This window comes from Novosphingobium sp. (genome assembly GCF_031417815.1).
In the GTDB taxonomy this organism is placed as follows: Bacteria; Pseudomonadota; Alphaproteobacteria; order Sphingomonadales; family Sphingomonadaceae; genus Novosphingobium.
In genome coordinates this window covers 1-55,068 of record NZ_JANOWI010000010.1, presented here as the reverse complement: position 1 = coordinate 55,068, position 55,068 = coordinate 1, and the positions used below count along the sequence as shown (strand labels likewise).

60 protein-coding genes (1 of these 60 only partly in view) are annotated in these 55,068 nt (G+C 63.9%); 35 read left to right on the top strand and 25 right to left on the bottom strand.

The window, feature by feature from the left end; all coding sequences use genetic code 11:
• The 10 genes from RMN99_RS02285 to RMN99_RS02240 all read left to right on the top strand — a co-directional run.
• Positions 1–1,302, top strand: partial view of a bifunctional [glutamine synthetase] adenylyltransferase/[glutamine synthetase]-adenylyl-L-tyrosine phosphorylase gene (locus tag RMN99_RS02285; protein ID WP_309621673.1) — the 3' end only. Its footprint begins 1,407 nt before the window's first position; the window shows 1,302 of its 2,709 coding nt (coding positions 1,408–2,709); the start codon falls outside the window, past its left edge; the stop codon is at positions 1,300–1,302.
• Positions 1,303–1,306: 4 nt separating this feature from the next.
• Positions 1,307–1,780 carry a peroxiredoxin gene (locus tag RMN99_RS02280; RefSeq protein WP_309621672.1) on the top strand — a complete coding sequence of 158 codons (474 nt, stop codon included), beginning with the start codon at positions 1,307–1,309 and terminating at the stop codon, positions 1,778–1,780.
• A 13-nt stretch (positions 1,781–1,793) separates the two neighbouring features.
• Positions 1,794–2,096 carry a DUF455 family protein gene (locus tag RMN99_RS02275; RefSeq protein ID WP_309621671.1) on the top strand — a complete coding sequence of 101 codons (303 nt, stop codon included), beginning with the start codon at positions 1,794–1,796 and terminating at the stop codon, positions 2,094–2,096.
• A 177-nt stretch (positions 2,097–2,273) separates the two neighbouring features.
• Positions 2,274–2,984 (top strand): M23 family metallopeptidase, encoded by a 711-nt coding sequence (locus tag RMN99_RS02270; protein WP_309621670.1) that lies wholly within the window; start codon positions 2,274–2,276, stop codon positions 2,982–2,984.
• 167 nt (positions 2,985–3,151) lie between these two features.
• Positions 3,152–4,696 (top strand): acyl-CoA synthetase, encoded by a 1,545-nt coding sequence (locus RMN99_RS02265; protein ID WP_309621669.1) that lies wholly within the window; start codon positions 3,152–3,154, stop codon positions 4,694–4,696.
• Positions 4,693–6,006: a cytochrome P450 gene (locus RMN99_RS02260; protein WP_309621668.1), complete on the top strand. Its 1,314-nt coding sequence runs from the start codon at positions 4,693–4,695 to the stop codon at positions 6,004–6,006. Before RMN99_RS02265 ends, RMN99_RS02260 begins: the two co-directional genes overlap by 4 nt.
• A 64-nt stretch (positions 6,007–6,070) precedes the next feature.
• The gene (locus tag RMN99_RS02255; RefSeq protein WP_309621667.1) at positions 6,071–6,967 is read left to right on the top strand and encodes a helix-turn-helix domain-containing protein; all 897 of its coding nucleotides are present in this window, start codon (positions 6,071–6,073) and stop codon (positions 6,965–6,967) included.
• A gap of 95 nt (positions 6,968–7,062) precedes the next feature.
• Positions 7,063–8,163 carry a phenylalanine--tRNA ligase subunit alpha gene (gene pheS, locus RMN99_RS02250; RefSeq protein WP_309621666.1) on the top strand — a complete coding sequence of 367 codons (1,101 nt, stop codon included), beginning with the start codon at positions 7,063–7,065 and terminating at the stop codon, positions 8,161–8,163.
• Positions 8,160–10,517: a phenylalanine--tRNA ligase subunit beta gene (pheT, locus tag RMN99_RS02245; protein ID WP_309621665.1), complete on the top strand. Its 2,358-nt coding sequence runs from the start codon at positions 8,160–8,162 to the stop codon at positions 10,515–10,517. The genes pheS and pheT overlap by 4 nt, the downstream gene beginning before the upstream one ends.
• Positions 10,514–10,882, top strand: coding sequence for a hypothetical protein (locus RMN99_RS02240; protein WP_309621664.1), 369 nt, complete (start codon positions 10,514–10,516; stop codon positions 10,880–10,882). The genes pheT and RMN99_RS02240 overlap by 4 nt, the downstream gene beginning before the upstream one ends.
• Here the strand turns inward: RMN99_RS02240 and aroC are convergent.
• A complete protein-coding gene (aroC, locus tag RMN99_RS02235; RefSeq protein WP_309621663.1) occupies positions 10,879–11,952 on the bottom strand; it encodes a chorismate synthase in 1,074 nt (357 codons plus the stop codon). The genes RMN99_RS02240 and aroC overlap by 4 nt on opposite strands.
• 163 nt (positions 11,953–12,115) lie before the next feature.
• On the opposite strand from aroC, the gene RMN99_RS02230 reads away from it, so the two are divergent.
• The 5 genes from RMN99_RS02230 to RMN99_RS02210 are packed head-to-tail and all read left to right on the top strand — an operon-like array spanning position 12,116 to position 14,125.
• On the top strand, positions 12,116–12,427 hold the full coding sequence (locus RMN99_RS02230) for an antibiotic biosynthesis monooxygenase (RefSeq protein WP_309621662.1): 312 nt from the start codon (positions 12,116–12,118) through the stop codon (positions 12,425–12,427).
• The gene (locus RMN99_RS02225; RefSeq protein ID WP_309621661.1) at positions 12,424–12,768 is read left to right on the top strand and encodes an arsenate reductase; all 345 of its coding nucleotides are present in this window, start codon (positions 12,424–12,426) and stop codon (positions 12,766–12,768) included. The genes RMN99_RS02230 and RMN99_RS02225 overlap by 4 nt, the downstream gene beginning before the upstream one ends.
• On the top strand, positions 12,750–13,358 hold the full coding sequence (gene pnuC, locus RMN99_RS02220; RefSeq protein ID WP_309621660.1) for a nicotinamide riboside transporter PnuC: 609 nt from the start codon (positions 12,750–12,752) through the stop codon (positions 13,356–13,358). The genes RMN99_RS02225 and pnuC overlap by 19 nt, the downstream gene beginning before the upstream one ends.
• Positions 13,355–13,876 (top strand): ATP-binding protein, encoded by a 522-nt coding sequence (locus tag RMN99_RS02215; RefSeq protein WP_309621659.1) that lies wholly within the window; start codon positions 13,355–13,357, stop codon positions 13,874–13,876. Before pnuC ends, RMN99_RS02215 begins: the two co-directional genes overlap by 4 nt.
• Positions 13,877–13,924: 48 nt before the next feature.
• Positions 13,925–14,125 (top strand): hypothetical protein, encoded by a 201-nt coding sequence (locus RMN99_RS02210; protein ID WP_309621658.1) that lies wholly within the window; start codon positions 13,925–13,927, stop codon positions 14,123–14,125.
• Here RMN99_RS02210 and ubiG read toward each other — a convergent pair.
• The gene (gene ubiG, locus RMN99_RS02205; RefSeq protein ID WP_309621657.1) at positions 14,112–14,834 is read right to left on the bottom strand and encodes a bifunctional 2-polyprenyl-6-hydroxyphenol methylase/3-demethylubiquinol 3-O-methyltransferase UbiG; all 723 of its coding nucleotides are present in this window, start codon (positions 14,832–14,834) and stop codon (positions 14,112–14,114) included. The two genes, RMN99_RS02210 and ubiG, sit on opposite strands and share 14 nt — an antisense overlap.
• Before the next feature lie 65 nt (positions 14,835–14,899).
• Between ubiG and RMN99_RS02200 the strand changes: the two genes are divergently transcribed.
• On the top strand, positions 14,900–16,180 hold the full coding sequence (locus tag RMN99_RS02200) for an aspartate kinase (RefSeq protein WP_409035223.1): 1,281 nt from the start codon (positions 14,900–14,902) through the stop codon (positions 16,178–16,180).
• A 325-nt stretch (positions 16,181–16,505) separates the two neighbouring features.
• Here the strand turns inward: RMN99_RS02200 and RMN99_RS02195 are convergent, their stop codons facing one another.
• The 3 genes from RMN99_RS02195 to RMN99_RS02185 all read right to left on the bottom strand — a co-directional run bounded on the left by RMN99_RS02195 (position 16,506) and on the right by RMN99_RS02185 (position 17,736).
• The gene (locus tag RMN99_RS02195; RefSeq protein WP_309621655.1) at positions 16,506–16,709 is read right to left on the bottom strand and encodes a hypothetical protein; all 204 of its coding nucleotides are present in this window, start codon (positions 16,707–16,709) and stop codon (positions 16,506–16,508) included.
• A gap of 221 nt (positions 16,710–16,930) precedes the next feature.
• A complete protein-coding gene (locus RMN99_RS02190; protein WP_309621654.1) occupies positions 16,931–17,332 on the bottom strand; it encodes a hypothetical protein in 402 nt (133 codons plus the stop codon).
• Positions 17,333–17,367: 35 nt separating this feature from the next.
• Positions 17,368–17,736 carry a helix-turn-helix domain-containing protein gene (locus tag RMN99_RS02185; protein ID WP_309621653.1) on the bottom strand — a complete coding sequence of 123 codons (369 nt, stop codon included), beginning with the start codon at positions 17,734–17,736 and terminating at the stop codon, positions 17,368–17,370.
• Positions 17,737–17,872: 136 nt separating this feature from the next.
• Between RMN99_RS02185 and RMN99_RS02180 the strand changes: the two genes are divergently transcribed.
• Entirely contained in the window at positions 17,873–18,427 is a 555-nt protein-coding gene (locus RMN99_RS02180; RefSeq protein ID WP_309621652.1) for a flavodoxin family protein, read from the top strand.
• 98 nt (positions 18,428–18,525) lie between these two features.
• Here the strand turns inward: RMN99_RS02180 and katG are convergent, their stop codons facing one another.
• Positions 18,526–20,739, bottom strand: a complete 2,214-nt coding sequence (gene katG, locus RMN99_RS02175; RefSeq protein WP_309621651.1) for a catalase/peroxidase HPI — start codon at positions 20,737–20,739, stop codon at positions 18,526–18,528.
• A gap of 224 nt (positions 20,740–20,963) precedes the next feature.
• On the opposite strand from katG, the gene RMN99_RS02170 reads away from it, so the two are divergent.
• A complete protein-coding gene (locus tag RMN99_RS02170; protein ID WP_309621747.1) occupies positions 20,964–21,941 on the top strand; it encodes a nitronate monooxygenase in 978 nt (325 codons plus the stop codon).
• A 189-nt stretch (positions 21,942–22,130) separates the two neighbouring features.
• Positions 22,131–23,000, top strand: coding sequence for an OmpA family protein (locus RMN99_RS02165; RefSeq protein ID WP_309621650.1), 870 nt, complete (start codon positions 22,131–22,133; stop codon positions 22,998–23,000).
• Between the two features lie 239 nt (positions 23,001–23,239).
• Here the strand turns inward: RMN99_RS02165 and RMN99_RS02160 are convergent, their stop codons facing one another.
• The 6 genes from RMN99_RS02160 to RMN99_RS02135 form a co-directional block, all read right to left on the bottom strand.
• Positions 23,240–24,706, bottom strand: coding sequence for an ammonium transporter (locus RMN99_RS02160; RefSeq protein ID WP_309621649.1), 1,467 nt, complete (start codon positions 24,704–24,706; stop codon positions 23,240–23,242).
• Positions 24,707–24,732: 26 nt separating this feature from the next.
• Positions 24,733–25,071 (bottom strand): P-II family nitrogen regulator, encoded by a 339-nt coding sequence (locus RMN99_RS02155; protein WP_309621648.1) that lies wholly within the window; start codon positions 25,069–25,071, stop codon positions 24,733–24,735.
• 126 nt (positions 25,072–25,197) lie between these two features.
• Positions 25,198–25,929: an endonuclease/exonuclease/phosphatase family protein gene (locus tag RMN99_RS02150; protein WP_309621647.1), complete on the bottom strand. Its 732-nt coding sequence runs from the start codon at positions 25,927–25,929 to the stop codon at positions 25,198–25,200.
• A 102-nt stretch (positions 25,930–26,031) separates the two neighbouring features.
• Positions 26,032–26,589 carry a pyridoxamine 5'-phosphate oxidase family protein gene (locus RMN99_RS02145; protein WP_309621646.1) on the bottom strand — a complete coding sequence of 186 codons (558 nt, stop codon included), beginning with the start codon at positions 26,587–26,589 and terminating at the stop codon, positions 26,032–26,034.
• A gap of 33 nt (positions 26,590–26,622) precedes the next feature.
• Positions 26,623–28,143 (bottom strand): peptide chain release factor 3, encoded by a 1,521-nt coding sequence (locus RMN99_RS02140; protein WP_309621645.1) that lies wholly within the window; start codon positions 28,141–28,143, stop codon positions 26,623–26,625.
• Between the two features lie 220 nt (positions 28,144–28,363).
• Positions 28,364–30,367: a TonB-dependent receptor domain-containing protein gene (locus tag RMN99_RS02135; protein WP_309621644.1), complete on the bottom strand. Its 2,004-nt coding sequence runs from the start codon at positions 30,365–30,367 to the stop codon at positions 28,364–28,366.
• A 123-nt stretch (positions 30,368–30,490) separates the two neighbouring features.
• Between RMN99_RS02135 and RMN99_RS02130 the strand changes: the two genes are divergently transcribed.
• Positions 30,491–30,691 (top strand): hypothetical protein, encoded by a 201-nt coding sequence (locus RMN99_RS02130; protein ID WP_309621643.1) that lies wholly within the window; start codon positions 30,491–30,493, stop codon positions 30,689–30,691.
• 54 nt (positions 30,692–30,745) lie between these two features.
• On the opposite strand, the gene RMN99_RS02125 is transcribed toward RMN99_RS02130, so the two are convergent.
• From RMN99_RS02125 to RMN99_RS02115, 3 genes are read right to left on the bottom strand one after another with little or no spacing between them, the layout of a single operon-like run.
• Complete coding sequence (locus RMN99_RS02125) at positions 30,746–31,309, bottom strand: Smr/MutS family protein (protein ID WP_309621642.1); 564 nt, start codon at positions 31,307–31,309, stop codon at positions 30,746–30,748.
• On the bottom strand, positions 31,306–32,505 hold the full coding sequence (locus RMN99_RS02120; RefSeq protein WP_309621641.1) for a murein transglycosylase A: 1,200 nt from the start codon (positions 32,503–32,505) through the stop codon (positions 31,306–31,308). The genes RMN99_RS02125 and RMN99_RS02120 overlap by 4 nt, the downstream gene beginning before the upstream one ends.
• A 2-nt stretch (positions 32,506–32,507) precedes the next feature.
• On the bottom strand, positions 32,508–33,179 hold the full coding sequence (locus RMN99_RS02115) for a Tim44/TimA family putative adaptor protein (protein ID WP_309621640.1): 672 nt from the start codon (positions 33,177–33,179) through the stop codon (positions 32,508–32,510).
• A gap of 316 nt (positions 33,180–33,495) precedes the next feature.
• Here RMN99_RS02115 and secB point away from each other — a divergent pair, with 316 nt between their 5' ends.
• The 4 genes from secB (at position 33,496) to RMN99_RS02095 (ending at position 37,500) form a co-directional block, all read left to right on the top strand.
• Entirely contained in the window at positions 33,496–34,020 is a 525-nt protein-coding gene (gene secB, locus RMN99_RS02110; RefSeq protein WP_309621639.1) for a protein-export chaperone SecB, read from the top strand.
• A 22-nt stretch (positions 34,021–34,042) separates the two neighbouring features.
• Complete coding sequence (gene murJ, locus RMN99_RS02105; RefSeq protein ID WP_309621638.1) at positions 34,043–35,662, top strand: murein biosynthesis integral membrane protein MurJ; 1,620 nt, start codon at positions 34,043–34,045, stop codon at positions 35,660–35,662.
• A 9-nt stretch (positions 35,663–35,671) separates the two neighbouring features.
• Entirely contained in the window at positions 35,672–36,691 is a 1,020-nt protein-coding gene (gene trpS, locus RMN99_RS02100; protein ID WP_309621637.1) for a tryptophan--tRNA ligase, read from the top strand.
• 122 nt (positions 36,692–36,813) lie between these two features.
• Entirely contained in the window at positions 36,814–37,500 is a 687-nt protein-coding gene (locus RMN99_RS02095; protein WP_309621636.1) for a DUF4136 domain-containing protein, read from the top strand.
• Positions 37,501–37,729: 229 nt separating this feature from the next.
• Here the strand turns inward: RMN99_RS02095 and dut are convergent, their stop codons facing one another.
• Both dut and RMN99_RS02085 read right to left on the bottom strand, forming a co-directional pair.
• On the bottom strand, positions 37,730–38,215 hold the full coding sequence (gene dut / locus RMN99_RS02090) for a dUTP diphosphatase (protein WP_309621635.1): 486 nt from the start codon (positions 38,213–38,215) through the stop codon (positions 37,730–37,732).
• Entirely contained in the window at positions 38,184–39,806 is a 1,623-nt protein-coding gene (locus tag RMN99_RS02085) for a bifunctional phosphopantothenoylcysteine decarboxylase/phosphopantothenate synthase (RefSeq protein ID WP_309621634.1), read from the bottom strand. The genes dut and RMN99_RS02085 overlap by 32 nt, the downstream gene beginning before the upstream one ends.
• A 372-nt stretch (positions 39,807–40,178) precedes the next feature.
• Between RMN99_RS02085 and RMN99_RS02080 the strand changes: the two genes are divergently transcribed.
• On the top strand, positions 40,179–40,577 hold the full coding sequence (locus tag RMN99_RS02080; protein WP_309621633.1) for a hypothetical protein: 399 nt from the start codon (positions 40,179–40,181) through the stop codon (positions 40,575–40,577).
• Here RMN99_RS02080 and RMN99_RS02075 read toward each other — a convergent pair.
• The gene (locus RMN99_RS02075) at positions 40,574–41,707 is read right to left on the bottom strand and encodes a hypothetical protein (protein ID WP_309621632.1); all 1,134 of its coding nucleotides are present in this window, start codon (positions 41,705–41,707) and stop codon (positions 40,574–40,576) included. The genes RMN99_RS02080 and RMN99_RS02075 overlap by 4 nt on opposite strands.
• A 137-nt stretch (positions 41,708–41,844) precedes the next feature.
• Between RMN99_RS02075 and ftsH the strand changes: the two genes are divergently transcribed.
• Positions 41,845–43,767: an ATP-dependent zinc metalloprotease FtsH gene (gene ftsH / locus RMN99_RS02070; protein ID WP_309621631.1), complete on the top strand. Its 1,923-nt coding sequence runs from the start codon at positions 41,845–41,847 to the stop codon at positions 43,765–43,767.
• Between the two features lie 30 nt (positions 43,768–43,797).
• Here the strand turns inward: ftsH and RMN99_RS02065 are convergent, their stop codons facing one another.
• Positions 43,798–44,859, bottom strand: a complete 1,062-nt coding sequence (locus RMN99_RS02065) for a DUF3667 domain-containing protein (protein ID WP_309621630.1) — start codon at positions 44,857–44,859, stop codon at positions 43,798–43,800.
• 89 nt (positions 44,860–44,948) lie between these two features.
• Here RMN99_RS02065 and RMN99_RS02060 point away from each other — a divergent pair, with 89 nt between their 5' ends.
• On the top strand, positions 44,949–45,326 hold the full coding sequence (locus tag RMN99_RS02060; RefSeq protein ID WP_309621629.1) for a hypothetical protein: 378 nt from the start codon (positions 44,949–44,951) through the stop codon (positions 45,324–45,326).
• Positions 45,327–45,332: 6 nt separating this feature from the next.
• Here RMN99_RS02060 and RMN99_RS02055 read toward each other — a convergent pair whose 3' ends face one another.
• The 3 genes from RMN99_RS02055 to RMN99_RS02045 all read right to left on the bottom strand — a co-directional run bounded on the left by RMN99_RS02055 (position 45,333) and on the right by RMN99_RS02045 (position 48,192).
• Complete coding sequence (locus RMN99_RS02055) at positions 45,333–46,082, bottom strand: hypothetical protein (RefSeq protein ID WP_309621628.1); 750 nt, start codon at positions 46,080–46,082, stop codon at positions 45,333–45,335.
• Between the two features lie 139 nt (positions 46,083–46,221).
• Complete coding sequence (gene rpoZ / locus RMN99_RS02050; RefSeq protein ID WP_309621627.1) at positions 46,222–46,566, bottom strand: DNA-directed RNA polymerase subunit omega; 345 nt, start codon at positions 46,564–46,566, stop codon at positions 46,222–46,224.
• Positions 46,567–46,683: 117 nt separating this feature from the next.
• Complete coding sequence (locus RMN99_RS02045) at positions 46,684–48,192, bottom strand: replicative DNA helicase (protein WP_309621626.1); 1,509 nt, start codon at positions 48,190–48,192, stop codon at positions 46,684–46,686.
• 151 nt (positions 48,193–48,343) lie between these two features.
• Here RMN99_RS02045 and RMN99_RS02040 point away from each other — a divergent pair, with 151 nt between their 5' ends.
• From RMN99_RS02040 to RMN99_RS02020, 5 genes are read left to right on the top strand one after another with little or no spacing between them, the layout of a single operon-like run.
• Positions 48,344–48,826 (top strand): UPF0262 family protein, encoded by a 483-nt coding sequence (locus RMN99_RS02040; RefSeq protein ID WP_309621625.1) that lies wholly within the window; start codon positions 48,344–48,346, stop codon positions 48,824–48,826.
• A gap of 18 nt (positions 48,827–48,844) precedes the next feature.
• Positions 48,845–49,543 carry a glycoside hydrolase family 25 protein gene (locus RMN99_RS02035; RefSeq protein WP_309621624.1) on the top strand — a complete coding sequence of 233 codons (699 nt, stop codon included), beginning with the start codon at positions 48,845–48,847 and terminating at the stop codon, positions 49,541–49,543.
• On the top strand, positions 49,540–49,968 hold the full coding sequence (locus RMN99_RS02030; RefSeq protein ID WP_309621623.1) for a cytidine deaminase: 429 nt from the start codon (positions 49,540–49,542) through the stop codon (positions 49,966–49,968). Before RMN99_RS02035 ends, RMN99_RS02030 begins: the two co-directional genes overlap by 4 nt.
• Before the next feature lie 48 nt (positions 49,969–50,016).
• Positions 50,017–50,292 (top strand): AbrB/MazE/SpoVT family DNA-binding domain-containing protein, encoded by a 276-nt coding sequence (locus RMN99_RS02025; protein ID WP_309621622.1) that lies wholly within the window; start codon positions 50,017–50,019, stop codon positions 50,290–50,292.
• Positions 50,289–50,687, top strand: coding sequence for a type II toxin-antitoxin system VapC family toxin (locus RMN99_RS02020; RefSeq protein ID WP_309621621.1), 399 nt, complete (start codon positions 50,289–50,291; stop codon positions 50,685–50,687). The genes RMN99_RS02025 and RMN99_RS02020 overlap by 4 nt, the downstream gene beginning before the upstream one ends.
• A gap of 18 nt (positions 50,688–50,705) precedes the next feature.
• Here RMN99_RS02020 and RMN99_RS02015 read toward each other — a convergent pair whose 3' ends face one another.
• Both RMN99_RS02015 and RMN99_RS02010 read right to left on the bottom strand, forming a co-directional pair.
• Positions 50,706–51,833: a M14-type cytosolic carboxypeptidase gene (locus RMN99_RS02015; protein ID WP_309621620.1), complete on the bottom strand. Its 1,128-nt coding sequence runs from the start codon at positions 51,831–51,833 to the stop codon at positions 50,706–50,708.
• Positions 51,830–52,420, bottom strand: a complete 591-nt coding sequence (locus RMN99_RS02010) for a DUF4136 domain-containing protein (RefSeq protein ID WP_309621619.1) — start codon at positions 52,418–52,420, stop codon at positions 51,830–51,832. Before RMN99_RS02010 ends, RMN99_RS02015 begins: the two co-directional genes overlap by 4 nt.
• A 116-nt stretch (positions 52,421–52,536) precedes the next feature.
• Between RMN99_RS02010 and galE the strand changes: the two genes are divergently transcribed.
• From galE to RMN99_RS01995, 3 genes are all read left to right on the top strand, one after another.
• A complete protein-coding gene (galE, locus tag RMN99_RS02005; protein WP_309621618.1) occupies positions 52,537–53,544 on the top strand; it encodes a UDP-glucose 4-epimerase GalE in 1,008 nt (335 codons plus the stop codon).
• Between the two features lie 69 nt (positions 53,545–53,613).
• On the top strand, positions 53,614–53,739 hold the full coding sequence (gene ykgO, locus RMN99_RS02000) for a type B 50S ribosomal protein L36 (protein WP_004210176.1): 126 nt from the start codon (positions 53,614–53,616) through the stop codon (positions 53,737–53,739).
• A 98-nt stretch (positions 53,740–53,837) separates the two neighbouring features.
• Positions 53,838–54,452: an HAD family phosphatase gene (locus RMN99_RS01995; protein WP_309621617.1), complete on the top strand. Its 615-nt coding sequence runs from the start codon at positions 53,838–53,840 to the stop codon at positions 54,450–54,452.
• Between the two features lie 254 nt (positions 54,453–54,706).
• Here RMN99_RS01995 and RMN99_RS01990 read toward each other — a convergent pair.
• A partial coding sequence (locus RMN99_RS01990; RefSeq protein WP_309621616.1) for a CC_3452 family protein occupies positions 54,707–55,068 on the bottom strand: 362 nt, incomplete at its 5' end.

Genomic DNA, 55,068 nt, shown 5'->3' with positions numbered 1-55,068 from the left:
CATGCGCCCGAACCGATGCGGGCGCTGCTCAGGTGGGAGGAACTGCTGGCGGGGCTACCCAGCGCGATCAACCTGTTCCGCCTGCTCGAAGCGCGCCCCGCCCTGCTGGCGCTGCTCGCCCGCATCCTTGGCCTGGCCCCGCCGCTGGCCGATGCACTGGCGCGGCGCAGCGATCTGCTCGATCCGCTGATCGATGCCAGCGCGTTCGATCTGCCGGGGCCCGTCAAGGCGCTGGTCGAACAATTTGCGCACGGCGAGGCGGACGACGATTACGAACAGACGCTGGGCCGGGTGCGCCGCCGGGTTGGCGAACTGCGCTTCAAGCTGGGCGTCCAGCTGATCGAAGGATCGCGCGATCCGCTCGAGCTGGGCGAAGCGCTGTCACGCGTGGCCGAAGCCGCGCTGGCGGTGCTGGCGCGCGCGGCAACGGCGGAATTCGAGAAAGTCCACGGCCGCATTGCCGGCTGCGACATGGTGGTGCTCGGGCTTGGGCGGCTCGGCGGCGGGGCGCTGACCCATGCGTCAGACCTCGATCTGGTGTTCCTGTTCAGCGGCGAGCACACCCGCGAAAGCGATGGGCCGCGCCCGCTGGGTGCCACGCTGTACTTCAACCGCCTGGCCCAGCGAGTGATCGCCGCGCTTTCGGTGCCGACCGCAGAAGGCGCGCTGTACGAGGTTGATACGCGCCTGCGGCCGTCGGGTGCGCAAGGGCCGATCGCGGTCAGCTTCGCTGCCTTTGCCCGCTATCAGCGCGAAAGCGCCTGGACCTGGGAGCACATGGCGCTGGCCCGGGCCCGGCCGCTGTTCGGTCCTGCTACCGCCATGAAAGACCTGCGCGCAATCATCACCGGCGTGCTGGCGGCCCCGCGCGATCTGGTGAAGCTCAAGGCCGATGTCCTGTCGATGCGCGCCGAAATGGCGCACCACAAGCCCGCCAGGGGCCCGCTCGACATCAAGCTGACGCGCGGCGGGCTGGTCGATGTCGAATTCATCACACATTACCTGCAGCTAAGCAGCGGTACGGCGCTGACCCCGTCGATCCGCAACGCGCTGGCCGGGCTGGCCAAAGCTGGTCTGTTGGCACCAGAGATCGTCGCCGCGCATGCGGCGATGAGCCGTTTCCTGATTGCCTCGCGGCTGCTCGCGCCCGATGCCGAAGCGCCGCCGCCTGCCGCGCGCACAGTACTTGCCAGCGCCTGCCAATGCGGCGATTGGCAAGCGGTACTGGCGCTACTGGCCGAATCGCGGCGCACGGTCGCGGCGGCCTGGCAGGCGGTGTTTGGCGAAGAACTGGAGGTTTGAGGTGATGAGCAGCTTTCCCGGCGTGGGCGACCCGCTTCCCGATGTGGCACTGACGCTGAGCGATGGCAGCACTATTCGGCCCGGCGACTATGCCGGGCAGAAGCTGGTGCTGTTCTTCTACCCCAAAGACGATACCCCCGGCTGCACCACCGAGAACCAGGACTTTTCTGCGCTGGCCGGGGATTTTGCCCAGGCCGGGGCCGCGCTGCTCGGGATCAGCAAGGACCCGCCCAAGAAGCATCTCAAATTCATCGAAAAATACGCCCTTGCCGCGCCGCTGGCCAGCGATGCCGAAACGGATGGGCTATCTGATGCACTGGGGATCTGGACCGAAAAGTCGATGTATGGCCGCACCTATATGGGCATGGTCCGTTCGACCTATCTGGTCGGCGCAGATAGCCGAATTGCACGGGTGTGGAGCCCGGTGAAAGTCAAGGGCCACGCCGCGGACGTGCTGGAGGCAGCAAAGGCATTGTGAAGGCGCGCCAGCCATGGTCCTCCCCATTTGCGGCGTTCGCCGAAAATGGAGAGGATCTGGCCTTGATCGCGCCAGCCCGCGCAATATGTGCGGTGCGCGGATCCTCGAACGAATCCTTGACGACGAAATCAGGCTTGTCCGGTTCAGATCAACGCATTTCGTCGCGCTGGCCGAATCCCGTGGCGAATCCCCGGAAATCCTTTGGAAAACATTGGTCGCGCGCCATTTCGGAGGCACCGTTAAGCCGCCGTTCAACGACTCAACCCGCCTCAGTGCCGGTTTACCGCGCAGTTTCCATGCCGGGGTTGCAAGTTAACTTTTACCCCGGCAAGCACCCCTCCAGAGACGGCGGGGGGGAATTCCGACCATCTCAACGCATACCGCGACCAGTTGTTCCAACTGTCGCAAATTCGGTTCGCACGGTCCTACGAGGCCGTAAAAAACAAGGTAGTGTTTGGTGGTCGCGATTTCGTTCCTAGCCAAGTTTCGTGGTGTGGCAGCCCTGATAATCGCCGCGGTGAGCATGGCTTCGGCCAATCCCGCGCTGGCCAACAGCGCTGCTGCCAGCGCCGATGTCACCGCACCGCTGCGCGCTGCCCAGGACAGCCGCCCTTCGGCTGCTGGTGGCGATCCCGAATTCCAGCAACTGTTCACCGGCTGGAAATCGGCCGATGATGGCCAACTGGTTCAGACCCGCAGCACTGGCCCCAGCACGATGGTTGCGCCCAGCTATCGCCCGACCAGCGTTTCGATCCCGTCGCGCATGCCGGTCAACGGCGCGACGCTGACCAGCGGCTATGGCATGCGCTTCCACCCGGTGATCGGCGGCCGCCGCCAGCACAAGGGCATCGATCTTGCCATGCCCACCGGCACCCCGGTCTATGCTACGGCCGATGGCGTGATCAGCAAGGCTGACCGGTTCTCAAGCTATGGCCTGTTCATCTCGATCGAGCATGGCGGCAACATCCAGACCCGTTATGGCCACCTCTCGCGGCTCAATGTCGCTGCCGGCCAGACCGTCAAGAAGGGTGACCTGATCGGCTATGTCGGTTCGACCGGCCGTTCGACCGGACCGCACCTGCACTATGAAGTGCGCATCGCCGGCGCTGCCGTGAACCCGGTTCCGTACCTGCAGGGCGGGGCCAAGCCGCCGGCGGCTACCGGTACCCAGCTGGCAATCGGCGGTCCTGACAGCGACGATTGATCGCTTCGGACCTGAGAAATTCCAAAAGGGCGATGGGCAACCATCGTCCTTTTTGTTTGTTTTGGTGCCGTGAACGCGTTCGCCAATGACGAATCCCGTTGCGCGCTTTAATCGATCGATTAAACCGATTTGCGAAGACGGCCGTAGCGGCTGCGACGGAGAGAGAAATGCATCCCAGCATCCACGCCCGAGGCCATCCCGATAAGCCCGCGATCATCATGGCGGGCAGCGGCGAGGTGGTGACCTATGCCGAGCTTGACCGTCGTTCGAACCAGGTGGCGCAGCTGCTGCGCGCGCGCGGCGTGGGGATCGGTGATACCGTGGCGCTGTGCCTTGAAAACCACCCGTGGTTCTTCTGCCTGGCCTGGGGTTTCCAGCGCGCCGGGGTGCACTATGTCGGCATTTCGAGCCGCCTGACTGCGCCCGAGATCGCCTATATCCTTGAAGACAGCGGCGCGAAACTGCTGTTCTCGTCGGCTTATCTCGCCCCGACGATGGACGAAGTTGCCGCGCTGGCACCGCAGGTCCCGCAATTGCGCTTTGGCCGGGATGCCGAAACCACAATCGGGGCGATGCCCGCTGACCCGATCGCCGATGAGCGCGCCGGGGTGGATATGCTCTATTCCTCGGGTACCACCGGGCGGCCCAAGGGGGTCAAGATCCCGCTGCCAGTCGATCCGGCGATCGACCAGACCAATGTCCTGGTCCAGCTCGCGATGATGGCTTACGGGATCAATGAGGACGCGGTTTATCTGTCCCCTGCCCCGCTCTATCACGCCGCGCCGCTGCGCTGGTCGATGACCGTGCACAAGATCGGCGGCACCGTGGTGGTGATGGAACGCTTCGATCCCGAAGCCGCTTTGGCGGCGATCGAGAAATACAGGATCACCGACAGCCAGTTCGTGCCGACGCATTTCGTGCGGATGCTCAAGCTGCCTCAGGAGGTACGCGACAAGTACAATGTCTCGACGCTCAAATGCGCGATCCACGCCGCCGCGCCGTGCCCGGTGCCGGTCAAGCAGGCGATGATCGCATGGTGGGGTCCGGTGTTGTATGAGTACTACGCCGGTACCGAAGGCAACGGATCGACCTTCATCACCAGCCAGGAATGGCTGACCAAGCCTGGCTCGGTTGGCAAGGCGCTGTCAGGGATTCTGCACATCTGCGACGAAGAGGGTGACGAAGTGCCGGCCGGCAGCGAAGGCCAGGTGTTTTTCGAACCAACCGAAGGGATGGTTCCGTTCGAATACCACAATGATCCCGGCAAAACCGCCGACGCCAAGAACAAGTACGGCTGGTCGAGCCTGGGCGATGTCGGGTACATGGACGCAGACGGCTATCTGTTCCTGACCGACCGCAAGAGCTTCATGATCATTTCGGGCGGGGTCAACATCTACCCGCAGGAGATCGAAAACCTGCTGATCACCCATCCCAAGGTGGCCGATGCCGCGGTGATCGGCGCGCCCGATCCGGATATGGGCGAGCGTGTGGTGGCGGTGGTCCAGCCGATGGACATGGGCGAAGCAACCAGCGAACTCTCTGACGAATTGCTGGCCTATCTTGGGCCGCAGCTCAGCCGGGTGAAAATGCCGCGCCAGATCGATTTTCGCGAACAGTTGCCGCGTGAACTGACCGGCAAGCTCTACAAGCGGTTGCTGCGCGACGAATACAAGGAAGCCTACGAAAAGGCTCAGGCAGGAGATAATTCATGACCGGCCCCGTTGCCTCTCCCGCCGATGCCGAAGCGGTGCTCGATCCCAAGCACTATGCCGCATGGGACCCGCTGCTCGATGTGTTCGACCGGCTGCGCGCGGACACCCCGGTGGTGCGGATCGAAAGCCCGGGGGGCGAATTTGACCCGTTCTGGCTGCTGACCCGCTATGACGATGCGATGCGGGTGTCGAAGGACAACGCCCACTTCCTCAATGCCCCGCGCGCGACCGTCTTCACCACCAAGGAAGGCGAGGCACTGGCCCGCGATGTCACCGCCAAGCAGGGTGACGAAAGTCCCAATCTGGTCTCCTCGCTGGTCGCGCTCGATGCACCCAAACATCCCAAATTGCGCCGTCTGACGCAGGACTGGTTCATGCCCAAGAACCTGCGCAACATCGAAGCCGCGATCCGCGAGCTTGCGGTAAAGACCGCCGACCGGTTTGTCGCGGCGTCGAATGGCGGCGAAGATATCGTCGATTTCGTGCCCCTGGTCGCCGCGCCCTATCCGCTGCACGTCGTGATGCAAATCCTTGGCGTGCCCGAGGAAGACGAAGCCAAGATGCTGTTCCTGACCCAGCAGATGTTCGGCGGACAGGATGAGGACCTTTCGAAAAGCGGCATGGCGCAGATGACACCCGAGATCATCAGCCAGATCGTGTTCGGCGCGGTGGCCGAATTCGAGACCTATTTCGAAGGCCTTGCCGCGCAGCGCCGCGCCAACCCGACCGACGACGTGGCAACGATTCTGGCCACGGCGATGGTCGACGGCGAACCGATCACCGCGCGCGACCGGGCCGGCTATTACATCATTGTCGCCGCCGCCGGGCACGATACCACCAGCGCATCGACCGCCGGCGCGATGCTGGCGCTGGCCCAGGACCCGCAGCAGTTCGCCCGCGTGAAGGCCGATCGCAGCCTGGTGCCCGGGATTGTCGAGGAAGCGATCCGCTGGACCAGCCCGGTCCAGCACTTCATGCGCACCGCCACCGAAGATGCCGCGTTCGGCGATGTAACGATCAAGGCCGGAGACTGGCTGATGATCAACTATGTCGCCGCCAACCACGATCCGGCGCAGTTCGACAATCCGCGCAAATTCGACGCGGCGCGCGAAGCGAACCGGCATCTCGCCTTTGGCGCCGGCGCGCACCAATGTCTGGGCCTCCACCTCGCAAGGCTCGAAATGCGGCTGTTGTTCGAAGCCTTGCTCGACCGGATCGACAGCGTTGAACTGGCCGGTGAATACAAGCGCGCCAAAAGCACCTTCGTCGGCGGGCTCAAGACCTTGCCGCTGCGAATCACAGGGCACTGAGGGCTTGTCAGTGCAAAGTCTTAGTGGCACCATTGTAAAAGGTCGCTAAAACAGGGAAGCATCGGTGTCGCAGCAACACCAGATCAACGTGCGGTTTTATCCGCCACCAGAAGACTTGCGCGGGTACTTCACGACCTTCTACGTCACCGAGATCGATCCCGGGGAGGATGGCGTCCTGCACGACAGCCTCCACCCCGAATGGGCCGGGATGCGCTTCTTTTCGCCCACCGGGCCGAACGCCTGGACCGATGCGGGACAGCGGCTTGAAGGCGTCCGTTTTCTCACGCAAGGCCCCAGTTCGCACCCGATCCATTTTGCCATGCCCAAGTCGCGGCTGTGGGGTTTCGGGTTTTTGCCGCTGGGTTGGGCCAAATTCGTCCGTCTGCCAGCCGCCGAGTTCGCCAATCACATCTGCGACGGGGCGGTGAAGCCCGAATGCGCGCCGTTCCGGCCGCTGGCAGCAGCGCTGTTTGACGGCGCGCCCGATGAAGCCGCCGAATTGCAGCGGATCATTGATTTCTTCCGCGATTTCCCGGCGAAAGATCCACTCGATTGGAAGCGCATCGTGGCGATCCATTCGGCGCTGGTCGATCCGCAGGTATCCACGGTGCAGCAACTGGTCGCGCGGGTTGCCGCCAGCCAGCGCACGGTTGAACGGATCAGCTACAAGCATTTCGGATTTTCGCCCAAGCTGCTGCTGCGCCGCCAGCGGTTCATGCGCAGTCTGGCGCACTTCATGCTCGATCCGACACTCAAATGGATCGGGGCGATGGATTCGCATTATCACGACCAGGCCCAGTTCGTGCGCGACTTTCGCGAATTCATGGGCGTCAGCCCGCGCGAGTATTCCTCGCGCCCGCACCCGGTGCTCGAACGCTTCACGCAAGAGCGCAACAAGGCGCTCGCCTCGGCCGTGCAAACGCTCGACATGCCGGGCGGCACCGGCAACAAGGCGGCCTGAGCGCCGCGCCTTACGAACCTTTTGCATGGATATTGGCAAGTGGCGCGGCTAAAGGCCGTGCCGTCGGCCCAATTGCCAAGGTGGAATTTCAGACAGTGGATTATGCAGCTACCCGTGAAGAGGCGCTGGCACGCGTTGCCGGGGCGCAAGATTTGGGCACGCTGGAGGTTTTGCGGGTCGCGTTTCTGGGCAAAGCAGGATCGATTTCAAGCCTCCTGAAAACGCTGGGCGGCATGTCAGCGGACGAACGCCAGACGGTCGGCCCGCAGATCCATGCCTTGCGCGAAGGGGTGAGCGACGCCCTCGCCGCGCGCAAAGCCGCGCTTGAAAGCGCCGCAATGGAAACTCAGCTGGCGCGCGAAACGCTCGACCTGTCGCTCCCCGCGCCCGAAATGCCGCGCGGCAGCGTTCACCCGGTCAGCCAGGTGATGGACGAACTGGCCGAGATCTTCGCCGATCTCGGCTTCGCGGTCGCCACCGGGCCCGAGATCGAGGACGATTGGCACAATTTCACCGCGCTCAACATTCCCGAAAGCCATCCGGCGCGGGCGATGCATGATACTTTCTATTTCCCCGACCAGATGGCGCAGCACGGGCAGAAGATGCTGCTCCGCACCCACACCAGCCCGGTCCAAATCCGCGCGATGATTGCCGATGGCGCACCGATCCGGATCATCGCTCCGGGCCGGGTCTATCGCAGCGATAGCGACGCCACGCACACCCCGATGTTCCACCAGATCGAAGGACTGGTGATCGACAAGCAGATCCACCTCGGCCACCTTAAATGGACGCTGGAGACCTTCCTGGGGGCCTTCTTCGAACGCGACGATATCGTGCTGCGGCTGCGCCCGAGCTACTTCCCGTTCACCGAGCCTTCGGTCGAAGTCGATGTCGGCTTTGCGCTGGTGAACGGCAAACGTGTGCTGGGCGGCAGCGGCGATGCACCCGGCCACGGCTGGATGGAGCTGCTGGGCAGCGGCATGGTGAACCGCAAGGTGATCGAAGCCAGCGGACTCGATCCTGATGTGTGGCAGGGCTTTGCCTTTGGCGTCGGGGTCGACCGGCTGGCCATGCTCAAATACGGGATGGACGATCTGCGCGCCTTCTTCGATGGCGATGTGCGCTGGCTGCAGCACTACGGTTTCTCGCCGCTTGATGTGCCGACGCTGTCGGGCGGCGTGGGGGTGCGGGTATGAAATTCTCGCTCACCTGGCTGAAAGACCACCTCGAAACCGAGACTTCGGTCGCGGACATTTCCGCCAAGCTCAATGCCATCGGGCTTGAGGTTGAAGGGATCGAGAACCCGGCGGACAAGCTGGCGGGGTTCAAGGTGGCGCGTGTGCTTACCGCGAGCCCCCATCCCAATGCCGACAAGCTGCAAGTTCTGAGTGTCGACGCCGGTGAGGCCGAGCCGCTGCAGGTCGTCTGTGGCGCGCCCAATGCTCGCGCCGGGATGATCGGCGTGCTGGGTATGGCCGGGGCGATCGTGCCCGGCGGCGGCTTCGAGCTTAAAAAGAGCGCGATCCGCGGGGTCGAATCAAACGGCATGATGTGTTCGGTGCGCGAGCTGGAGCTGGGCGAGGAGCACGACGGGATCATCGAACTGCCAGCCGATGCCCCGGTCGGCATGGCCTTTGCCGATTACCACGGCAGCGATCCGGTGTTCGACGTGGCGATCACCCCCAACCGCCCCGATTGCATGGGCGTTTACGGGATCGCGCGCGATCTCGCCGCGGCGGGGCTGGGCATGCTGAAGCCGATTGCAGCGCAGGCGGTGCGGGGCAGCTTCCCCTGCCCCTTGCCGATCCGCACTGATGATCCCGAAGGCTGCCCGGCGTTCTATGGCCGCGTTATCAAGGGCGTGAAGAACGGCGCCTCGCCGCAGTGGCTGCAAGACCGGCTGATCAGCGCCGGTCAGCGCCCGATTTCGGCGCTGGTCGACATCACCAACTACGTGATGCTGGCCTATGGCCGCCCGGCGCACGCCTATGACCTTGCCCGGCTGCGCGGCGCAGTTTTCGCGCGCCACGCGCATGATGGCGAAACCTGCCTGGCGCTCAACGGCAAACTCTACACGCTCACCAGCGACATGACCGTGATCGCCGATGATAACGGCGTGCACGACATCGCCGGAATTATGGGCGGCGCGCATTCGGGCTGCAGCGACACCACCACCGATGTGCTGCTCGAAGTGGCCTATTTCGATCCGGAACGCATCGGCAATACCGGCCGCGCGCTGAACCTGACATCGGACGCGCGCCAGCGGTTTGAACGCGGGGCCGATCCGGCGTTCCTCGATGCGGGACTGGCGATCCTGACCGACCTGATCATCGGCATTTGCGGCGGCGAACCCAGCGAAGTGGTGCGCGCCGGAACACCGCCGACGGCGCCCAAGCTGGTCAAATACAATCCCGCCCTGGCCGAGACGCTGGGCGGGGTGGCGATCCCCGATGCGCAGCAGCGCGCGACGCTGTCCGCGCTGGGCTTTGCCAGCGATGCGGGCTGGACCGTGACAGTGCCGAGCTGGCGCCCGGATGTGGATGGCGCACCCGACATCGTCGAGGAAGTCGTCCGTATCCACGGCCTCGACAATGTCGCGTCGGTCGCGCTGCCGCGCGCTGAAGGCGTGGCCCGGCCCACCGCGACGCCCGAACAGCAGCAGGAGCGCAAGCTGCGCCGTGCGGCGGCCGCGCTGGGGCTTAACGAAGCGATCACCTGGTCGTTCATTTCCGAAACCGAGGCCGAGGCTGTGGGCGGCGGCAGCTGGGTGCTGCAGAACCCGATCAGCGAGGACATGAAAGTCATGCGCCCCTCGCTGCTCCCTGGGCTGCTGGCAGCGGTGCAGCGCAACCTCGATCGCGGGGCCAGCGTCGTGCGGCTGTTCGAGATCGGGCGGCGCTATCTGGCGGACGGCGAGCATCCAACGCTGGTCTTGGTGCTGGCCGGCGATAAGGCCCCGCGCCAATGGCACAGCGGCAAGGCCCAGGCGTTTGACGCGTTCGATGCCAAAGCCATGTGCCTTGAACTGCTACGCGAAGCTGGCGCGCCGGTCGATAATCTGATGGTGATGGGTGATGCTGGCAACGTCTATCACCCTGGCCAGTCAGCCACGCTGCGGCTTGGTCCCAAGACGGTGCTGGCGAGCTTTGGCATGGTCCACCCCGCGACGCTGAAAATGTTCGACATTGATGGTCCGGTGGCAGTTGCAGGGATCCATCTTGACGCGATCCCGGTGAAGAAGGCGGCGGATTTCGCCCGCAGCGCCTATGCCCCGCCCGCATTGCAGGCGGTGACGCGTGATTTCGCGTTCCTGGTCGATAAGGCCCTGCCCGCAGGCGATCTGGTGCGCGCGGTCAAGGGCTGCGACAAGGTCAACGTGGCCGCGGTGCGGCTGTTCGACCGCTTCGAAATGCCCGACGGCAAACTCTCGCTGGCGATCGAAGTGACGCTGCAACCGGGCGAAAAAAGCTATGACGAGGCCGAGCTTAAGGCAATCGCCGAGCGGGTGACCGGCGCAGCGGCCAAGCTTGGCGCGGTGCTGCGGGGATGACGGTCAGGCAGCGGGCCAGGCGCAACTGGATCATCGGCATTGCCGGGGCCGTGATCGGCGCAGTGCTGATCGCGATCCGCAATCCGCAGGTGCTGGCCGGCAATGTGGGGCAGCTTCTGATCTTCGGGCTGACTTGCTGGCTGTTCTCGCTGATGCCCCCGAAATGGACGGCAATCATTTTCGGTTCGATCGCTGCAGCCCTGACTTATATCGGGTACAGCGCGATGCAGAGCAGCTCTGACGGTCAGGCCATGGCCGGGGTCATGTTCATGCTGATCGGCATTCAAACCGCCATGGCAACCGTTGTGGCAGTCGCCGGCAATCTGCTGCTAGACCGATTTGGCAAGACTGCGGAAACCGGCTAGCCCGCGCCGCACTGGCCGCGGTGGAGCAGCTTGTGATCGGCCAGCACCAGCGCCATCATCGCTTCAACCACCGGCACGCCCCTGATCCCCACGCAGGGATCATGGCGGCCCTTGGTGCGGATTTCGGTCGCCTGGCCGTCGCGGTCGATCGTTTCGACCGGCGTCAGGATCGAGCTGGTCGGCTTGAACGCGACGCGCACCTTGACCGGCTGGCCGGTTGAAATCCCGCCCGCGATCCCGCCGGCGTGGTTGGCGGTGAACACCGGGCTGTCGTTTCCGGGCCGCATCGGATCAGCGTTGCCCTCGCCAGTCAGCCGCGCGGCGGCAAAGCCATCGCCGATTTCCACGCCCTTGACCGCGTTGATCCCCATCATCGCTGCGGCCAGATCGGCATCGAGTTTGGCATAGAGCGGCGCGCCCCACCCGGCGGGCACGCCGCTGGCGAGGCATTCGACCACCGCGCCGACCGAACTACCCGCCAGTCGCGCATCATCGACGATCTTCTCCCAGCGCAACGCGGCCTTGGCATCAGGACAGAAGAACGGGTTGTTGCCGATTTCTGCGGCGTCGAAATTGGCCAGATCGATCGCATCGCCGCCGATTTCCGAAACATAGCCCAGGATCGCAACTTCGGGGATCACCAGCCGCGCCACCGCGCCTGCCGCGACGCGCGAGGCGGTTTCGCGCGCGGAACTGCGCCCGCCGCCGCGATAGTCGCGAAAACCGTACTTGGCGTCATAGGCATAGTCAGCGTGGCCCGGGCGATAGGCCTTGGCGACCTCGGAATAGTCCTTGCTGCGCTGGTCGACATTTTCGATCATGAGGCTGATCGGGGTGCCGGTGGTCTTGCCTTCAAACACCCCCGAAAGGATCCGCACCGCATCGGGTTCCTGCCGTTGGGTGGTGAACTTCGATTGCCCGGGCCGCCGCGCATCGAGGAACGGCTGGAGGACCGCTTCGCTGATCTCCAGCCCCGGTGGGCAACCATCCACCACCGCGCCGATAGCCGGCCCGTGGCTTTCGCCCCAGGTGGTGAAACGCAGCAGACGGCCAAAGGTGTTGACGGACATCTGGGGGCTTTGGCCAAAATCATCGCTTTACGCAAGCACCACCCCCAACCCCCCGCCTCTGAACAGGAGGGGGCCTTGTGCAGCGGGGATGGCGCCCCCTGCTCTCCAGAGGCGTGCGTTGGGGGGTGGTGCTGCGGCAAAGGCCAAGCTAGGAACCCATTCCATGTTCCTCGTCGTCTTCCGCAACCGCAAGCGCACCGACATCGATGGCGCGGCCTATGGTGCCGATGCGCAGCGCATGGAGGACCGCGCGCGCGCGCAACCGGGCTTCCTTTCGTTCAAGAGCTACACGGCGGATGACGGCGAGGTGATCGCGCTGTCAGAGTGGCGCAGTGCCGAGGCCGCACGGGCCTGGGGCAGCCAGCCTGACCATGCCCGCACCCAGGCGCGCGGGCGGACGGACTACTATCAGGATTACACGCTCTTCACCTGCGAAAATCCGCGCACCCACCGCTTCGAAAGGCCCGGTGAATGACCCTGATCCTCTATGGCATTCCCAACTGCGACACCGTGAAGAGAGCGCGGACATGGCTTGAAGTGCGCGGGCTGTCCTGCGCATTTCACGACTACAAGAAGGCCGGAGCCGATCCGGCCAGGCTTGCCGCCTGGGCATCGGCAGCAGGCTGGGAAAAGGTGCTCAACCGCGCCGGGACCACGTTCCGCAAGCTGCCCGATGCCGACCGGGAAGACCTTGATCACGCCAAAGCGGTCGCGCTGATGGCCGCTAACCCCAGCGCAATCCGCCGCCCCATCGTCGAGTTCCCCGGCGGCCTGTTGATCGGATTCAAGCCCGATGAATGGGAAGCAGCGCTGTGATGGTGCTGGAATCCGCCCTGCTCGACAAGCTCGAATGGGTCGCCGCCGGGTTCGGCGTGATCAACATCGCGCTGCTGATTTTCCGCATCCACTGGAACTACCTGTTCGGGCTGATCATGGTGGCGCTGTATTTTTTCGTATTCTGGGAAAAGGCACTGTTTGCCGAAGCGGTGCTGCAGGTGTTCTTCGTCTTCGCGCAGATCTGGGGCTGGCGGCTGTGGCTTCGGCTGGAAGGCGATGATACCCAGGTTCCGGTGCGCTGGCTTGACTGGCACAGCCGGATCGTCTGGCTCACCGCGCTCAGCGCCATTGCGATCAATCTCAGCGCGCTGATGGCCAAATACACCACCGCCTCTGCCCCGTTCGTTGATACGCCGATCGCGGTTTTCAGCGTGGGCGCGCAAATCCTGCTGGCCTATCGCCGGATCGAGAACTGGATCCTGTGGATCGTGATCGATCTGGTCTCGATCGCGCTTTACATCTACCGCGATCTTGAACCCACGGCCGGTCTGTACGGCGGGTTTATGGTCCTGTCGCTGCTGGGCCTGCAGCAATGGATTACAGCTGAGCGGAGCGCGCGCGGCGCATGATCACGGTCTGTTTCCACGGTGCGGAAAGCACCGGCAAATCGGTGCTCGCGGACAAGCTGAGCCACGCGCTTGGCGCAACCTGTGTGCCCGAATACGGCCGCACCTATTGCGAGGAACGCGGCACCGATCTGGACATGGCCGATCTCCTGGCGATTGCCGAGGGTCAGGCCACGGCGGAGCAGGCCGCCAAGGCCAGCAAGCCACAGCTGCTGATCCTTGATACCGACCAGTTGATGACTGCGGCATGGGCGCAGATGCTGTTTGGCGAGGTTCCGGATGCCTTGATGCGCTATCCCAAGGCCGATCTCTATCTGCTGTTCGCGACCGACGTGCCGTGGGTAGATGATGGCACACGCTTTTTCGGCAAGGGCCCGCTGCGCAGCCGCTTTGCCGCTCTGGCCGAGGACATGCTGGTGCGCGCCGGGGTGCCGTTTCGCCGGATCACCGGTTCGTGGGCCGAGCGCGAGGATCAGGCCCGCGCTGCAATTGCCGCGCTTACGCAAAAGACCGGGGCTTGACCCGGCGACGTTTCACGGGTTCGTTGCTGCGCAGTTGGGGGGATATCGATGGATTTCGTCAAGGCGCTGGTGCCCGGGGCCGTGCTGACCTTCGTGGTCTGCGCCTTGCTGGGCGCGGGGCATTCCGATGGCGGCTGGCTGGGTATCCAGCATCATTACATCCTGGGGCATGGGCTGTTCTGGTCATGGGTGATGTTCACGATCGGCACCGGACTTTCGTGGATGCTGATTGCGATTACGCCGAAGTAGCCGTGACGATGTAATTGAGCGCCAGGTCGTCTGACAGGTGCAAGCCTTTGCCCGGGGACCAGGCGATGCCGCCCGGCGTGCCCATAGCCAGCCCGGCTTCGGCCAGCAGCGCGCCAAGTTCATCGGGCGTGATGAAATCATCCCAGTGGTGCGTGCCGCGCGGGATCAGGCCGAACCGTTCCGCACCTTCGACCATCAGAAGGCGCGATGCGGCGGTGCGGTTGGGGGTCGACAGCACCATCAGCCCGCCCGGCGCCAGCGCTGGCTTGAGCGCGGCCACGAACGCTGCCTTGTCAGCGACATGCTCGATCACTTCCAGCGCGGTGACCAGATCGAACCGGCCCAGCCCCAATTCGGCAAGATCGCCGTGCCGATAGGCGATTTCCAACCCCGCGCCGCGGGCGTGTGCGGCGGCGACGGTTATGTTTTCCGCGGCTGCATCGACCCCGGTAACCTCGCCGCCAAGCCGGGCAAGCGGTTCGCACAAGAGCCCCGCGCCGCAGCCGACATCGAGCGCAGTCTTGCCCGCCAGCGGCCTTACCCCGCGCGAATCGCCCCGCCAATGGGCATCGATTGCTGCGCGCACAAAGCCCAGCCGTACCGGGTTGAGGCGGTGGAGCATGGCGGATGAGCCCTTGGGATCCCACCAATCGGCGGCCAGCCGCCCGAAATGTGCCGCTTCATCGGCGCGAATGGTTGCATTAGACATGCACCCTTCCTAACAGGACGCCCGCCCGGACGCGAGTGCCGGGTTGGCCAGATGGAGCATTCGCCGTGGGGCGCATCGTGATGAAATTCGGCGGCACGTCGATGGCCGGGTCCGAACGGATCCGCCGGGTCGCCAATATCGTGCGCCGCCAGCAGGCTGCCGGGCACCAGGTGGCCGTGGTGGTCTCGGCCATGGCGGGCGAAACCGACCGGCTTGTCGGGTTCTGCCGCGAAGCCAATCCGCTGTACGATCCGGCCGAATACGATGTGGTGGTCGCCGCGGGCGAGCAGGTTACCGCGGGGCTTCTCGCTCTCACCCTCCAGGCGCTGGGCTGCCAGGCGCGTTCGTGGCTGGGCTGGCAATTGCCGATTCTGACCGACGACGCCCACGCCAAGGCGCGGATCGAGGCGCTCGACAGCGAAGCCCTGCTGGCCAGCATGGCGGCGGGCGAAGTGGCGGTGATCCCCGGTTTTCAGGGTCTGTCCCCCGCTGGCCGGATCACCACGCTGGGTCGCGGCGGATCGGACACTTCGGCCGTCGCCGTGGCCGCCGCAATCGGCGCGGACCGCTGCGATATCTACACCGATGTCGACGGGGTCTACACCACCGATCCCCGGATCGTGGCCAAAGCCCGCAAGCTCAAATACGTGACCTACGAGGAAATGCTCGAACTGGCCTCGGTCGGCTCCAAAGTGCTGCAGACCCGTTCGGTCAGCCTGGCGATGAAAGAAGGGGTGCGCGTCCAGGTGCTCTCCAGCTTTATCGACGAGGATAGCCCGCTCGCCGATGAAATCCCCGGCACCATGATCGTCAGCGACGATGAACTTGCCAAAATTCAAGAGGATTTGGATATGGAACGCCAGCTGATCACCGGCATTGCCGCCGACAAGAACGAAGCCAAGGTGATCCTGACCCGCGTGCCCGACCGGCCCGGCGCGGTGGCGACGATCTTCGGTCCTTTGGCCGCAGCCAATATCAACGTCGACATGATCATCCAGAACGTCGGCCGCGACAAGGGCGAGACCGACGTGACCTTCACCGTGCCCGCCGCCGATCTGCTGCGCGCGCAGACCCTGCTGGAAGCGCAGAAGGACGCGATCGGCTACAACCGGATCATCACCGACAGCAAGGTCGCCAAGATCAGCGTTGTCGGCGTGGGCATGAAAAGCCACGCCGGGGTGGCTGCCACCATGTTCCGCGCGCTGGCCGATCGCGGCATCAACATCCAGGCAATCAGCACCAGCGAAATCAAGGTTTCGGTGCTGATCGACGAGGACGAGACCGAACTCGCCGTGCGGGTACTGCACACCGCTTATGGCATGGACGCAGCGAGCGAAGCGGGCTGAGCACGCAAACGAAGTTGACACAGTTGACACTGAGTCCGCTTCTTCCAACAGCCCTTGAACCGTGCAATTCAGAGGTTCTCGGGCCAATACTCCGGTTATCTTGCCATCGGGATCAAAAAAAAGCCGGCCCCTGACCGGCGCTGACCCCGCGTCTCAGGCGAGCGTCTCCCTCTGGCGCAAAACATGGCATTCGATCCGGCATCGGCGCAACTGTCGCATAGCGGGGCAGTTGTAGGAAAGTTGCTTTTCATTGGCCAGGTCGTGCAGGTCCCCCGGCATCATGCGAAGGGGGCCAGGTGCAGCTCTGATCCGCTCGGCGCGCTACCTAGCCGCGCCGTTTGATGCCGTAATCGATCCTGATCCGAACCCAATCGCCAACCTTGTAGACGCCGCCGAGCCGCGGCGGACGGACCTGGAACTGCCAGGATGCGGCGACGACGGCGCGGGCAATGTTCGAACCGTTTGGATATTCATCCAGTGCAACGCAGTCTTCCACCCGCCATTCGGGCGCGGTGCGGCAGGCGATCAACGCCCAGCCAGGCCCATCGGCGGTAGAAAGATATCCAGCAAGTTCGTCCGGATAGGGCTCGCGGTACCACGCTGCGGCATAGAGCGGTTCGCCGTTGGGAGCGGTACCGACCCGCTTGCTATCGCCCTCGCTGGCGCCGCCCGTTGGTCCGAACTGCTTCTTGGGCGGGCCTGAAGGACTGGGCTGGCGGGGGAGCTTCGAGATATCCAGCGCCCCCCCTCCTATCGCCAGGAACGGACGCGGCGCGGCGCGGCGCTTGGCGTTACGACGGGATGCGGCAGCGGCGCCGCAGGTTCGGATACAGGCACTATCGGGGCGGTAAGCGGCTTTTGCGCGGTCTCGGCTGGGTATGCGATCTGCGCTACGGCCTTGGCGGGGCGGTGCGCCGGCGTGTCGGCATCGAATGAAACGCTGACCAAGCTGCCACCAGCGGGTTTTCGCGGTTTATCTTGCACAGCACCTAGCGAAAGGATCGCCAGGATCAGCAGCGCCTCGATCAGCAGCGTCAGGACAACCGCAACGGAGCGGTCGCCCAGTCGTTCGCGCAGGCGGGTGCGCCAGGTCTGGTTGGTGCTGTCAGTAGCGTAGGTCATCAATCTTCGATTCAGGATTTCGCGGCCCATGGCCTCCGTGCTTTGCAAGGGCAAGCTGTAAGGCTCTAGGCCGCTTCCGCCATCCGCCGGTCATAGGCGACCTGCGCCAATTTGATCTGCTCCATGTTGGCCTCGGCCCAGCGCAGCAGCGGGCCGACATTGGCGGTCAGACATTCGCCCAGCCCGGTCAGCGCGTATTCGACCGTTACCGGCACTGTCGGAAACGCCTCGCGCGTGATCAGCCCATCGCGTTCGAGCCGTTTGAGCACCTGGCTCAGCACTTTTTGCGAGAGGCCGTGGATTTCGCGGCGCAGCGCGTTGAAACGCACCGGGCCCTGCCCCAGCCGGTGCAGCACCAGCAGCGCCCATTTGTCCCCCACGTGATCGAGCACCATGCGCGCCGGGCATCCGGAATCGTAGACGTCGTAACCCATGTGGCGGTCCTTTCAGGCGGTCACCGGGCGGGAACCATGTTCCCGGCAAGTGCCCTCTTTTCAGCTTTCATATAGACCCTATGTAGCGATTCGTCATCAAGTTACTTTTAGAAACCTACAACCAGGAATATACCTCATGGCACAGACAGTCGTTATCTATCACTCGGGCTACGGGCACACCAAGGTGGTGGCCGAACATGTTGCCGAAGGGGCCCAGGGCAAGCTGATCGCGATCAGCGCTGAAGGCGATATCGGCGCGGACGACTGGGCCGCACTGGACAGTGCCGATGCCATCGTCTTCGGCGCGCCAACCTATATGGGCAGCCCCAGCTGGCAGTTCAAAAAGTTTGCCGACGCGACCTCGAAGGCGTGGTTTGAACGCAAGTGGGCCGACAAAGTGTTCGGCGGCTTCACCAATTCGGCCAGCCCATCGGGCGACAAGCAGGTCTCGCTGATTGCGATGCAGACGCGGGCCAGCCAGCACGGCGGGATCTGGGTCAGCCTGGGCCTGGCCCCCAGCAACGCCAAGGCATCGACCAGCGCCGATCTCAACAACCTTGGCGGATCGGTTGGCCTGCTGGTGCGTTCACCTTCTGACGCCAGCGTCGATGAAGTGCACAGCGGCGATCTAGCTTCGGCCCGCCATTACGGCGCGCGGGTGGCCACCATCGCTGCCAGGCTCAAGGGCTGACTGACTCCCCCCTCCCCGGTTGGTCCTTGAAGCCGGAAACCCCGCCGCGGCTGGTGCCACGGCGGGGTTTCTTGCTTCTGCGACCCGAAGGAATGCGATCAGTTGGTGCCGGAGCCCGTACCCAGATCGAAGCGATCGGCGTTCATCACCTTGGTCCAGGCCTTGACGAAGTCTTTCACGAACTTTTCTTCATGGCCCTTTTCGGCATAGACTTCGGCCACGGCGCGCAGTTCGCTGTTCGAACCGAACACCAGATCGGCGCGGGTTGCCCGCCAGGTTTCACCGCCGGCGGTGCGGTCAGCCGCCACGAATTCTTCCTCGTCGCTGCCGTCTACAGCCGTCCAGACGTTGGTCATGCCCAGCAGATTTACGAAGAAATCGTTGGTCAACTGGCCGCTGCGATGCGTGAAGCTGCCATGGCCGCGCCCGCCGTGGTTGGTGCCCAGCACGCGCAACCCGCCGACCAGCACGGTCATTTCGGGAACCGACAGGCCCAGCAGCGCTGCCCGGTCGAGCATCATTTCCTCGGTCTTCACGCGCAGCTTCTTGGGCAGATAGTTGCGGAAGGCATCGGCCTGCGGTTCAAGCACCGCAAAGCTTTCTGCATCGGTCTGCTCGGCGCTGGCATCGCCGCGGCCGCCGGTGAACGGCACCGCCACAGCGAACCCGGCATCGCGGATCGCCTTTTCAAGGCCAACCACACCGCCCAGCACGATCACGTCCGCCATCGACAGCGCGCCGCGCAGGCCATCAAGGGCCGACAGCACCTTGGCGAGGTCAGCCGGTTCGTTGACGTCCCAATCCTTTTGCGGGGCCAGCCGAATGCGCGCGCCGTTGGCACCGCCGCGGTGGTCCGACTTGCGATAGGTGCTGGCCGAAGCCCAGGCAGTCTTGATCAGCTGGTTGACCGTCAGCCCGCTGTCGGCAATGCGCTGCTTGGCGGCTGCGATGTCCGCGCCCACGGGCATGGTGCCGGCGGGGACCGGATCCTGCCAGATCAGGTCTTCGCCCGGCACTTCCGGTCCCTGATAACGGACCTTGGGGCCCATATCGCGGTGGCACAGCTTGAACCAGGCGCGCGCGAAGGCATCCTTGAAGGCTTCGTGATCGCCCCGGAACTTTTCCGAGATCACGCGGAATTCGGGATCCATCTTCAGCGCCATATCGGCGGTGGTCATCATGGTCGGAACCTTGATACTGGGGTCCCAGGCGGCCGGAGCCATATCTTCCGGCTTCTGATTGATCGGCTGCCACTGCTGCGCACCGGCGGGCGAATGGACCAGCTCGTAATCGTAATCGAGCAGCAGGCGGAAGTAGTTCTCGGTCCATTCCGTCGGGGTGTTGACCCACGAACCTTCGATCCCGCTGGTCACGGCATGCTCACCGATCCCGCCGTGTTCCGCGCCGCTGACCCAGCCGAAGCCCTGGCTGATCAGATCGCCGCCGGCCGGGGCCGCACCCAGCATGCTGGCGTCGCCGTTGCCGTGGGCCTTGCCGAAGGTGTGGCCGCCGGCGGTGAGCGCGACGGTTTCTTCCGAATTCATCGCCATGCGCTCAAACGTCGCCTTCATGTCGCGCGCCGAAAGAAGCGGATCGGCCAGGCCGCCCGGGCCTTCGGGGTTGACGTAGATCAGGCCCATCTGGATCGCCGCAAGCGGGCCATCGAGTTCAGCCAGCCCGATGTCGGGATCGATGCGGGTCTGCACGCCTTCATTGACCCACTTGTCCTCGCTGCCCCAGTAGATGTCCTTTTCAGGTTCGAACACATCGGCGCGGCCGCCGCCGAAGCCGAATACCGGGCCGCCCATCGATTCGATCCCGACATTGCCGGCCAGGATGAACAGATCGGCCCAGCTGATGTTCTTGCCGTATTTCTGCTTGACCGGCCACAGCAGGCGGCGGGCCTTATCAAGGTTGCCGTTGTCGGGCCAGGAATTGAGCGGGGCAAAGCGCTGCTGCCCGCTGTTGGCCCCGCCGCGCCCGTCGCCGGTGCGATAGGTGCCGGCGGCGTGCCAGGCCATGCGGATGAAGAACGGGCCGTAGTGTCCATAGTCGGCCGGCCACCACGGCTGGCTGTCGGTCATCAAGGCGGTCAGATCGGCCTTGAGCGCAGTGTAATCGAGCGCGTTGAAGGCTTCGGCATAGTCAAAATCATCCCCCATCGGGTTGGCCGCGCCATTCTGGGCGAGGACATCGACCGCCAGGGCATCGGGCCACCAGTCACGATTCTGCCGACCAAGCAGGCCGCGCACACCACCATCACCGTGGACCGGGCAACCGCCCCCTGAAATCGAACCGGTTTTCGCATCCATGGTCTCTCTCCTGCTTAAATGAATCGGGTGGGGTCGGGACTCGCCCAGACGCTGTCGCAACCATGGCTGACATTGTTTATCGGGAAAAACGATCAATTCTGGATAGAGTGGTGGCATTTTACGATTAGTTGCCAAGGGTGGCGCGGCCGCGCGGCATTGCCTATAGGCTGCCGGAGCTTACGACACGCCGGGGGATACACGTGTACGACAAGACCCACGCGCTGATGCGGCGCGGCATCGAATTCCTTGGCAGCGAACACGCCGTGCTGTGCGGAGCAATGAGCTGGGTTTCGGAACGCAGTCTCGTCTCCGCGATCAGCAATGCCGGCGGGTTCGGGGTAATCGCCTGCGGGGCGATGACGCCTGAGCTGCTCGACGCGGAAATCGCCGCGACCAAGGCGCTGACGGACAGGCCGTTCGGCGTCAACCTGATCACCATGCACCCGCTGCTGACCGATCTGATTGCGGTCTGCGCGCAGCACCGGGTCAGCCACGTGGTGCTGGCCGGCGGGATCCCGCCGCGCGGCAGCGTGGAAGCGATCAAGGGGTTTGGCGGCAAGGCGCTGGTCTTTGCCCCCACGCTGGCGCTGGCCAAACGGCTGCTGCGCGGCGGCGCGGATGCACTGGTGATCGAGGGCAGCGAAGCGGGCGGGCATATCGGCCCGGTGGCGACATCGGTGCTGGCGCAGGAATTCCTGCCCGAACTGGCCGAGGACCACCTGGTGTTCGTGGCTGGCGGGATCGGCCGGGGCGATATGATCGCGGCCTATCTTGAGATGGGCGCATCGGGCGTGCAGCTGGGCACCCGCTTTGCTTGCGCCACCGAATCGATCGCGCACCCTGATTTCAAAAAGGCCTTCTTCCGTGCCAATGCCCGCGACGCGGAAAGCTCGGTCCAGGTCGATCAGCGCCTGCCGGTGATCCCGGTGCGCGCGCTCAAGAACAAGGGCACCGAAGAATTCACCGCCAAGCAGCGCGAAGTGGCAGCCCTGCTCGATAGCGGGACGATCGCGATGGGCGAGGCCCAGCTTGAGATCGAGAAGTTCTGGGCCGGCGCGCTGCGCCGCGCGGTGATCGACGGCGATGTCGAAAACGGTTCGCTGATGGCCGGGCAATCGGTCGGCATGGTCACAATCGAGCAGCCGGTAGCCGAAATCATGGCGCAGCTGATGGCCGAAAGCGAAACTGCGCTTGAGCGCTAGCGGACGATTTGATCCGCTTGACGGCGATTCACAGCGCCGCGCGAGGCCAAATTTCGTTGCGCTGGATCGCTTCGCCGTGCGTTATGCCCCACTTGACCGTGCAATGGTCTGTCAACCCTTGGTATTCATAGCTTGGCAAGGCTAGGGCCCGAAAGGCGGGGCAAAGTTTTCAGATTGAAGGAACACATCATGCGTCTCGTTTCAAATAAGGCAGGTGCGCTGATCCTGCTTGCCATGCTTGCCGTGCCGTCATCGGGCGCGGTTTTTGCGCAAGACCAGGTCGAAGCCCGCGACGATATTACCGTCACCGGCACCGTGCCAAGCTTCCTGGGCCTGCCCAAGGGGCCCGAAGTAAAAGGCGTGATCGTCTCGCGCACTGGCGACAGGATCAAGGTTCGGGCTGCTGATGGCACCGACATGGTCATCGGCGTGACCAACGAGACCCAGGTCAAGGCCAGCGGCGGTTTCCTCAGCGGCGGCAAGAAGCTGACCGTGGATGCGCTGCTCAATGGCCTGCCGGTTACGGTCAAGACCGTGCAAGCGCCCAGCGGGATGTACGCCAGCCAGATCAGTTTCAAGAACGGTGATTACAAGACCGCGCAGATGATCCGCAACGGCACGCAGCAGCAGTTCGACGAACAGACCGCCGCCACCGAAGCGCTGCGCGGGCGCGTGGCCGATATCGACAACTACAACATCAAGGGCACCACCAACGTCTATTTCGCGACCGGTTCGTGGAAGCTGTCGCCCGAGGGCAAGAACGAGCTGTGCACCGTCGCAACCCAGGCCGATGGCACCAACAATGCCTTGTTGCTGGTGGTCGGCTACACCGATTCGGTCGGCGATGAGGACTACAACCAGACGCTCAGCGAAAAGCGCGCCAGCAGCGTGATCAACTACCTGCAGCAGTACTGCAAGTGGAAGCCCTACCGGATGCTGACCCCCACCGGGATGGCCGAAAGCGATCCGCTGGCCGACAATGATACCGAACAAGGCCGCCAGCAGAACCGCCGCGTTTCGGTGAACATCATGGTCAGCAAAAGCGTCGACGGGATGTAGGTTCGGGACGCAGGTTCAAAAAAGGGGGCTGCACTTCGGTGCGGCCCTTTTTTTGTCCGGCTCACGCCGGTGCGGGAAAGCCGTCCGGCGTTCCCTTGCAACACCGATCAAACACCACACAAAAAAGGGGCCCGAGCGGCTGGCTCGGGCCCTTTATAGTTGGCGTTCGCAGGAGGAACGTGGGTTGGCGAGACCGGGAAGAGGAGGAGAGGAGGACCCGATCCCGCCAATTTCGGTGATCAGTAGTTGTAGGCGCGCTCTCCGTGTTCGGTGAGATCGAGCCCTTCGCGTTCGGCTTCTTCGCTGGGACGCAGGCCGAACACCTTGTCGATCGCGAAGAACAGCACCGCCGAAACCCCGCCCGACCACAGCAAGGTGACTGCCACCGCCTTGGCCTGGGTGATCAGCTGAGCGCCCATGTCATAGGCACCGACAGCATAAGGGAACACGGTGTAGTCATAGAAGCCCTGACCACCCAGTGCCGGATCAGCGACGATCGCCGTACCCAGCGCGCCGATGATGCCGCCGATGCAGTGGACCCCGAACACGTCAAGCGTGTCGTCGTACTTGAACCTGTTCTTCACGAAGCTGACGAAGAAGTAGCAGATTGGGGAAACCAGGATACCGAGGTAGATCGCGGTCATCGGCGAAGCGAAGCCCGAGGCCGGCGTGATCGCGACCAGGCCGGCCACCGCACCCGTCACCGCACCCAGCAGCGAAGGCCGTTTGTGGTGGATCTGTTCGACAATCGACCAGCTCACAGCCGCCGCGGCAGTCGCCACAAAGGTGTTGATGAAGGCCACTGCCGTCACGGCGTTGGCTTCGAGGTTGGAACCGGCGTTGAAGCCGAACCAGCCCACCCACAGCAGTGCAGCGCCGATCATGGTCATGGTCAGCGAGTGCGGCGGGGTCGCTTCCTTGCCGAACCCGATCCGCTTGCCGATCATGATGCAGCCCACCAGACCGGCGATCCCGGCGTTGATGTGAACCACCGTGCCGCCGGCGAAATCGAGTGCGCCCATGCCCCACAGCATGCCTGCGTCCTGCGAGGCGATTGCCCCAGCCGCGTCCTTGACCACAGTATCGGCGAGGAAATCAGGGCCAGCCCAGTACCACACCATGTGCGCGATCGGGAAATAGACGATCGTCAGCCACAGCACCATGAACAGCATCAACGGCCAGAATTTCACCCGCTCGGCAAAGGCCCCGACGATCAGCGCCGGGGTGATGCAGGCGAAAGTCATCTGGAAGATCACGAAGACGAATTCGGGCAGATAGACATTGTTCGAAAAGGTCGCGGCATAAGTACCCGCGCTGACATTGGCGAGAAACGCCTTGTCGAGCCCGCCGACCAGTGTCGGCCAGGGGCTGCCCGTGGAGGTGAAGGCCATCGAATAGCCCCAGCCGACCCAGACCAGCGCGGCGATGCTGACGATCATGAAGACCTGCATCAGCACCGACAGCATGTTCTTTGAGCGCACCAGCCCGCCGTAAAACAGCGCCAGCGCAGGCACGCTCATCATCAGCACCAAGGCTGACGAGGTGAGCATCCAGGCGACATCGCCCTTGTCGACCATGGTGGCCATCTGCTCGGCGGTCGGGGCCTTGATCGGCCCCGCCGCGGCGGCGTCCTGTGCGAAAGCGGCGGTGGCGTGAAGCAGGCCTGCTCCCGTTGCCAGCGCGCCGCCCAAAAGCTTGCGAACCATGGTGTTGTCCCTCCTGTTGGCCGCGATCACAGCGCGGTGTCCCCGGTTTCGCCGGTGCGGATGCGGGTGGCCGAAGCCAGATCGAGCACGAAGACCTTGCCGTCGCCGATCGCGTCGGTGCTGGCAGCCTGCTGAATCGCTTCGACGACTTGCGGCGCCAGATCGTCGCTGACCGCCACTTCAAGCTTCACCTTGGGAAGCATGTTGGTGGTGTATTCGGCGCCGCGATAAATCTCGGTCTGCCCTTTCTGCCGTCCGAAGCCCTTGACTTCGGACACCGTCATGCCGGCCACCCCGATCGCGCCCAGCGCATCGCGGACCTCGTCGAGCTTGAACGGCTTGATGATGGCAATGATGAATTTCATGGCCCGTCCCTGTTTTCCCTGTCCGGCGAAGATACCGGCTTCGCACTCGCAGCAAGGCTTGTGCCAATTGGCAATTATGCCAGAAAAACAGGAAGGAAGGCGAAACAGACTTGCTGCAGTTGCGCGCTATGCGCGCGATTCTTGCGCAGGTGCCCAATTTTTGGGCAGCTCCAGCCGGGCCATGACCGGCAGGTGATCGGACGCCTGCACCGCCAGCGCCGAGTGATGGACCGCAGCCTTGATCACGCGCCATTCCCCGCTCAGCGCAATCCGGTCAAGCCGGGCGACGGGCTGGCGCGCGGGGAAGCTGCGCCCCGGGGCCAGCACCTGCCACGGCGCGGCAAATTCGCTGAGCGACCCGCGCCGCACGCCCCATTCGTTGCAATCGCCCATCACCACGGTCGGGCAATGGTGCCCGCAGCGCCCAAGGTGGGCCATGATCGCGCGCAATTGCTGGCGGCGGCGCAGGCCCGACAGATCAAGGTGCATGCCGACCACGCGGATACGGTGTCCGCCCACCACCAGATCGGCCCGGATCGCGCCGCGCGGCTCGAGCACCGGCAGCGGCACCACGGCCGCCTCTGCCAGGGTGATGTCGCGCCGTACCAGCAGGGCATTGCCGTGCCAGCCCATACTGTCGGGCCGCTGGTTGAGTGGCACCGCGCGGTAAGGGGTATAGTCCTCGATATGGCTGAGCGGCAGCACGCTTTCACGCAGACCGATGCGCCGGTCGACTTCCTGCAGCGCGATCACATCTGCATCAACTTCGGCCAGCACCGCCAGAATCCGGTCAGGATTGCGCCGCCGGTCCATCCCCACCGCCTTGTGGATGTTGTAGGTGGCGAACGTGAGCTGCATCGGATCAGTCCCCCTCCCGCTTGCGGGAGGGGTCAGGGGTGGGTGAGTCTGGCCCACCCCCGGCCCCTCCCGCAAGCGGGAGGGGAGCAGAATTTGATGGGTTCATTGTCCGGCGATGTAACGGTCAGTGGGCCGGGTCGGCAGGCCATCGATACTCTTGGTGCGCCCGCTCATTTTGGTCACCCACTTTCCGGGATCGGACTGGGCATGGTATTTGGGCAGCGTCGCACGTTCGTGATCGACATGCATGATCGGCACGCCCCAGCCGCAACTGGTCTGGACGCTATCGACCGCGATGTCGAAAATCTGGCGGGTGCCGGGCAGCAGCGTGAAATGCGCCGCCAGCGCGGCCCAGTCCGGGTCCTGCGGCAGCACCGGTCGCCCCTGACCGTAAAGCCGCAGGATCAGCGCCGGCTGTTCAAAATTGCACATCATGATCGTGATCCGGCCATCGGCGGCCAGATGGGCGTGGGTCTCGTTCCCCGATCCGCCCAGATCGAGATAGGCGACCTGGTTGGGGCCCAGCACCTTGAAGGTATCGGCCAGCCCCTTGGGACTTAGGTTGATGCGGCCATCGGCGGCGGCAGTGGCGGTGAAGAAGATCGCCTGCCGGGCAATCATCGCTTCGTGTTCGGGGGTGATGTGATCGGTGAAGTCCATGCGGGCGAGGGTAGGCCGCCGGGGGGAGCGCGGTCAACGTTCCTTGGTCGCCGAAAACACCAGCTCCGGGTTCTTTTCGTGCTGATAGCTGACGTCCCACGCCGAACGCGCCAGGAACACCATGTCACCGTCGCGGTCCTTGGCGAGGTTCGACTTGTTGAAATCAGCAAAGTTGCTCAGCGCCGCCTCGCCGCCCTTGACCCAGCGCGCCGTATCGAACGGTGCCGCCTCAAGCCCGGCTTCGACCTTGTATTCCGCTTCCAGCCGGCTGATCAGCACATCGAGCTGCAGCTGCCCGACCACGCCGACGATCCACTGCGCGCCGATCTCGGGATAGAACACCTGGATCACGCCTTCTTCGGACAGATCATCCAGCGCTTTGCGCAACTGCTTGGTCTTGGTCGGATCCTTCAGCACCACCCGGCGCAGGATCTCGGGCGCGAAATTGGGCAGCCCGGTGAAGCGCACCTTGTTGCTTTCGCTGAGCGTATCGCCGACCCGCAGCGTGCCGTGGTTGGGGATGCCGATGATATCGCCCGGCTCGGCCGTATCGGCCAGTTCGCGGTCCTGCGCGAAGAACAGGATCGGCGAATGGATCGCCACCGGCTTGCCCAGCGCCGACGGGATCAGCTTCATGCCGCGCTTGAAGGTGCCCGAAACCAGCCGCATGAACGCCACCCGGTCACGGTGCATCGGGTCCATGTTGGCCTGGACCTTGAAGATGAACCCGGTCACTTCCTTGCCCTCGGGCGAGATCACGCCCGACGCGCTGGGCTGCGGGCGCGGCGGCGGGGCGTAGTTCGCAATCGCATCGATCAGTTCGGCAACGCCGAAGTTCTTGAGCGCCGATCCGAAATAGACCGGGGTCAGATCGCCGTTACGGTAAGCCTCCAGATCGAAAGCGGGATAGCCGCCTTGCGCCAGTTCGATCTCGTCGGCGATGTCGCCGGGGATGTCATCGGCCGGGGTGACCTTGCCCAGAAATTCGCGGCTCGGGCCTTCGGGCCGGGCAATGGTGCCCGTTGCGAAATCGAGCACGCCCTTGAATTCGCCGCCCATCCCGATCGGCCAGGCCATCGGGCAGACATCGAGCGCCAGCGCATCGGCCACTTCATCCAGCGTTTCGAACACCGAACGCCCTTCGCGGTCGACCTTGTTGACGAAAGTGATGATCGGCACCGAGCGCAGCCGGCAAACCTCGAACAGCTTGCGGGTTTGCGGCTCGATCCCCTTGGCGGCATCGATCACCATGATCGCCGAATCGACCGCGGTCAGCGTGCGGTAGGTGTCTTCGGAAAAGTCTTCGTGGCCCGGTGTATCAAGCAAGTTGAAGGTCACGCCCTGGCGCTCGAAGGTCATCACGCTCGAGGTCACCGAGATCCCGCGCTGTTGCTCGATCTTCATCCAGTCCGACCGTGCGCGGCGTGCCTGCCCGCGTGCCTTGACCTCGCCCGCCAGGTGGATCGCGCCGCCTTGCAGCAGCAGCTTTTCGGTCAGCGTGGTTTTCCCGGCATCCGGGTGCGAGATGATGGCAAATGTGCGGCGGTTGGACATGGTGGGCGGCCATTAGCGGGGGGGAGCCTCAAGGCCAAGCGGATAAGGTCCTCCCCATTTTTGGCGCATGCCACAAATGGGGAGGTGGGTCGTCCGTAAGGACGAGACGGAGGGGTCTCGGCCCCCGTCATTTCCCCTCCGTCAGCCGCTGCGCGGCTGCCACCTCCCCTTTTGCGCTACGCAAAAAAGGAGAGGATCGGGCAAACGTCGTTACCGAATTTCAGAACGACGCGACCCGCAGCGTGAAGCGGATCGAGCGCCCCGGCGCGATTACCAGATCCTTGTTGAACGAAGTGGCCTGGCGCTGCACCGCATTGGTCAGGTTCTGGCCGGTCACGCCCAACTCGATCCCCGGATGCTGCACGAACGGCCGCCACGCCAGATGCAGGCTGAGGGCACCATATCCGTCGGTTGACGTGTCGAACAGGCCAGCGCGGTCCTGCCGGGCAAACCGGGTATAGCTGGCCCCCGCATCGAAACGCGAGCTGGAGTAATCGAGCCCCCCGCCGATCCGCCACGGCGCGATGCGCGGCACATTGCTGCCGTCATCCAGCGTGGCGCGGGTGTAATCACCCATCAGCCGGGCGCGCAGCAGTGCGCTTCCGGTCTTGATCAGGTCGAGCTGCGCTTCGCCTTCAAGCCCGCGAAAATGCGCACCTTGCTGGCGGTAGAACACTTCACGAAAAGGCAGCCCCGGACCCGCAACGCAGGTTCCATCGCCTGCGCAGCTCTGTCCGGTCAGATCGCCGTAGATGTAGTTATCGAAGCTGGTTGAATAAAGGCTGCCGTCGAATTCGAACGGGCCCTGGTTTACGCGCAGGCTCAGCTCGATGGCGCGGGCCCGTTCGGGCACCAGATCGGGATCGCCGGTTTCGTACGTCTGCGGACCATCGTGGCCGCCGCGCGCGAACAGTTCGGTCAGCGCCGGGGCGCGGGCGGTGGTTGAAGCGGTGAGGCCCAGCTTGATCCCTTGAGCAGGTTCGAACAGCGCACCGACCGCGCCGCTGACCGGGGTGAATTCGCGCTGGGTGAACAGGCCCGATGCGGGTGTGCCGGTAATCCGCACGCGCTCCACCCGGACGCTGGCTTCGATATGGACCCGCTTGTTCAGCCCCACTTCGGCAAAGCCATAGCCCGCGATGTTGCGCGATGTGGCGGGCTGGAGATAATCCGCGCCGTCGCCCAGCGCCGAGAAATCCCGATGCTGGTATTCGGCGCCCAACGCGACATTGGTCACCGGACCGATCCCGCCCAGCAATAATTCACCGCGCAGATTGCCTTCGCGGTTCTTGAAGGTGGTGGCCACCGTTCCATCGGGTTCGATTTCGGAATGCTGGTAATCGGCCCAGCTGCCATCGATGTGCAATTCCTCGTCGCCGCTGCCCAGGTTGAAGACGCTGCGCGTGATCACCTTGGTCTGGCGCATGGAGATGAAGGCTTCTTCGGCGGGAATGCCGTAATCGGCATCGTAATGGATCACCGCCAGCCCGACGTGGCTGTTACCGGGCGTGAAATATGAACCGCCAACGGCTCCGCCCCAGCCCTTGAAGAACGAATTGTCCTGCCGGCCCAGCGGCGTTTCGTAATCGCCGGTGTGGCGATAAAAGGCATCGGCATGCAGCGCCAGCGCACCGGCACGTGCATCGACCAGCCCCGAAACTTCCGCCGCATCGTTGACCGTGGCGAAGCTTGTATTGAATTCGCCGCGCAGCGGGTCGTCGGCATGGCGCATCGGCACCCGGTCGTTGAGGATGTTGATCACCCCGCCAATCGCCTGGCTGCCATACCGCAGCGTGGCCGCGCCGCGCACCACTTCGATCGAACGCGCCGAAAGCGGATCGATCGGGGTGCCGTGATCGGGGCCGATATCCGAAACGTCGGAAATGCTGGTGCCGTTCTCAAGCAGGCGGACGCGGTTCGAATCCATGCCCCTGATGATCGGGCGCGACGCACCTTGGGCAAAGCCGGAAGATGAAATGCCCGGGACGTTCTGCAGCGAATCGGCAATGCTCGCGCCGCCGGTTCGGCGGATCTGGTCGACATCGATCTTGACCGGAATGGCCGGCGTTTCGAGCGCGGAATGCGAAAACGGCGTGGCGGTAACGACGATATCAGGATGTCCGGTAGCCGATGCATCCTCGTCGTCCGACTGGGCATGAGCGGGCAGCGCGGTGCAGAACGTCGCCAGCAGCGAAACGCCGGCAAGCAGAAACCCATTCCTCATTGTGACCCGGTACTCCAAAAACGGTCTGGCCACCTTTGGCCCTACGTCAGTGGGGCCGCTACGCGATTAGCCGAATGGTCACAAGATATTATTACATGCCTTGCGGCAAATGGTGTCCCGGCCATGACAGGCCGAACGGGTATCTATGGCAAGAACCTGACCGACCAGCAGATCAAGACTTCGGGCTACAGCTATATGGCGGTCAACCCGACCACCGGGGTGCTGGTTACCCCGCTGACCTCGACTCTGGGCCGCGAAGGCGTGCTGTCCGCGTTCTATGCCAATCCGCGCCAGATCTTCATTACCGGCACGCTCAGCTTCTAAGACCTGGGTCGTCTCCCAGGAACTCCCCCCGCGCAGCGCTGCGTGGGGGGATTTTTATGTCCGCCGCCGCAGGATCACATAGACTGCCCCGGCCCCGCCATGCCGGCGATGCGCGCCGCGCACCGCAGCGATGCTTGCGCCGTATGGCCCCGCAGCCAGCCAATCAAGCAGCTTTGCGCGGATCGCCCCGCGCCGGCTGGCGCGGTCGGCGGCTTCGGTCGGACGCGGACGGCCGGTGATCACCAGCACCACCCGGGCGCCCAGCGCGAGCGCCTGCGACAGGCCGTGGTCAAGCCGCGCATAGGCTGCCTCAAGCGAGTGTCCGTGAAGATCGAGCGTATAGTCTGGCGCAACCATGCCGTGCGCCAGCTTCTTGTCCCACGAAGCATCGAGGCCGTGGCGATCAAGCGCCCGAACTTTGGGTGCAAGCGACGCGGGAGCCGGAAGGGGAGCGGGCACGCGGCCGATCTTGCGCGCTTTCGGCTTGGGAGGCAGCGGCGCGGCTGCGATCTGCTCAACAGCGTGTTTTTCGGGATCTTCCAGCGGATGGATGGGCGTCACGGTTTTTGCCACGCGCGCCCAGACCTGCGCTTCTTCGCGGCTGAGGCGGCGTTTCATTGGGCCGCGGCAAGGCGGCTCAGCGTTCCTTTGGGCAGGAACAGCAGCGCGTCACCGCGCCCACTCATCCCCCCGGCAATGGTCCGCGCCTCATCGCCAAAGCCCCAGAACGTGTCGAACCGGTTGGCACCCTTGATCGCCCCGCCGGTGTCCTGCGCCACCCACAGGCCATTGGCCTCACGCCGGTCAAGCGTCAGGAATACCGGCGCGCCCAGCGGCACGAACAGCGGATCGGCCGCTACACTGTCACGCGCGCGGACCGGCACGTTCAGCGCGCCCAGCGGGCCATCTCCGGTCAGTTCCTTGAAGAACACATAGCTCTGGTTCAGCCGCATCAGCGCGCGGCCATCTTCGGGATTGTCGTGGATGTATTGCATGATGCCCTGCATCGAGCCCGCATACTGGCCCGGCCCGCTGCCCAAAAGGCCGCGTTCGCGCATCACCCCGCCGATCCCGGTATAGGGCCAGCCGTTCTGCCCGGCATAACCGATGCGGATGACCGCACCATCGGGCGCGATCAGCCGCCCCGAACCCTGCACCTGCAGAAAGAACAGTTCGACCGGATCGGCGGCCCAGCCGATTTCAAGGCCTCGGCCCATCAGGGCCCCTTCCTCGATCGCGGCGCGATCGTGATAGGGCACGAAGCTGCCGTCGGCGTCATAGCGGCCGAGCGGCTGGACGCCCTTGTCGGTCGGCGGGGCATCGCCCACCTTGGCGCGGACAAGATCGCCGGGCAGGCCATAGACCGGCACATCGAACCCGGCACGGCGGGTCCGCACGCCCGCAATCGCAGGCTCGTAATAGCCGGTGGCAAAGGCCTTGCCATCACCCACCTTGGCGGTTTCGAACCAGGTTTCAAAGAACCGCGGCGCTTGATCGTCGGGCCAGCGGGCCGCCGCCGCGCACGGGGCCTGCCAGTCTTCGTTGCGGGTCAGGCCCGAAAGGTCACTACGCGAAAGCAGCCGCGGGCAGCTCAGCCGGAAGGCGGCCAGCGCGCCGCGCGCATCGGCTGGAACCAAACCAAGCGCGTTGATCGCCGGACCAGCGCTGAGACCGGCCGAAAAGGCGTTGGCCGGCTTTGGAGCAGGGGTTTCAGTGGTCGTTGCAACCGGGGCCGCCGGCGGCGGGATAAGCCGCACACAGGCGGCAAGCACTGTCGCCAGCAGGCCGAGCGCCAGCCAGCGCCATGCCGCCACGCTCAGACCTCGTCGGTTTCGTCGAGCAGCCAGTCAGGCGTTGCCGACGCAGGCGCGCGGGCGAAGGTCCACTGGTCGCGCGCTTCGATCGCATCGGTCAACGATCCGGCGATCACTTCGCCGGCAGCATTGCGGGTTACTGCAGCGATATCGCCGGTGAACCGCACCGTGATGCGCGCCACGCCAGCTTCGACGCCGGCCGCGACGATTTCCGCATCGTTGATCCGCACCAGCCGGTTCGCCAGCGTTTCACCCGCCGCCTCACGCGCGGCGATGGCCGCTTCAAAGGTTTCGAGCACGGCCGGATCACACAACTTGGCCAGCGTTTCCCGGTCCCCGCTCCAGAATGCTTCGAGCACCATGCGGTAGGCGCCCTTGGCCCCTTCGATGAACAGGAAGGCATCGAACCGCTTGTCGGTCAGCGCGACTTCCTTGAGGCCGCGTTCGATCGCCGGGGTGATCCCGGGCAGCACCGGACGGGCCGTGCCGCCATTACCGCCGCGATCGGCCAGATCGGGCACCGCGACACGCGGCGCGGCATCGCCCTTGGGCTCAAGCCGGGGCTGGAGCGGCTGGTCCTCATGCTCGGCCCGGCGGCCCAGCACAGAGATCAGGCGCAGCCCCAAAAAGGCCGCAACCATGGCGAGGATCACGATTTCTACGGTCTTGTCCACGAATACCAGTCCTTGCCGCAATGCGCGGCTTTCGCACGTTTCTAACGCTAAATAGGTAGCCTTGACAAATGAACAACGCGTGGACGGGGGTTTTTCTGCGTTGAAGCGGGTTACCTGTATCGCAACACCGGCCCGCTCCCCCTGCCCGACCACCCAAAGGGTACCATGTAACGGGTGGTCCGGCAGGGGCAGCGGGCCGGTGTTGCCCCCGCGCAAGCGGGCAATGGAATCCCTTTCCGATTGCCCCCTTTCGCGCGCGATGCTAGGCGCGCCGCCATTCCGTTTCACGCGCACCAAACGAAGGCAATCACCAGTCATGTCCGACGACGGCAACATCATCACCGACCTTGGCCTTGAAGGCCCCCAGCCCAATGGTGCCGATACCGGCCCAGCCGTGGGGATCATCAACCAGTACATCAAGGACCTGTCGGTCGAGAACCCGAACGCGCCGGAATCGTTCCAGTGGGGCGATGCGCCGCAGATCGACGTGCAGTTCAACATCGGCGCGCGCGAAATGAGCGACGAGGTGAGCGAGATCGAGCTCAAGATCTCGATCAATTCGAAAAGCCCGCAGGGCACCCAGTTCATCGTCGATCTGGCCTATTGCGGCCTGGTCGGGATGCGCAACCTGGAAGACGCGCAGAAGCACGCTTTCACCTATGCCGAAGCGCCGCGCCTGCTGTTCCCGTTTGCCCGCAGCGTCATTGCCAATGCCGTGCGCGATGCCGGGTTCCAGCCGCTGCTGCTCGAACCGATCGATTTCAACGGCATCTATGTGGCGCAGCTGGCCGCCCAGCAGGGCGATGATCTGGCCGAAATAGCACCCGCTGGCGAAGCCTGAGCCAGCGAACCGGAACCCGCCGATGAGCCTGATCAAGAACGTCGGGACGATCGGCGGGCTCACCGCGATCAGCCGGGTGTTCGGGTTTGCCCGTGATATGCTGCTGGCCCGTGCGCTGGGTGCAGGGCTGGTCGGCGACGCCTTCCAGCTGGCCTTTACCCTGCCCAACACCTTCCGCCGCTTGTTTGCCGAAGGCGCCTTCAGTGTCGCTTTTGTGCCGATGTACAGCCGCGCGCTGCACGGCCACGATGGCGAACCGGGCAGCGAGGCGCGCGCCGAACGCTTTGCGGGCGATGTCCTGTCGGTGTTTTTGTGGGTGCTGCTGGGCTTTTCAGCGCTGTGCATGGTGTTCATGGGCGGGATCGTGTGGCTGCTGGCGCACGAATACGCCAAGGTTCCGGGCAAGTTCGAACTGGCGGTCCTGCTCAGCCGGATTACCTTCCCCTACCTGTTCCTGATCAGCGTGGTGGCGATGCTATCGGGCCTGCTCAACGCGCGGTCGCGCTTTGGACCGGGTGCGGTTGCACCGGTGCTGCTCAATCTGGTGCTGATCGGCGCGATCCTGGTGGGACGTCATCTGCGCGGCGCCAGTGGTGACGATCATGTGGTCGGCTATGCCCTGGCGGCGGGCGTATCGCTCGCCGGGGTGGCGCAGCTGCTCTATCTGGCCTGGGAAACACGCCGCGCCGGGGTGCGGCTCAAGGTCCAGATGCCGCGCTTCACGCCCGAGGTGAAACGGCTGGGACTGCTGATCCTGCCAGCCACGTTCGGCGCGGGGATCTACCAGATCAGCCAGTTGGTCGACACGTTCTTTGCCACCTCACTGCCGCAAGGTTCGCTGACCCTGCTCAAGATGGCCGACCGGCTCAACCAGATGCCGCTGGGGATCGTCGGGATTGCGCTGGGCACCGCGATCCTGCCGATGCTGTCGCGCCACATCCACACTGGTGAGGCGAAAGAGGCGCAGCGGTTGCAATCCAACGCGTTCGAGATCGCCACTTTGCTGACCCTGCCCGCCGCGGCCGCGCTGGCGGTTTGCGCCGGCGCTTTCTGCACAGCCTTTTTTGTGGGCGGCAAGTTCAAGCCCGAAGACGGCGCGGTGATGGCGCAGATCGTGGTGGCGCTGGTGGCCGGGCTGCCGGCTTACGTGATCGTCAAGATCCTCAACCCCGGGTTCTTCGCGCGCGAGGATACCCGCACCCCGGTGTGGACCGCGCTGATCTCGCTGGTGTTCAACGTGACGCTCAATGTGTTCGTGGTGCGGCAATACGGGATCGTTGGCCTGGCCGCAGCCACCGCCTGTTCGGCCAGCCTGAACTGCCTGCTGCTCTATGCGATCCTGCACAAGCGCGGGTGGTTCCGGTTCACTGCGCAGTTGGCAGGAAAGATCGCGCGCCAGTTGCTCGCCACCATGGCGATGGCCGCTGTGCTGTGGTGGCTAACCCCGCAACTGGCCGCTTACTATTCGGGCAGCTGGATCCAGCGCAGCTGGTCGTTGGCGCTGATCGTGTTCGCCGGGATTGCGGTGTTCTTCGCGGTCGCCTTTGCGGTCGGTGCGATCGACCGTTCGGTGCTGGCCCAGCTGCGCCGCCGCCGTCCGGCCCGGACCGAGGCCGACGACGAAATCCTCGAAGTAGAGTAAGGCACAGACATGCGCGTCGTTTCCGGCATTCAACCCACTGGCAAGCCGCACCTGGGCAATTATCTGGGCGCGATCCGCAATTACGTGGCGTTCCAGGACCAGGCCGAGGCTTCGGGCGGGCAAAGCCTCTATTTCCTCGCCGATCTTCACGCCATCAGCGTCGCCCACGATCCGGCCGCGCTTGCGGCCAACACCCGCGAGATGGTGGCAACGCTGGTCGCCTGCGGGCTCGATCCGGCGCGCTCGATCCTGTTCAACCAGGCGCAGGTGCCCCAGCATACCGAACTGCAGTGGCTGCTCAGCGGCAGCGCACGGATGGGCTGGCTGAACCGCATGACGCAGTGGAAGGACAAGGCCGGCAAGAACCGCGAAGGGGCCAGCGTCGCGCTGTTCACCTATCCGGTGCTGCAAGCCGCCGATGTGCTGCTGTACCAGGCCACCCATGTGCCGGTGGGCGATGACCAGAAGCAGCATCTGGAACTCGCGCGCGATATCGCGCAGAAATTCAACAACGACTTTGCCAGCGAGGCGGCGCCGGTCTTCACCCTGCCCGATCCTATCATTCCGCCGCAGGCCGCCCGGATCATGAGCCTTCGCGATGGCGCTGCGAAAATGAGCAAGTCCGATCCTTCGGACATGAGCCGGATCAATCTGACCGACGATGCCGATACGATCATGACCAAGATCAAGAAGGCCAAAACCGATCCCGAGCCCTTGCCGAGCGAGGCCAAGGGCCTCGAAGGCCGGGCCGAAGCGGCCAATCTGGTGGGCATCTATGCCGTGCTGGCGGGCACCACCGAGGCGCAAGTGCTGCGCCGGTTCGGCGGGCAGGGGTTCGGCGCGTTCAAGCCCGCGCTGGGCGAACTGCTGATCGAAAAGCTGGCCCCGATCAACGACCGCTTCAACCTGCTGCGCCAGGATGTGACCGCGCTCGATACGATCCTGCGCGAAGGCGCAGCCAGGGCGCGCACGCTGGCGGTGCCGACGCTGGAAGCGGCTTACGCGGCGCTCGGGCTGGTGCGCGGCTGATCAGACGATCTGTCCCATTCAAGCACGATTAAGCCGGCTTGGCGCAAAAGGCGGATAATTCTACAGTTTCCGCGATCCGTGCGATGAGTCGCCGCGGCCGGTCATTTTGGAGACAGGGTCACATGTCACGTAATTCCAACGCGCCGTTCGGGTTTATCAAGGCAGCGGTGGCAACGCTGATGCTGGCGGCACTGGCCGCTTGTGCCGCGCCGTTCAACGCCAATGTGCAGCGCTTTACGCAGGCGCTGCCCGCCCCGCAGGGCCAGACTTTCGCGGTCGTCGCCGAAGATCAGGCGCTCTCCGGCGGGCTTGAATTTTCGCAATACGCCGGGCTGGTCGCGGGCAAGCTCCAGGGGCTGGGCTATAACCCGGCAACCGATGCCGCCAGCGCCGATATGATCGTGCGATTCGATTACGGGGTCGACAAGGGCCGCGAGAAGGTGGTCCGCACTGCATCGCGCGATCCGTTCTGGAACCCGTGGTACGGCTATGGCCCGCGCAGCTACTATGGTCGCCCCGGTTATTACCGCGGCTATCGCCCGAGCGGAGCCTGGGGTTATGGCTGGTACGATCCGTTCTTCGACAGCGGCTATGAAAGCTACACCGTCTACATCAGCGGGATCAGCCTGAAGATCGATTCCCGCGCCGATGGCAAACGCCTATTCGAAGGCCGCGCCGAAGCGGCGAGCACATCGAACCGGTTGCAGTACCTGGTGCCCAACCTGGTCGAAGCGATGTTCACCGGCTTCCCCGGCAATTCGGGCGAAACGGTGCGGATTTCGGTGGCGCCGGAAAAAAAGAAACGCTGAACTGACGGCCACGGCAAACGAAAGGGCGGGTCCGGTAACGGGCCCGCCTTTTTTGCTCTGAGCAAGTCAGCGCATGATCCTCTCCATTTTCACGCAGTGCAAATGGGGAGGTGGCATTCGCACCGCGAATGACGGAGGGGTATCTGCCCTTGCGCCATTACCCCTCCGTCTCGTCCTGCGGACGATCCACCTCCCCCTTTGTGGCATTCGCCAAAAATGGAGAGGATCGTCAGCTGCCGAGTGCCACAACCCCGCCGGTTGAGCCGAAGCCGCCTTCGCCGCGCGCGGTCTCGTCAAGTTCGTCGACCGCCAGCCACGCGGCGCGCGTTACCGGAGCCAGCACCAGTTGCGCCACGCGGTCGCCGCGGCGGATCTCGAACGGCGCTGTGCCGTGGTTGATGAGGATCACCTTCAATTCGCCGCGATAATCGCTGTCGATCGTGCCGGGGGTGTTGGGAACGGTGATGCCGTGCTTCAGCGCCAGCCCCGAACGCGGGCGGACCTGCACCTCGAACCCATGCGGGATTGCCATGGCCAGTCCGGTGGCAACGGCGTGGCGCGCACCCGGTGCAAGCGTCACGTCCTCGGCGGAAACCACATCCATTCCGGCTGCACCGGGGGTCGCATAGGCCGGCAGGTCCAGCCCCACACCATGCGGCAGACGCTTGACCGGAACCGGTACGTCAGGCTGGGGTTTTGCTGGGAGCGAGGGCATCGGCGATCCTTTGGACAATGGCTTGGGCCACTTGGTCCTTTGCCATTTCCGGAAGATCTTCGACACCCTTTGCGGTGACGATATGCACGGCGTTGGCATCGCCGCCCATCACGCTTTTGCCCTTTTTCACCGCCACATCGTTGGCGATGATCCAGTCGGCACCTTTGCGCTTGCGCTTGTCCTTGGCGTTCTCGACCACCTTTTCGGTTTCGGCGGCAAAGCCGATTACCAGCCTGGGCCGCTTGTCGCTGACCGAAACCATCGCGAGCACATCGGGATTTTCGGTCAGCCGCAGTGCCGGCGGGGCCGCGCCGCGCTTCTTCATCTTCTGGCCCTCAACATCGGTGGCGCGCCAATCGGCCACCGCGGCGACCATCACCGCGACATCGGCGGGCAGCGCCTTCTTCACCGCATCGGCCATCTGGACCGCGGTTTCGACATTGATCCGGTCCACGCCTGGCGGCGTCTGCAGATGTACCGGACCCGAAACCAGCGTCACCCGCGCACCCATTTGCGCCGCCGCAGCCGCGATTGCATAGCCTTGCTTGCCCGAAGAACGGTTGGCGATGTAGCGCACCGGATCGATCGGTTCGTGCGTCGGCCCAGCCGTGATCAGCACATGCCTGCCCTTAAGCGGGCCGTTCTGGTCAATTACCGGCGGGTCATCCCCGGCAAAGTCAGGCTGGCCTTCAAGCGGGTTTTCCAGAACGGCGTTCTCGAAAACTTCGGGCGCAAAGCTGGGATCGCCTTTGACCACATGGTTGATCGCGTCGGGATCGGTCGGCGGAGCGGCCTTGGCCTTGCCTTTTTTGGAGAGGATCGGATTGGCCAGCAACACTTCGGGCGGCGGCACCTCGGGCAGCGGCTCTGGCTCGATCTCGGTGAACTCGCCGTCCAGCGGCTCGATCTCGAGGCCAAGGATGGGTGCTTCGCCCGAACGCACGATCAGGCCGGCCGACAGCCCGCCATGCCCGGTATCGACGCTCTCGTCCGCACCGAAATCGTCGTGGCCCAGAGCGAGCTCGGGCGCGGGCAGCAACCGGGCGCCATCAAGGCCGAGCAGGTCGCAGATGGCGTTCCACACAGCGGTGGGTTCGGGCAGGCGGCCCGGGCCGTATTCGCCGCAGGCCATCGGCCCTTCATCGGGATCGAGCACGTTGATCCCGCGCGCAATCAGGCTTTTGACATTGTCCTGCGTGGCCTGATGTTCCCACATCTTGACGTTCATCGCCGGCACCGCAAGCACCGGCTTATCGGTCGCCAGCATCAGCGTGGTGGCCATGTCATCGGCAATGCCGTGGGCCATCCGCGCCAGCAGATCGGCGGTGGCCGGGCAGATCACCACCAGATCGGCCGCGCGGCTGAGCTGGATGTGGCCCATCTCGACCTCGTTGGTGAGATCCCACAAGGTGGTGTGCACCGGGTTCTCGCTCAGCGCGGCGAGCGTCATCGCGGTGATGAATTTTGAGCCGCCCTCGGTCAGCACACAGCTGACTTCGCCGCCGCCCTTGCGGATCAGACGGACCAGTTCGCACGCCTTGTACGCGGCGATACCGCCGCCCACGATCAGGAGGATCTTTGGGCCAGTCATGTTAGGTCACAGGCCCACAATCAACGCCTTCGAGGCGTCCAAATGGCGAACATATCGGACCGAAGTGCGCGCGGCAGGGGCTGGTTGCCCCTGCAAGCGCGCTTCGGTCCGAGATGGAAGCCATTTGGGCGTCCCGCAGGGATTTGGCCATAATGGCCCATCCCGGCGTCGCGATGTCTTGCAATATCGACATATTACTTCGCCATCTCTCCTTGTGCTGGGCCATTTTGACTCAAACCTCGAATGCGTTGATTGTGGGTCTGTGACCTCGTGCGCTTGTGCAACGCCATCCCTTCGTGTGCAACAGGCTATGCCGATGGTCCGCATTGCGCCATGATGGATAAATCGGGGTTAAACGGGAAGGTTACCAGAATGCGAATCGTGGTTACGGCGCTGATTTTCCTGGCCGGCATGTTCAATCTGTTCCTCGGTATCTCATTCCTCGTCAATCCTGCCGACATGGGCCAGCAATTCGGCGTTTCGCCCGGTGGTCCGCTTGGTCTGGCGGTATTGCGCGCCGATTTCGTCGCCTTCTTCCTGGTTGTCGGCTTTTGCATGCTGCGCGGTGCCTGGCGCCGCAACGGCGATCTGCTGCTGGTGCCGACCGCGCTGTTTGCGGTCGCCTTCACCGGCCGCGCCATTTCTGCGGTCGTTTCAGGCACCCAGCCCGGTTTCTTCGAGCCGATGGTGGCCGAAGCCGCGCAGGTCATCCTGCTGCTGGTGGGCTGGCGGGTAATCCCGCACCACAAGATCGCAGAACTGACGAGCTAGCGCGCAGCCCGCCACAGCCCCTTTAGCGCCATCGGCACGAACGCCAGCCCGGCAAACAGGGGCGGAGCAATGACCGCCCCCCAATAGAAATTGTCAGGCCGGCCAACGAAGGCAAAGGCAAAAGCATAGCCAGAATAGAGCAGCGTGAGGGTGCTCCCAAGCTCGCTCTTCCATCCTGCCCAGCCCAACAGGCACGCGATGACAATCGGTCCGGCGATGAAATGTGGCACGAACCGCAGATTGCTGAACAGCACAACATTGGACAGGAAGCCTGATAGGCCGCGCATGGCGAGCCATGATGGACCAACCACGTCGCTTGGCCGCACCTGCTGCGCAACCAGATGAAGGTGCCATGCAAGCCCGATCCCGAACAGGACGACCGGCACGCTCCACGCCGCCGCTTCTTTCCAGTCGCGTCGCCAACCAGCCATCGCCGCCATCAACAGAATGAATGGCAGGACATGCTCGCGGATCGCCAGAGCGAGCCCGGCCACCACAATCGCAGCGAGGTACTTTCGACCCGGTCGATGCAGCCCCAAAGCAAGCGCGAGCAGTGTCCCTGCCCACAGTTCATGAAGCACAAAAAAGTAGCGATTCACGGCAAGGCTCATGCCGAAGAAAATCAACGCCGTGGCTATCCGGCGCTCTTTTTCGGCCCCCGGTTCCTCTCCAAAGCGGCGCCACCAGGCCCATATCGCTGCCAAAACAAGGATGACTGCCAGTGCCATTTCACCGGGCACAAATACGTCAGCCCCCTTTCCGGGATCGCCAAGCCACATGGCAAAGTAAGCAAGCGTGGGCAGCCTGACAGCGAGCCCGGGGCGCAGCGGATAGTCGGATCGGCGATGCTCCTGGGCCACGACAGCGTAATAATTCTCGCCTTTGCCGATCCGCGCGATGACGCGGTCATAGAGCGCCAGATCTTTGTCGCGCGGCCGAACGACCGTGCCTTGGACCTTGTACTTTACCGCATCGATGAAGCCAATGCGCGGCGTATCCTGCGGCCCGGCGCGGATCGGGACGATCGCCGAGGCGATCAGCAACAGGACAAATGCCGCCGCGAACAGGCGCGCCTGTATCCGCGTCCAGCCGGCAAACCGCTGGTACCCTGCTTCGCCCATATCGCTCATCGGCCCCCCATGGCGCGCTTCTTGCCCGCACGGCGGCACGCAAGCAAGCACCGTTCCTTCACCGAAATGCAGGTTCGCGCTAACTTGCGCTTCATCGCTGCCGCCTTACATTAGGGGCTGAAAGGAATTTGCGCAAAATGAACGACGATCAGCCCACGGGTAATCCCTGGATGAAGAACCTGCTGGTGTGGGGCGGGATCTTCCTCGCGCTCGCGTTGGTGGTGTCGATGTTCAACGCCCGCGGCGAAGTCGCGGCCACCCAGATTTCCTACTCGGATTTCAAGAACAAGGTGCAGGCGGGCCAGGTCGAAAAGGTCGAGGTTGGCGAAAAGAAGATCGTCGGCACCACCAAGGACGGCAAGCAGTTTGCCACCACCCCGGTGCCCAACGACACCACCCTGCCCGATCTGCTGCAAAAGGCCGGGGTGCAGGCCACCGGCAAGCAGCCCGATGAGAGCAGCTTCCTGGTCTATTTCCTGTTGCAGATCTTCCCGATCGTCCTGATCCTGGGCCTGGCGATCTTCATCATTCGCCAGATGCAGAAGGGCGGCAGCAGCGGCGCGATGGGCTTTGGCAAAAGCAAGGCCAAGATGCTGACCGAAAAGCAGGGCCGCAAGACCTTTGCCGACGTCGCCGGGATCGACGAAGCGCGCGAGGAACTGGAGGAAATCGTCGACTTCCTGAAGGATCCAACCCGCTTTTCGAAGCTGGGCGGACAGATCCCCAAGGGCGCATTGCTGGTCGGGCAGCCCGGCACCGGCAAGACCTTGCTGGCGCGCGCGATCGCGGGTGAAGCGGGCGTGCCGTTCTTCACCATTTCGGGTTCGGACTTCGTTGAAATGTTCGTCGGTGTGGGCGCCAGCCGCGTGCGCGATATGTTCGAACAGGCCAAGAAAAGCGCTCCGTGCATCGTTTTCATCGATGAAATCGACGCGGTCGGCCGGCATCGCGGCCACGGCCTTGGCAATTCGAACGACGAGCGCGAGCAGACGCTGAACCAGCTGCTGGTCGAGATGGACGGGTTTGAGGCCAACGAAGGCATCATCATCATCGCCGCCACCAACCGCCCCGACGTGCTCGATCCCGCCTTGCTGCGCCCGGGCCGGTTTGACCGTCAGGTGGTGGTACCGCTGCCCGACATCGAAGGGCGCGAAAAGATCCTCAATGTCCACATGAAGAAAGTGCCGCTGGCCCCCGACGTTGAACCGCGCGTGATTGCGCGCGGCACCCCGGGCTTTTCAGGCGCGGACCTGGCCAACCTGGTCAACGAAGCCGCGCTGCTGGCGGCCCGGCGCAACAAGCGGCTGGTTGCCATGCGTGAGTTCGAGGACGCCAAGGACAAGGTCATGATGGGTGCCGAACGGCGCAGCATGGTGATGGACGACGACGAGAAGAAAATGACCGCCTATCACGAGGCCGGCCATGCACTGGTGATCATCCACGAACCGGCACACGATCCGATCCACAAGGCCACGATCATCCCGCGCGGCGGCGCGCTGGGCATGGTCATGCACATGCCCGAGCGTGATCGCTATTCGTACCACCGCGACAAGATGCACGCCGATCTGGCCACCGCGATGGGCGGCCGCGTGGCCGAAGAGCTGATCTTCGGGCACGACAAGGTCAGCTCGGGCGCCAGCTCGGACATCCAGTATGCCACCCGCCTGGCCCGTGCGATGGTGACCAAGTGGGGCATGTCGACCAAGCTTGGCCCGCTGCAATACGAAGAAACCCAGGAAGGCTATCTTGGCTATGGCGGATCGGCCCGGACCATGGGTTCGGACGAAACCAACAAGCTGATCGACACCGAGATCCGCGATCTGGTCGAAGGCGCGCACAAACGCGCAACCGTCATCCTCAAGAAGAATATCAAGCAGCTGCACCTGCTGGCGCAGACGCTGCTTGAACACGAAACGCTGACCGGCGACGAAATCAAGGAACTGGTCGCCACCGGCAAGATCGACCGCGAGGACAAGCCCGGAAGCAGCCAGCCGATAGCCGAGGTCAAAGGCTCGGCGATCCCGAAGGCCGGGCGGCGCGCAGTAGGAGCGGCGGCTTAAAAGCCGTGGCTGCGCGGCGCTCCCGGATCGTCAGCCCATCGACAGGCCCAGCACGGCCATTGCGAACAGCATCAGCGCGATTATTGCAAAACCGCTGAGCAGGGCTGTGCGCCACAAGGCGCCGGCCCTGCTCAGGCCGTAGGTTCCCCGCAGCTGGCGGTGCATGTGGAACGGCACATAGAACATCAAAAGCGCAATCAAGGCTCCAAATGAGGTCCAGACGTTGATCGCGGTTATTGCAGCCAGCACGATCAGCATGAAGCTGAGCGAATAGGTGACGAACACCGTGTGGTCGTAAAGGTGGAACTTGCGGCTGAACGGAAACAGCAGCCACACGAACGGCACGCTCAGCGGGATGAGCAGCCAGCTATATTTGTACGCGCTCGACTGGACCTTATAGATCGCCAGGTCGGGATTTTTCGCCGCGTCGTCCCAGGCATCATTGATCCCGCGCGCCCATTCGGGGCCCGATGCGGCATCCGAATCGCCGCTTACCTGGATTGGCCCGCCCTTTTTGCTGGTGCGAATACCGTTCAGCGCGGCCTCTGCGCCGACCAGCTGGCCCTCGATAGCCGCAGTCTGTTCTCCCGCCGCTTGCGCCGCCGCGAGCTGGGACTTCAAGTCGGCAATCTGCTTGATCGCCTTGGCTTCCGCTTTGGCCAAGGCTGCAGGATCGCTGTTCTGATTGAAGTGGATCGGCCCGCTGGCCAGATTGAACAGGGCGAAGGTCAGAAAAACCACGAACAGGAACAGCGCGATCGGGCTGACATAGCTCGCGCGGCGGCCATCGATATATTCGCGGGTCAGCTGCCCCGGTTTCCACGCCAGCAGCGGCAGCGTGCGCCAGATCTTGCCTTCGAAGTGGAACACCCCGTGGAGCAGATCGTGAAAGAACGCGCCCAGCGTCTTGTGCACATGCGCCGCCTGACCGCAGGTATGGCAGTGGTTGCCGATCAGCGCGGTGCCGCAGTTGAGGCAGGCGGCCTCGAGCGTGTCGCCGCCATTACCGCCCTCGCCGTGCCCAGGTTCCACCGCACGGGAAAGCAGCGCGCCTTCGGCCACGCCGCCAATCACTTCGCCGGGTCCCGACACGCGCGCACTCCTTTGGCTACAAGTGCCCGTTCATGGTCTTGCAAGGCGCGCGCGGTCAAGCCACAGGACAAAGAACGGGAGATGAATCGATGAAGCGCTTTCTAGCCGTGCTGACCATGCTGCTGGCCGTGCCAATGGCGGCCATAGCCGCGCCTGGCGATATGAGCGTTGCGACGTTTCTGAACAAAGCCGATGCCCTCAAGGCAAAGGGACCAGCCGCGCTGTTTTCCAGCGATATCGGCTTGCTCAAAAGCGAAGGAAAGGCAGCCGGTGAACACTATAAGGCGAGGCTGAAAAGGGAGCGCGCCGAAGGCCGCCCCTCGAGCTGCCCGCCGCCGGGGGTCAAAATCAATTCTGACGATCTGCTGGCGCACCTGCGCACGTACCCGGCAACCGTGCGTCCCAAAGTCAGCATGAAGCAGGCCATGGCCGATTATTTCATCAAGGCGTATCCCTGCCGCAGGTAATTCCGGTCAGGGCGCGGCAATGCCCAGCCAGGTGCGCACCAATGGCGGCCACCAGGCGCTGTACCAGATAACGATGGCAGCGATCTGGCCGGCAACGAGCAGCGGAATTGCGATGCGAAACACCCGGTGCACCGTGCCCCGCGTCGCCAGATCGAACCCCGCGCCGATCAGGATAAAGACATTGATTCCGGCATAATAGTGCGCCCAGGTGTTGAAGGGGCCGGTCCCGGTTAGGCGGTCGATCGCCCCGCCCCACCAGCGCTGATAGGGGCCGCCCATGATCGCGGCGGTGCCCAGGTAGATCAAACGCTTGTGCACTGCCGGCTGGCGCCGCGCGCGAAAAGCCAACGGGACACAGATCGCAAAGACGACCAGCACAAACAGGGGAAACGTGAAGAAGCGAACATTTTCGGGGTCGGTTTGCGCCCAAAAGCGCTGGCTGTAGATTTCGGCGCCGAACCCGGTCGCGACCACCAGAATTGCCAGACCCATACCGGCAATGCCGACGTTTTGGTGCCATGCGATCCGCCGCCGATTGACCAGTGTCACTTGCAACGTGAGCAGGGCCAGCCAGGCGAAATAGACGAACACGTGGGCGACAAGGATGGTCGGCGCGGCATAGGGGGCCTGGCCGGCATACCGTTCCATGGCCGGGGGCAAAAAGCCCATCGCCACGGCCAGCCACGACGTGGCAACAAAGCCCAGCCAGAACGCATTGTCCCAGCGGTGGCGCACCACAAATCCGGTTTCATCCATGCCCGGCCCCCTTCAGATCGGGGGAGGATGAACACCAACCCCGCAACCTGTCAAACCAGCCCAAACGAAGTTTGAAAAGCCACGAAAAAGCCCGCGCACCTTGCGATGCGCGGGCCAGATTTCGCGGGCTTTGCGGCAATCAGCCTTCGTAGTCGCCACCAATCGAGGTGTTGCGCACCGGCGCGGCGGCGGTGATCCGCAGCGCTTCGGCCGACTGGCTGAGCGAACCGATATCGTCCATTTCATCTTCATCGTCGGGCAGCACGCGCTGCAGCGAGACGACCACCGATTCCTTGAGATTGGCCGGGTGCACGGTCTGTTCGGCGATTTCGCGCAGTGCGACCACCGGGTTCTTGTCACGATCGCGTTCGATCGTCAGTTCGGCCCCGCCCGAAATCTCACGCGCGCGCTGCGCGGCTATCAGGACCAGGTCGAAGCGGTTGGGGATCTTGTCTACGCAATCTTCAACGGTAACGCGCGCCATCGGGGCACTCCACAAAATGAGGAATTCGGAGGAATTGCTCCGCGCTTAGCCGTCATCGCTTTGAGAAGTCAAAAAAATTCGCACAAATCATTGATTTATTGCGATACTTTTTGCGAATCAGTCTTCGTCGTATTGGCGATACTGTTCGCGGGCGAGATTGCCGAACTTGGTGAACTCGCTTTGGAAATGCAGATAGACGTTGCCGGTTGAGCCGTGGCGCTGCTTGGAAATGATCACCGTGGCCTTGTTGACCACTTCGAGGTGCCGCTCCATCCACTTGTCATACTTGGCGATCGCATCGCCGTTGCTGGTCTCGCTCGGCACATCGGGCTTGGCGGCATCGTGGTAATATTCTTCGCGGAAGATGAACCAGACCATGTCGGCGTCCTGCTCGATCGAGCCCGATTCGCGCAGATCCGACAGCTGCGGGCGCTTGTCCTCACGGCTTTCGACCGCGCGGCTGAGCTGCGACAGCGCGATCACCGGCACCGACAATTCCTTGGCGAGCGTCTTGAGCCCGCGGCTGATTTCGGAAATTTCGTTGACCCGGTTGTCGCTGGCCCGGCCGGTCCCTTGCAGCAGCTGCAGGTAATCGACCACCACCAGCCCGATATCGTGCCGCCGCTTGAGCCGCCGGGCGCGGGTCCGCAGCGCGGCGATCGACAGCGCCGGGGTATCATCGATATAGAGCGGCAATTCGGCAAGGCGCTGGCTGGCGAACGAGATCCGCTGGAAATCCTCGTGGCTGATCTTGCCCATGCGCAGCCGCTCGCTGCTGATCTCGGCCTGTTCGGCCAGGATACGCGTCGCCAGCTGATCGGCGCTCATTTCAAGGCTGAAGAAGGCGACCGGGGCGCCGACCGACTTTTCCGGCGCGATCCCGTCCTTCATATCGCGCAAATAGCGATCGGCGCAGTTGAAGGCGATGTTGGTGGCGAGCGAAGTCTTCCCCATCGCCGGGCGTCCGGCGAGGATGATCAGGTCCGAATCGTGCAGCCCGCCGACCTTGGCATTGAGATCATCGAGCCCGGTGGTGCGGCCCGAAATGTGACCGCCCGAATTGAGCGCGCGCTCGATCTGCTGGATCGCCGCCAGGCTCGAGGTGCGAAAGCTTTGTGCCTCGCTGCCCACCGAGGCACCTTCGGCGACCTTGTAAAGCGCGGCTTCGGCCCCGGCGATCTGCTCCATCGGCTCGACACTTTCGGATGTGTCGAGCGCCGAATTGACCAGGTTGCGGCCAACCGAAACCAGTTCGCGCAGCAAGGCCAGATCGTAGATCTGCTGGGCCAGTTCGCGCGGGGCGAGCAGGCCCTGGCCGTCCGCCGTCAGCCGCGCCAGATAGCCGACCCCGCCCAGTTCCTTCAGCGCTTCATCGGCTTCGAAATAGGGCCGCAAGGTGACCGGCGTGACCACCGCCTTGCGATCGATCAGCTGCAGGATCCGTTCGAAAATCCGGGCGTGGACCGGTTCGAAAAAGTGATCGGGATGGAGCGGGCTGACCAGTTCCTCGATCACCCGGTTATCGATCAGGGCCGCGCCCAGGAACGCAGCTTCGGCCTCGACATTGCTGGGCAGAGCACGGGCGGCGGGCTCGTCGGGGCGGGCAAAAGGGATCGGTTCGGCCATAGGCTGCGTTCAATGCGCGTGAGTGGGTGCGGGTTCAAGCGCAACCTGCAGGAGTTTTCGTCCACAGGCTGTGGAAGGCGGGGATGATCCCTTGTGACGCGGGGAGGAAGGCTATTGCCCGCCCCTGCTGCATCTGCGAAAAGCCGCGCCCATGGCCAGCCCCCGGATCATCCACATCGCGCTTGATGAAGCGACGATCCTGTGGCGCAGCGCCGATATCGAGCAGGAACGGCGGATCGCGATCTTCGACCTGATCGAGGAGAATACGTTCAAGCCGCTGCGGGCGTGGGAGGCCGGCCACCAGGGACCTTACCGGCTGGGGCTGGCGGTTGATGATGGCCGGCTGACGCTGGAAGTGGCTGACGAGGACGGCCATCTGCTCGAGCAGCTGGTGCTGGGGCTGGGCCGGTTTCGTCGCCCGATCCGCGATTATTTCGCGATCTGCGACAGTTATTACCAGGCGATCCGCAGGGCCACCGCGGCCGAGATCGAGACGATCGACATGGCCCGGCGCGGGGTCCACAACGAAGCGGCACAGATGCTGCTCGAACGGCTGGAGGGCAAGGTCGAAACCGACTTTGCCACCGCACGCAGGCTGTTCACCCTGATCTGCGTGCTGCATATCAGGGGTTGAGGGGAAACAGGGTTCGCAATGGCAAGACGTTCATCCAGTCGCTGGCGGCTGCGCGTCATCGGCGCCGGTCTGCTGCTGGCCTTGCTGGCTGCCGGCTGGGGCTGGTGGACGATCCGCCACTGGCGGCCGCCGGTGGCGTCTTTCCCGGTCCAGGGGATCGAGGTTGGATCGGTGGACGGCGCGGTGGACTGGAAGGCGGCCAAGGCGATCGGGGCGGGCTTTGCCTATCTCGATGCCTCGGCCAGCGCTTTCGCGCGCGATCCGGCCTTCGCCAGGAACCTCGATGAAGCCCGCGCCGCCAAGCTGCAGGTCGGTGCGGTGCACACTTACGATCCGTGCCAGCCGGCCGAACGCCAGGCCGCCAATTTCATGACCGTAGTGCCGCGCGACAAAACGATGCTGCCGCCTGCGATCGATCTGGATCTTGTGGCCGACAATTGCCCGGTCAAAGTCAGCGATGCCGCGGTTGAGAGCGAGCTGATGACCTTTCTCAACCAGATCGAAACACACACCGGCAAACCGACCATCCTCAAGATTTCAAACCAGTTCGAAAAACGCTATCACATGGCGCGCAAGCTCGATCGCAACCTGTGGCTCACCCGCCTGCGGTTCGAACCCGACTATGCCGGGAGGCCGTGGACCTTGTGGACCGCCAATACCTATGTTGATACCGAGGCCAGCGCGGCGCCGCTGCGCTGGGTGGTGGTGGGCCGATGAGCTGGAGCAAGGAAACCCTGATCGCCGCCGCGCGCGAAGCCGCGGGCAAAGCTTATGCGCCCTATTCCAATTTCCACGTCGGCGCGGCGCTGGGTTTTGCCGACGGTTCGGTGGTCACCGGGGCCAACGTTGAAAACGCCAGCTACGGCATGACGCTGTGCGCCGAGACGGTCGCGGTCGGCAAAGCGCTCAGCGAAGAGTGGCGCGGCAAGCTGGAAGCCGTGGCAGTGATCGGCGGCAAGGCCGGCGCGGTTGGCGTAGGCGATCCGGTAACACCGTGCGGCCGCTGCCGCCAGATGCTGCACGAACTGGCCGCGCTGGGGAAAAACGATCCCACGGTGTGGTGTGTGGGCGAGGATGCGGTGCTGGAACTGGCGCTGTCGGAACTGCTGCCCAGGGCGTTCGGGCCGGGGGCGCTTGCATAGTCCGGATTTCGCATTGCAGGTAATGCATTTCTGCATTACGTTATTGAAATGACGAAATTGACCGTAACCACTCGAGGTCAGGTGACCTTCAAGAAGTCCGTTCTCAAGCATCTGGGCATACCGCCCGGCGGCAAGGTCCAGCTCGATCTGCTTCCAGGCGGACGCGCAGAAATCAAGGCTGACAGGCCATCCGGATCGTGGAACGACTTGCGCGGTCTTCTCAAGGGCAAGGGAAGCGGGGTCAAGCTGACCATGGATGAGATCAACGACGCCATTTCTCAGGCCGGTGCCGCAGCCGGTCTGTCCGGGCTGAAGGACACGTGAAAATTGCGGCTGATACAAACGTGTTGTTGCGGCTGATCCTGGCCGATGACGATGCCCAGAGCCGCGTAGCCGCCAAAGTCCTTGAAGATGCAGAGCTTGTCGCGATCAGCGTACACACCCTTTGCGAAATGAACTGGGTGCTCGCTTTGCGTTATGAAATGACCCGCGCTGATATCGTCGCTGCGATCCGCAGCCTGATGGAGACCCGCAACGTCGTCGTCAATCGCCCAGCGGTTGAGGCAGGATTGGCGATCCTCGAGGCTGGCGGCGACTTCGCCGACGGGGCAATCGCGTTCGACGGACAATGGCTGGGCGGTGAGACTTTCGTCTCATTCGACAAGAAAGCCGTGAAACTGCTTAAGCAGGCCGGGACCGCAACAATGCTTTTGCGTTGAGGCCTACCCGCCGCAAGCCTACCCCAACCACTCCAGCAGCGCCCCCAGACAATCCCGCCCCAGTATCGCGCTGCGTTCTGCGCTCCAGCCTTGCGCGGCGCAGGGCAGGTCATCGTTATCCTTGAACGGCATTTCCAGCGTCATCGCCACCGCGCCGAAGCGTTCGGCCAGCTGGTTGGTCGACATCGTCAGGTTGGCCTTGCCCGCGCCCGCCGCCGGATAGCCGAGCCGGGTCTGGAAATCGGGCGTACGGCGCGCCAGGATTGCCTTGTAGCTATCGAACCCCGCCTGCTGTTCGCTTTTGTGTGAAGGGATGCCTTCAAATCCGGCGAGGAATACCGCCGCGATCGCCTCGTCACCGTGAACGTCGATCGCGAAGTGGACCCCGGTTTCGTCCATCGCATTCCTGATCGCCAGCACTTCGGGGCTTTTTTCGGCGCTGGGGCTGGCCCATTCGCGGTTGAGGTTGACCCCGGCGGCATTGGTGCGCAGGTGCCCGCGGCGCGAACCATCGGGGTTGGCGTTGGGGACAATGTGGAAGCGGCACAGTTGCCGCAGCTTGCGCGCCACCGGATCGGCCGGATCGGTCAGGAGGTCGAGCGCGCCTTCCATCCACCATTCGGCCATGGTTTCGCCCGGGTGCTGGCGGGCATAGAGCCAGACCTGCTTGTCGCCCTCGCCGAGGTCGAGGCAATCGATCGGCTGGCCATCGAGCGAATGACCCAGCACGCGGTGCGAGACGCCATCGGCCTGCGCCGCGCCGGCCACCAGATCGTGGTGCCGCTCCATCGAATAGGGCGCGAAATAGGCGAACCAGGCCTGGCTGGCGCCGGGGGTATAGCGCACGGTCAGGGTGCCGCCGTCCTCGGCCTTGTCGTACGAACTGTCAGCCCGGCCCCAGAAAAGACGGTCTTCGCTGACCGCAGCGCGGTAATTCGGCCAGCCGCCGGGATAGGCTGAGGCGCCCAGCCCGGTGATCTTCAGCTCCAGTGCGCGGCCCTGGCAGCCTGACACCCGGAAGTGGAACCACTGGAAGAAGTCCGACAGGTGATCCTTGCGGAGCTTGAGCCGGGCCGTGCTGCCATCAATCGCAAGCACTTCGATATTGCCGCCGTCAAAGCCGGCGTCGATCTGGATCTGGGTCATTTGACCTCGATAGTCGCACCCGACTGGCCGGGGAAGCCCTGGAACAGCGCTTCGGTCATTTTGGGTGCGCCCAGCGCGGTGCTGGCGAGCGGCGACTTGGCCGAGACGGTGAAGCTGGCGCGCCCTTCCCACAACACGGTGCCGCTCGCGCGGTCGCGGATCGAGACTGCCAGATCGGTCGCCACCTCAGGGCCCGGTTTGGGCGAGAGGTTGAGCCCGACGCCCACCCCTACGCCGCCGCCATAGGTTCCGGTCGATCCGCCGACCCCGACGCTAACCGGGCTGCGCGTCTGCGGATCGATCGTCCGGCGGGAGAGCGCCAGCTGCGCGATCTGTGCTCCGCTACCAGGCGCGGCTTCGCTATAGCCCAGCGTCACCAACTGGCGCAGCACTGCGCTGCGATAGGCCTGCCATTCGATGCTGGCGCCATCCACCCCTGGTGCCGGTTCGACCGAGATCGTGCCCTTGCCCAGCATCGTGACGTCAGCCCCGTGAAACCGCGTTACCTGCACCGGCCCGACCGGGGTGACGCAGGCCCCGAGGCTGGCGACCAGCGCGGCGGCAAGGCCAATTTTGATGAAATTCATAGCTATGCGTCCCTTGGATATCCTGGCGCGCAGCTTGCCCCTGCCGGTCCGTGCTGGCAAGCAATGTGCGGCCATTAACCAATTACTGGCCTGAAACTGCTAGAGCCTCTGACATCATGACCCACAAAGTTCCCGTGCTCGTAACCGGCGGTGCCGGTTATATTGGTGCCCACGCCGTGCTTGCCCTGGCCGATGCCGGTTGGCCGGTGGCGGTGATCGACAACCTGACCACCGGCTTTCGCTGGGCGGTGCCCGATGGTGTGCCGTTCTATCAGGGCGATATCGAGGATGCTGCGCTGCTTGCGCGGATCTTTGCTGAACAGGGCACACGCGCAGTGATGCATTTCGCCGGTTCGATCATCGTCCCCGAATCGGTTGAGGATCCGCTCAAATATCATCACAACAACACCGCCAAAAGCCGCGCGCTGATCGCCGCAGCGGTGGCTGGCGGAGTCCCGCATTTCATCTTTTCGTCAACCGCAGCAACCTATGGCGTTCCCGAAGTCTCGCCGGTGAACGAGGATACGCCCAAGCTGCCGATCAATCCCTATGGCATGTCCAAGCTGATGACCGAGATCATGCTGGGCGATGTTTCGCGCGCGCATCCGCTGGGCTATTGCGCGCTCAGGTATTTTAACGTCGCCGGGGCCGATCCGCGTGCGCGCACCGGGCAATCGACCGCTGGCGCCACGCACCTGATCAAGGTTGCGGTCGAAGCTGCACTGGGCAAGCGCGATCATGTTGACGTGTTCGGCACCGATTTCGACACGGCCGATGGCACCGGGGTGCGCGATTACATCCACGTTTCGGATCTGGCGGCGGCACATGTGCTGGCGCTGGAAGCCTTGATCGCCGATCCCGCCGCCTCGCTGACCATGAACTGCGGCTATGGCCGGGGCTATTCAGTGCTCGAGGTGCTCGATGCAGTGGACCGGGTGACCAACCAGCAGATCACCCGCGTGCTCGGCCCGCGCCGTGCCGGTGATCCCGATTCGCTGATTTCGGACAACGCGCGGATCAAGGCGACCCTGCCGTGGGTGCCGCAGCATGCCGATCTCGATACGATCATCGCCCATGCGCTGCAGTGGGAACGAAAACTCGGCGCGATCAGGGGTAATAGTTGACTTCGCCGCGAGTCACCCTTAACGGCCCGGCTTCAAATTCAAGCGGCGCGTGTAGCGCCTGAGGAAACCATGAAGATTCGCAACAGCCTCAAGTCGCTCAAGGGACGCCACCGCGATAACCGCGTGATCCGCCGCCGTGGGCGCACTTATGTGATCAACAAGACCAACCGCCGCTTCAAGGCGCGCCAGGGCTGATCGCCCGGTAGCGGGGCCAGCGCGTCCCGGCACGACCAGCGGCCCGCCTCCCTTCGGAGCGCGGGCCGAAATCGTTTTTGACCTGAGGGATTTTGGCGATGACGGTGCGAATCGAGGCTGTGGTGTTCGATGTCGGCAAGGTGCTGGTTGAATGGGAACGCGACCTGCCGTTCCGCCGGCTGATCCCCGATGCGGCCGCGCGGGCGCAGTTCATGTCCGAGGTGATTCCGCTGAGCTGGCACGGCGAGCACGACGCGGGGCGCGATGCACGCACGATGATCGCGGAACGGACCGCGCAGTACCCGGAACACGCGCATCTGATTCGCGCCTGGCTTGAGACCTTCAACGAGACCATCCCCGGCCCGGTCCCCGGCAGCACCGCAATTGTCGAAGACCTGCACGCCGCCGGAGTGCCATTATTCGCGATCACCAATTTCGGCGCGGATACCTGGGCCGGATTTGCCCCGACCTTTCCGCTGTTCGAACGGTTCGGCGATATCGTGGTCTCGGGCGTGGAGAAGCTGGCGAAACCCGATCCGGCGATCTACGCGCTGGCCGAGCGGCGGTTCGGCCTGCCGGGCCAGGCGATGCTGTTTGTCGATGACAGCCTGGCCAATGTGGCAAGCGCACGGGCCTGCGGCTGGCATGCGCACCATTTCAGCGATGCGACGAAGTTGCGCGCCGAATTGACCGAGCGCGGGCTGCTGGGTTGAAAGGGTTCACGCAGAGGCCGCAGAGGAAGAACTGAGGCGCGGAGGTGTCGCGCCGAGCCGCAGGCTGCGGCTTCTTATCGACCCTTGCGGTTGACGCATCCTTCAAGAGTGAAAGCGGCTACGCCGCAAACACAACCCCCTTCATGTCTCTCCTTCTTCTCTGCGCCTCTGCGTGAACCAAAAAACAAGGCCCCCGTTCTTGCGAACGAGGGCCAGGTGAGGGGCGTCAGCGAACTGACGCGGGGGTCTTGGGGTCAGGCGGCCTTGGCGTTGCACTGCGCCAGGTCATCGGCGCTGAACGCGCCCTTGGGGCCGGTGAAGCTGGTCAGCGGGCCAAACGCCTTGGCCACCTTGACGCAGGTGTTGATCGGGCGGGCTCCATCGACGGCGCCGGTGCAGGCATTGCCGTTGCAGTTCCACACCACGCCGTTGACGATCTTGCTCTTGGGCGCTTCGAGCGCGGTGCTGAGCTGGATCTGATAGCGTTCGGCGGCAGCCGCCTGCGCCGGGGTGGTGGTAGCCGAGAAGCTGGCGACCGTGCCGACAAGGGCGAGACCGGCGGCGAAGAGGCTGCGGGCAAGCGGGCTGTGGTTGAGTGCGGTCATGATTCGTATCC

Coding starts and splice junctions, on each gene's coding strand:
- RMN99_RS02040 (WP_309621625.1), top strand. CDS start 48,344: ATGGCCAGCCCCCGGATCATCCACATCGCGCTTGATGAAGCGACGATC.
- ubiG (WP_309621657.1), bottom strand. CDS start 14,834: ATGTCTAATGCAACCATTCGCGCCGATGAAGCGGCACATTTCGGGCGG.
- RMN99_RS02130 (WP_309621643.1), top strand. CDS start 30,491: ATGACAGGCCGAACGGGTATCTATGGCAAGAACCTGACCGACCAGCAG.
- RMN99_RS02030 (WP_309621623.1), top strand. CDS start 49,540: ATGAGCTGGAGCAAGGAAACCCTGATCGCCGCCGCGCGCGAAGCCGCG.
- dut (WP_309621635.1), bottom strand. CDS start 38,215: ATGCCCTCGCTCCCAGCAAAACCCCAGCCTGACGTACCGGTTCCGGTC.
- RMN99_RS02155 (WP_309621648.1), bottom strand. CDS start 25,071: ATGAAATTCATCATTGCCATCATCAAGCCGTTCAAGCTCGACGAGGTC.
- RMN99_RS02170 (WP_309621747.1), top strand. CDS start 20,964: ATGCGGCGCGGCATCGAATTCCTTGGCAGCGAACACGCCGTGCTGTGC.
- RMN99_RS02185 (WP_309621653.1), bottom strand. CDS start 17,736: ATGGGTTACGACGTCTACGATTCCGGATGCCCGGCGCGCATGGTGCTC.
- RMN99_RS02265 (WP_309621669.1), top strand. CDS start 3,152: ATGCATCCCAGCATCCACGCCCGAGGCCATCCCGATAAGCCCGCGATC.
- RMN99_RS02080 (WP_309621633.1), top strand. CDS start 40,179: ATGCGAATCGTGGTTACGGCGCTGATTTTCCTGGCCGGCATGTTCAAT.
- RMN99_RS02060 (WP_309621629.1), top strand. CDS start 44,949: ATGAAGCGCTTTCTAGCCGTGCTGACCATGCTGCTGGCCGTGCCAATG.
- RMN99_RS02225 (WP_309621661.1), top strand. CDS start 12,424: ATGACCCTGATCCTCTATGGCATTCCCAACTGCGACACCGTGAAGAGA.
- pheT (WP_309621665.1), top strand. CDS start 8,160: ATGAAATTCTCGCTCACCTGGCTGAAAGACCACCTCGAAACCGAGACT.
- RMN99_RS02015 (WP_309621620.1), bottom strand. CDS start 51,833: ATGACCCAGATCCAGATCGACGCCGGCTTTGACGGCGGCAATATCGAA.
- RMN99_RS02135 (WP_309621644.1), bottom strand. CDS start 30,367: ATGAGGAATGGGTTTCTGCTTGCCGGCGTTTCGCTGCTGGCGACGTTC.
- RMN99_RS02190 (WP_309621654.1), bottom strand. CDS start 17,332: ATGGGCCGCGAAATCCTGAATCGAAGATTGATGACCTACGCTACTGAC.
- RMN99_RS02160 (WP_309621649.1), bottom strand. CDS start 24,706: ATGGTTCGCAAGCTTTTGGGCGGCGCGCTGGCAACGGGAGCAGGCCTG.
- RMN99_RS02145 (WP_309621646.1), bottom strand. CDS start 26,589: ATGGACTTCACCGATCACATCACCCCCGAACACGAAGCGATGATTGCC.
- trpS (WP_309621637.1), top strand. CDS start 35,672: ATGCGCGTCGTTTCCGGCATTCAACCCACTGGCAAGCCGCACCTGGGC.
- RMN99_RS02210 (WP_309621658.1), top strand. CDS start 13,925: ATGGATTTCGTCAAGGCGCTGGTGCCCGGGGCCGTGCTGACCTTCGTG.
- rpoZ (WP_309621627.1), bottom strand. CDS start 46,566: ATGGCGCGCGTTACCGTTGAAGATTGCGTAGACAAGATCCCCAACCGC.
- RMN99_RS02165 (WP_309621650.1), top strand. CDS start 22,131: ATGCGTCTCGTTTCAAATAAGGCAGGTGCGCTGATCCTGCTTGCCATG.
- RMN99_RS02215 (WP_309621659.1), top strand. CDS start 13,355: ATGATCACGGTCTGTTTCCACGGTGCGGAAAGCACCGGCAAATCGGTG.
- RMN99_RS02260 (WP_309621668.1), top strand. CDS start 4,693: ATGACCGGCCCCGTTGCCTCTCCCGCCGATGCCGAAGCGGTGCTCGAT.
- aroC (WP_309621663.1), bottom strand. CDS start 11,952: ATGTCCGTCAACACCTTTGGCCGTCTGCTGCGTTTCACCACCTGGGGC.
- ftsH (WP_309621631.1), top strand. CDS start 41,845: ATGAACGACGATCAGCCCACGGGTAATCCCTGGATGAAGAACCTGCTG.
- secB (WP_309621639.1), top strand. CDS start 33,496: ATGTCCGACGACGGCAACATCATCACCGACCTTGGCCTTGAAGGCCCC.
- RMN99_RS02140 (WP_309621645.1), bottom strand. CDS start 28,143: ATGTCCAACCGCCGCACATTTGCCATCATCTCGCACCCGGATGCCGGG.
- RMN99_RS02125 (WP_309621642.1), bottom strand. CDS start 31,309: ATGAAACGCCGCCTCAGCCGCGAAGAAGCGCAGGTCTGGGCGCGCGTG.
- ykgO (WP_004210176.1), top strand. CDS start 53,614: ATGAAGATTCGCAACAGCCTCAAGTCGCTCAAGGGACGCCACCGCGAT.
- murJ (WP_309621638.1), top strand. CDS start 34,043: ATGAGCCTGATCAAGAACGTCGGGACGATCGGCGGGCTCACCGCGATC.
- RMN99_RS02180 (WP_309621652.1), top strand. CDS start 17,873: ATGGCACAGACAGTCGTTATCTATCACTCGGGCTACGGGCACACCAAG.
- RMN99_RS02240 (WP_309621664.1), top strand. CDS start 10,514: ATGACGGTCAGGCAGCGGGCCAGGCGCAACTGGATCATCGGCATTGCC.
- pnuC (WP_309621660.1), top strand. CDS start 12,750: ATGGGAAGCAGCGCTGTGATGGTGCTGGAATCCGCCCTGCTCGACAAG.
- RMN99_RS01995 (WP_309621617.1), top strand. CDS start 53,838: ATGACGGTGCGAATCGAGGCTGTGGTGTTCGATGTCGGCAAGGTGCTG.
- RMN99_RS02230 (WP_309621662.1), top strand. CDS start 12,116: ATGTTCCTCGTCGTCTTCCGCAACCGCAAGCGCACCGACATCGATGGC.
- RMN99_RS02275 (WP_309621671.1), top strand. CDS start 1,794: ATGGTCCTCCCCATTTGCGGCGTTCGCCGAAAATGGAGAGGATCTGGC.
- RMN99_RS02095 (WP_309621636.1), top strand. CDS start 36,814: ATGTCACGTAATTCCAACGCGCCGTTCGGGTTTATCAAGGCAGCGGTG.
- RMN99_RS02085 (WP_309621634.1), bottom strand. CDS start 39,806: ATGACTGGCCCAAAGATCCTCCTGATCGTGGGCGGCGGTATCGCCGCG.
- RMN99_RS02055 (WP_309621628.1), bottom strand. CDS start 46,082: ATGGATGAAACCGGATTTGTGGTGCGCCACCGCTGGGACAATGCGTTC.
- RMN99_RS02035 (WP_309621624.1), top strand. CDS start 48,845: ATGGCAAGACGTTCATCCAGTCGCTGGCGGCTGCGCGTCATCGGCGCC.
- RMN99_RS02045 (WP_309621626.1), bottom strand. CDS start 48,192: ATGGCCGAACCGATCCCTTTTGCCCGCCCCGACGAGCCCGCCGCCCGT.
- RMN99_RS02010 (WP_309621619.1), bottom strand. CDS start 52,420: ATGAATTTCATCAAAATTGGCCTTGCCGCCGCGCTGGTCGCCAGCCTC.
- RMN99_RS02150 (WP_309621647.1), bottom strand. CDS start 25,929: ATGCAGCTCACGTTCGCCACCTACAACATCCACAAGGCGGTGGGGATG.
- RMN99_RS02075 (WP_309621632.1), bottom strand. CDS start 41,707: ATGAGCGATATGGGCGAAGCAGGGTACCAGCGGTTTGCCGGCTGGACG.
- RMN99_RS02280 (WP_309621672.1), top strand. CDS start 1,307: ATGAGCAGCTTTCCCGGCGTGGGCGACCCGCTTCCCGATGTGGCACTG.
- galE (WP_309621618.1), top strand. CDS start 52,537: ATGACCCACAAAGTTCCCGTGCTCGTAACCGGCGGTGCCGGTTATATT.
- katG (WP_309621651.1), bottom strand. CDS start 20,739: ATGGATGCGAAAACCGGTTCGATTTCAGGGGGCGGTTGCCCGGTCCAC.
- RMN99_RS02025 (WP_309621622.1), top strand. CDS start 50,017: ATGACGAAATTGACCGTAACCACTCGAGGTCAGGTGACCTTCAAGAAG.